This is a genomic window from Acinetobacter sp. ANC 4636 (assembly GCF_054454555.1).
Genome location: NZ_JBTKVD010000006.1, coordinates 115,344 through 173,014 on the forward strand (window position 1 = coordinate 115,344; position 57,671 = coordinate 173,014).

Below are 57,671 nucleotides of genomic sequence, written 5' to 3' on the forward strand. Positions count from 1 at the left end.
TGCTTATCAATATTTGAAAAGACGGATTCAGTATGTCTTTCCACAACTTAAATCCGTTGAGCTGGATTTTGTTTGGAGTGGTGAAACTGATTTAACCTACAATGGTGCAACAGATTGCCGCAAGTTTGGTGAAACTTACCCGATTTATGCTGTACATGGCTGGAGTGGACATGGTGTTGCGCAAACTGTACGGATTGGGAAAGCCATCGCAGATGATTTTATTGGTATATCGCACGATTATGAAATGTTGACCAAAATTCCGCATAAAGACATGTTGTTTGGTCGTGAATTGGCGCCTTTAGCCATTCCTCTGGCAAAAGGTGCTTATGAAATTAATGCCTTTTTTAATCCAGCAAAACTGATTTCATTCTAATCGGAGCATAGAAACCTGCGGATGTATTCCAATTTTTAAGCTGGCTTAAAAGCAACAGGCTTTTTAAGTTACTGTGAATGCATCAAAATAAATGCAGCGAAGCCGCCACAATGGGCGGTTTTTGCATTATATGCAGATGCAGGGTTTTGTTTGGGATAGGCGTAGCCATGGTATTTAATTTATGGTTATTCATTGATTTTAAAAAATAAAATATACAAGTATCGTTACAAAAATACATCGTAAAATCTATATTCAATCAGCGTTAATGATTAAAATTGAAGGGTATCCATTTAAATATAACAATGAGTTCAATGATGCAAAGTAATAACCCTATTTTAACGCGCGTAGAAACCTACAGCGATTATCGGCACCCGATGACCATTCAGGGTGCTGTTAACAAGTCAGTCATGCTCACCTGTATTGCCGCAGGTTTAGGTCTCGTGTTCTTTTTCTACTGCGCGATGAGCATGAATTTTGGTTTAGCCAGTGTGGGTGCAATGGTCGGTGCCATTGGTGGTTTTATCTTGGCACTGATTACCACTTTTAAACCAGAAACAGCCCGTACACTCGCAATTCCTTATGCTTTGTTTGAAGGTGCATTTCTAGGAGGCATCTCCTTTGTGTTCCAAGCCAAATATCCTGGCGCACCATTACAGGCATTATTGGCAACTTTCGTCACCACACTGGTGTTGTTTGGTCTGTATAAAATGCGGATCATTCGTGCGACTGAAAAATTTAAGGCGATTGTGCTTTCAGCAACTTTAGCGATCTGTATTGTGTTCGTCGTACAAATGATGATGAGCATGATTTTTAGCTCAAGTATTCCTTATGTATTTGAAAGTAATGCATTAGGTCTGGGTTTTGCTGCATTTGTTGCAATTATTGCATCTTTAAATCTGATTTTAGACTTCGATTTGATTGAGAATGCCGCCGCTCAGCGTGCACCACAAGCGTTTGAGTGGACCTGTGCCATTGCTTTATTGGCAACTTTGGTCTGGATGTATATTTCATTTTTACGTCTGATCGGTATGTCACGCGATTAATGCACTGTATTTTTAAGAAAAAACGCACCCGAAATCAGGTGCGTTTTTTATGGGGAATCGTAAAAATAGGCGCATTATGCAATTTCTAAAAGTCTGAAGAATTGGCATTATGCATGTATAAATCATCTTGATGAGAGAAAATTCATGGCAGGACTATTAGCAGGAAAACGCTTTTTAATTGCTGGTGTTGCAAGCAAACTATCCATCGCATTTGGTATTGCTCAAGCCTTGCACCGTGAAGGCGCTGAATTGGCATTTACCTACCCAAATGAAAAACTAAAAAAACGTGTGGATGAATTTGCTGAGCAATTTGATTCAAAATTGGTGTTTCCTTGTGACGTTGCTGTAGATGCAGAGATTGATCAAGCTTTTGCTGATCTTGCAAAGCACTGGGATGGTTTAGACGGTGTGGTTCACTCAATTGGTTTTGCGCCAGCGCATACTTTAGATGGTGACTTTACTGACGTGACGGATCGTGAAGGTTTCCGTGTTGCGCATGACATTAGTGCATATAGCTTTATTGCGATGGCACGTGCAGCTAAGCCGTTGTTACAAGCACGTCAAGGCTGTTTGTTGACATTGACTTATCAAGGTTCTGAACGCGTAATGCCAAACTACAACGTGATGGGCATGGCAAAAGCATCTTTGGAAGCGGGCGTACGTTATTTGGCATCAAGCCTTGGTCCAGATGGCATTCGTGTAAACGCAATTTCAGCAGGTCCAATCCGTACTTTGGCGGCTTCTGGGATCAAATCTTTCCGTAAAATGTTAGATGCGAACGAAAAAATTTCTCCGCTTAAACGTAATGTAACCATTGATGAAGTCGGTAATGCAGCATTGTTCCTATGCTCACCTTGGGCTTCAGGTATCACTGGCGAAATCATGTATGTGGATGCAGGTTTCAATACCGTAGGTATGAGCCCTGAGATGATGGGTAACGACTAAGCATCTTGTCCTGAAAAAAGCACCTTAGGGTGCTTTTTTAATCTCTGTTGCAGCGATATTTTGCAGAGGCGAGCCACCGAGAGCCTGCATCAGTGTGACATAGGCATTGTATTGATTTTTTCGGGTTTGTAACAAGGCAATGCGTGCATTCCGGGTAATTTCTTGCGCATCGAGCACATTTTTCAGTGCAATGGCCCCATGACGATAACGTATTTCATTTAGGTGTTCACTTTTTTCAGCCAAACCGAGCGATTTTTCCTGAAAGCGGATTTGTTGGTCGAGTTCGGTTCGTGCAGACAGCGCATTTTCAACGTCGCCAAATGCTTTATATAAGGTCTGACGATAATTCAAAATACTTTTTTCATAATCCAAATCACTGATTTTAATATTTCGTTTCATGTCGTTGAATTGCAGGAAAGGAAAACTGAGATTTGAACCCAAGGTCAGTACAGAATTTTTCAGTAATTCGGTTAAGGACGTACTGCTTGATCCCAGTGCCCCCGTTAAGCTGATGGAAGGATAATAGCTAGCTTTCATTGCATCTTTGTTGGCCAAAACCTTGCGTAATCGTAGTTCTGCAGCACGTAAGTCTGGGCGGCGCGACAGCAGTTCAGCAGGTAAGCCTGCAGAAATAGGCGGTAAGCTCGCAACAGGTAAATGTTGTGGTTCAACAAGGCTCAACTGCTGCACGGGCTGATGCAGCAACACGGCCAATGCAGTCCGGGTTTCAACACGCTGCTGTTGAATCTGGCTTAAATTGGCTTTTTGACTTTGTACCGATTGTTCTGCCTGTGTGAGTTCCAAGCCAGATACCGCACCTGCACGGTACTGTATTTGAACCAGTGCAAACAATTTTTGTGTACTGTTTAAACTTTGCTGTGCGCTGCTATAAAGGTCATTTAAATAACCTAATTGCCAGTACAAGGTTGCAGTGGTCGCAATTAAAGTTTGTGCTGTTGCTTGTAGATCCTCAGTTGTTGCAGCAGCTTCCCATTGAGCAGCTTCCGTCTGGCGGGCAAGTTTGCCGAATAAATCCAACTCATAGCTGACCCCAGTTGTTAATGTGATCCCTTGCGAGTTCTGCTGACCAGAATTCAGGTCAATATTATGTCCGGCAGCAATATCCGCATTAACCCGAGGTAATTCCTGATTGCGAGCCAAGCCCGCCTGTAAACGTGCTTGTTGCAGCGTTATGCCGGCAACAGCCAGATTGCTATTGCGCTGAATGACCTGTTCAACCAGCTGGTTGAGTTGCGCATCAGCAAATAACGTCCACCATTGATCAGCATACTGGTTGGCATTGAGCTGCTGATTTTGGCTTTTTTCATATTGAAACTTTTCCGGAATCTGCACTTTAGGTTGTTGATAGGGTGTTTGAATCACAGCTGCACAGCCGGAAAATGTCCCCGTCAGTAGAACTAGTGCAGTCATTCGAATCATATTTTGATGCATAAATAAGCCCTATTCTCGTGACAGTGCTGTCACCGGATCAAGTTGCGCAGCATTCCGCGCAGGCAAGAAACCGAATAACACGCCAATCAGGGTGGAGCAGACAAAAGCTGCAATAATCGAAGTGAGTGAGTACGACATTTGGAAGGTGTTGCCAGAAAAATGACCAAAAATTTGCCCAATGGCAAGGGATAGTAATACCCCCAGAACCCCACCGAGGATACAAACCAAAATAGCTTCAATCAGGAACTGTTGCAAAATATCGCTTTGGCGTGCGCCAACCGCCATGCGCACCCCAATTTCCTGTGTCCGTTCGGTGACGGAAACCAGCATGATGTTCATTACACCAATACCGCCAACGACCAGTGAAATCACGGCAATGGTAGACACCAGCAGGGTCATGGTTTGAGTAGTATTTTCAATCGTTTCACGAATGCTGTCGACATTCTGGGTGAAAATATCCTGTGCACCATGGCGTTGTATCAGTAAACTCAAAATGGCATTTTCTGCTGCGGCACTCGGGTATTCATCTTTAATGCGGACAATAATGCTACGCACATTGGCCTGTCCCATCATTCGGCTAAGAACTGTCGAATAAGGCAGATACACATTCAGAGCGTCTGAATTTCCCATCACGGTTTTCTGTGTCGAGACCACCCCAATAATCCGGCTCGGGACATTGCCGAGCAGAATCACCTGACCTAAAGGGTTTTGACCGTCACTGAAAAAAGTATCGCGAGTATTGGTGTCAATGACCACATCCTGAGTCCGTTCTGTGATGCCTTGCTTATCAAAAGGTTGTCCAGATTCAAAGGTCAGACCTCGGACATCAAAGAATTGCTCGCTGACACCATTAATGGTTGCTGAAGCATCCATTTCTTTATAACGAATGGTCATATTGGTCGAGACGCTGGGACTGACAGCCTGCACATAAGGCTGGTCTGCCAGCGCATCAGCATCGGCAGGAACGAGCGTTTTATTCTGGGCGGTTTTAGAATTGTCACCAAAGCCGCGACCCTGAAACACCGTAATGGTGTTCGTGCCCAGACTGCTAATGTTGTCCAGAATCTTTTTCTGTGAACCATTGCCCAAGGCAACAACCGAAACGACTGAGGCAATCCCGATAATAATGCCCAGCATCGTCAGAAAAGTTCGTGTTCGGTGGGCACTCATGGCAAAGACGGCCATACGGAAGGCTTCATTTAAACGGTCAAGTACAGAGCGCCATGCAGAAATTTTCTTTTGTTTGTTACGATTTAATGTCTGGATTTGTTCTGACTCACTTTCGGGAATATTGGGCTGGTCTGAAATGATTTTCCCGTCACTGATTTCAATAATCCGTGTGGCATTTTTAGCCACGGTATGGTCGTGGGTGACCAGAATCATGGTGTGACCCTGAGCATTCAGTTCGCGTAAAATCCGCATCACTTCAATGCCGCTGTTTTTATCGAGTGCACCGGTTGGTTCATCTGCCAGAATGACATCACCACCGTTCATTAATGCCCGTGCAATCGAAACCCGTTGTTGCTGACCGCCTGAGAGCTGGCTCGGATGGTGATGTAACCGTTCACCTAAACCTAAATTAGTCAGTAATTTGCTGGAGCGTTTACGTCGTTCAGCAGCATCTACACCGGCGTAAATAGCAGGAACTTCGACATTTCCCGCTGCGGATAAATCTCCGAGTAAATGATAACGCTGAAAAATAAAACCAAAATATTCACGCCGCAGTGCAGCGAGTTCATCGGGCGTGAGCGTATTGGTTTCACGACCTTGAACCTTGTAGCTCCCCGAGGACGCTTTGTCGAGACAGCCTAAAATATTCATTAAAGTGGATTTACCCGAACCAGATTGCCCGACAATAGCCACCAGTTCACCTGGATATATTTTTAAATCAATACCCTTGAGAATCTGCACCGTGCCTTCTCCGGCTGGAAATTCACGGGTCAGATTTTGGACTTCAAGTAATGGTTCTGGCTGAATAGCTTGCATTACATTAGTCTCGCAGCTGTGCGGGTACTGCTTTTAGCGGCATTGTTAGAGGTGTCCGAGGTATCCCCTAGTACCACCTGATCACCTTCTTTGAGACCACGTAAAATCTGGGCATTGACCCGATTGTTCAAACCGATAAGGACTGACTGAGGGTGGGTCGAGCCATCAGCTTGAACGACTCGAACCGTTGCCAGACTGACCTGACCGCTCTGTAGCAGCTGTTTTTCTGCCGTTGTTAACTGCAGTGGTGTAGCCGATGTTTTGGCGTTACTGGTCTGGCTATTTTTCTGCGTTTTTGGGCGATTTTTACTTTGTAATGCAGCAGCAGGAATGGTCAGAACATTTTTAGCATTGGCAAGTACGATAGACACTTGGGCTGTCATATCGATACGTAACTTGTTGTCCGGATTAGGCACATCAAACAGGGCATTGTAGTAGATTGCGCTGCTGCTGGTTGTGGTGGTTGATTTCGAGTTGTCTTCGGTGTTGATGGAATCAGGCGCAGGTTCAATCTGGCGTAATTTTGCGTAATGTTTTTGCTCGCTATTGCCTAAGGTGGTGAAGTATACGGTCTGCTCTTCCTTGACCTTCATGACGTCTGCTTCAGAAACCTGTGCGCGCACGGTCATGATGTCCAGTTGTGCCAGTTTAACAATGGTTGGTGTGCTTTGATTGGCATTGACGGTTTGACCTTCATCCGCCACGATGGCGACTACCGTGCCATCTAAGGGTGCGACAATCCGAGTGTAATTCAGGTTCTCACGGGCAGTGGCCAGACTGAGTTTTGATTGTTCGATTTGTGCCTGAGTGGCAGCAATGTCGGCCTTGGCGGTACGGTAATTGGCTAAAGCTGTTTCTAGGTCTGCCTTGGAACTGGCATCCTGAGCATACATGGCCTGCTGGCGCTGATATTCGGCATCTACCTTGGCCAGATTGGCTTCCTTGATGGCAAGTTGTGCCTGTAGGTTTTTGATATTGGCTTCGGCTGTTTTTAAGTCGTTTTGTTGCCGAATCGAGTCAATTTGGGCAATCAATTGTCCCTGTTTGACATGGTCACCTAGCTGGACATACATTTTTTTGACCTGTCCGGAGGCCTGTGCGCCCACACTGACCATTTGCTTGGCTTCGAGTGTGCCTGTTGCTAGTACCGCATCTTCAAGATCGGTATGGGTTGCTGTTGCAGTAATATACTGTGGCTGAGTCTGTTTGGGTTTGAAATACCACCAACTGGCTGTGGCACATGCAATCAAGAGGATTGCCAAGGTCATCACTTTGACAGATTTTTTTATTTGCATGGGCGTTTGAAAAAAATTAAAAAATATTTTTAGTATAAGAGTGAATGAGGGGAAAAAATGCGGTTTTTAGCGCTTTATTACAGTGATTTTGTTAACCGTCAAACAGTTGCTTGCCGCACAGTTCAGCAACCGCTTGCAAGCATAAATGCTCAGCATTTTCTTCAGAGATACCTTTAATTGCCGCATCAATTCGTAACAGTAAGTCTGACCAGCCTAAAAAACGCTGGGGAGATAAACGCCGTAAAGCCTGCTGATAGTAAGATACGCGCGTTTTCCAAATACCGAGTTGCAGGGCATTTTGTGGCTGCTCATACAGTTGCATGAGTAAACGCATTTCTTTACTGATTGACCATAAAATTAGACTCATGGCTTCGCCCGTTGCCAGTAAATACTGATAAATTTTTACAGATTGGGCCAAATCACCTTGTAGCATACTGTCATTGAGATCATACGTGCTATAACGTGATTGATCTTGTAAACAGGCATATAGCTGATCAATACCAATATGTTGCAAGTCAGGGAAGGTATCACTGACTCGAATCAAACTGTTTTTGGCAGCAAGCAGGTTATGTTCATGATGCTCAAGCAACCATTGCCAAGCATCTTGAGTCAGGGTGATTCCCAGTTTTTCGGCTTCAGTCGTTAAAATCCGTTGACGGTCTTGTGGATAGTTAGCCTGTAAGGAAACCAGTACACCATTGGCTTCGATGGTTTGAAAGAAGCTGGATTTTAAACTTTGAGTATCTTGCTTGGGCATGACCACGACAAGCAGGTTTTGCTCATTATATTGCAAATATTCTTTGAGTAACTTTAAGCTCGCTGCATCGGGTTTAATATTGCCATGTGCTTCAATCGCCAGTTGTTGAGAAAAGAGTGACAGGCTATTTAAGGCATTAAAGACATTTTTCCAGTCCTGAACATTTTGAATTTCATAGCGTTGTCGTTCAATTTCCTGACTTTGCCAATGGCGGCGCAGCGCATCTAGCAAGTTTTGTTCAAGCAGAGGTTCCTGACCATGCATGACCCAAGCCCCTTGTGCTTCAGTCACGCGTTTGAGGGCTTGGAGATAATCGAGTTTCATAACAACACTGAGTTAAGGTGTTACAGTGGGCGTAGAAGCAGGTGCAGGTTGAAGGTGTGGAATGCGATTGGTTGCAATCTGACGAGCCATTTGCTGAGCAACATCATCAATCAAGAGGCTAATCACGGCATCTTGTTCATTATCATCCACGTTTACACTGGCAACATTGTATTGATAGCTTTTTACACCATTAATGCTTCGTGGTGTTGTGACAGGGCGACCTTGCGCATCTTCAATCTGGAAGGTTACATTTAAATATAAAATAACCTCAGCTACACGACCGCTGAGTTTTTGACGGCGATAATGATAATCCAAAACGTGTAGTGTATAAGCTTCTTTGGCATCATCAAATTGAATGCCATATCCTGATAAATAGCTTTTAAGCTTGATTTCTAATGTGTTCTTTTGAGGAATTATATTGTTATTGCTGTCGGTTACATGCATGGCTTCACTTGGCAAGTTCAGCTTCATGTGTGTGTAATCGACAGGAATTGAGGTCGGGCTGAGGCCTCTTAAATGAAAGCCACAGCCGACTAAGCTTGCACTTAGGCCAAGAGTTAAAACGACAGATGCTAAACGTGGGACTAAGTGCATGCGTATTCCTCAAATAATTAAACGACTAAGTTCACCAATTTGTTTGGCACAACAATTTCTTTTTTGGTCTCACCTGTCAAGAATTGCTGTACTTCAGGTAAAGCTTTGGCTTGTGCCAATAAATCTTCTTTAGAAATATCGACGCTCACTTCTAATTTACCACGAAGTTTACCATTCACTTGTACCACAATCGTTTGTGTATTACGGGTCAATGCTGACTCATCTACACTTGGGAACGCAGTTGTGGTTAAGTCGATGCCAAACTGAGCCAAAACGGTTTGGCTTAAATGCGGTGCAAATGGAGCAAGTAAAGTCAGTAAAGTAATCACTGCTTCACGTGCAACCGCCGCATCATTGTCAGATTTTACTTCAAACTTGGTAATCGCATTCAGCAATTCCATTTGTGCTGCAATCGCCGTATTAAATGCGTAACGACGTTCAATATCATCACTCACTTTGGCAATCGTTTCATGTACTTTACGACGCAAGTCTTGTGCTTCTTTAGATAAATTGGCTTTATCCAGCTCAACAGTTGCATAGCCTTGTTCAAAGAAGGTACTGCTTAAACGCCATACACGTTTCAAGAAACGGTTTGCACCTTCAACACCTGCATCTGACCATTCAAGAGATTGATCTGGTGGAGCAGCAAACATCATAAACACACGTGCTGTATCTGCACCGTATTGGTCAATAATGGCTTGAGGGTCAACGCCGTTATTTTTCGACTTTGACATTTTTTCCTGACCGCCAATGATCACAGGCTGACCATCTGCCAGATATTTTGCAGACAGGATACGACCTTTATCATCACGCTCAAGTTCAACATCAGCAGGGTTAAACCATGTTTTCTTGCCAGATGCATCTTCACGGTAGAAAGTGTCAGCTAATACCATGCCTTGAGTGAGCAAGTTTGCAAATGGTTCGTTGCCTTGTACCACACCTTCATCACGCATCAATTTGTGGAAGAAACGCGCATAAAGTAAGTGCAAGATCGCATGTTCTACACCACCAATATACTGGTTTACAGGCAACCAGGTTTGCGCTGCTTCAGGCTTGATCATGCCATCGGTGTAATCAGGAGAAGCATAACGCGCATAATACCAAGACGATTCAACGAAGGTATCTAGGGTATCAGTTTCACGTTTTGCCGCTTTGCCACAACATGGGCAAGTGGTTTCATAGAACTCTGGCATTTTTGCCAATGGGTTACCTGAACCATCAGGAACGACATCGGTTGGCAAAATCACTGGAAGTTGCTCTTCTGGAACAGGAACTTGACCACAGTCGTCACAGTTGATCATTGGGATTGGGCAACCCCAGTAACGCTGACGAGAAACACCCCAGTCACGTAAACGGAACTGAACTTTTTTATTGGCCAATGTTTGTGATTCTAACTTAGCAAGGAAAGCATCAAATGCACCTTGGAAATCTAAACCGTCAAATTCACCTGAATTAACAAGTTTGCCTTCTTTAGAACCGTACCATTCTTGCCATTGGGTTGCATTGAACTCGGCATCATCTTTGCCTTGAGCATCAATAACTTGTTTAATTGGCAAGTTAAATTTATTGGCAAATTCAAAATCACGTTCGTCATGTGCAGGAACAGCCATGACTGCGCCAGAACCATAGGTCATTAACACATAGTTGGCGATCCAGACTTCAACATTTTCACCCGTCAATGGATGCTTCACAAACAAGCCAGTCGCACGACCTTTTTTCTCAGCGGTTGCCAAATCTGCTTCGGCAACTGAACCATGGCGACATTCTTCAATAAAATCGTTCAATTCAGGGCGAAGTTCAGCCGCTTTTTTCGCTAAAGGATGGTCTGCTGCAACTGCAACGTAAGTTACACCCATTAAGGTATCTGGGCGAGTGGTATACACCATCAAGCTGTCAGCATAAATGCTTTCATCGGCAGAAGGGAAGATGATTTCCATACCTTCCGAGCGACCAATCCAGTTACGCTGCATGGTGAGAACTTGTTGAGGCCAGCCAGCTTTTAATTGTTCTAAATCATCTAGTAATTCTTGCGCATAGTCAGTAATACGGAAGTAATACATTGGAATATCACGTTTTTCAACCAATGCGCCCGAACGCCAGCCGCGACCATCAACCACTTGTTCGTTAGCAAGTACAGTTTGATCGACTGGATCCCAGTTTACAGTTGAAGATTTACGGTAAATCAGACCTTTCTTATAAAGCTGAACAAATAACCATTGTTCCCAACGATAGTATTCAGGGGTACAGGTCGCGATTTCACGATCCCAGTCAATCGCAAGCCCTAAGCTTTTTAGCTGATTACGCATGTAATCAATATTTTCAAAGGTCCATTTCGCAGGGGCAACTTTGTGGGCAATTGCTGCATTTTCCGCAGGTAGACCAAAAGCATCCCAACCCATAGGTTGTAGAACTTGTTCGCCTTTTAAGCGGTGGAAACGGCTAATCACATCCCCAATTGTATAGTTACGCACATGACCCATATGCAGCTTACCGCTTGGGTAAGGAAACATAGACAGAATATAGCGATGCTTGCCTTCTACTGTGTCAGCAACTTTAAAGACTTTACGATTTTCCCAATCTTGTTGGACTTGAGGTTCAATCGCACTGGCTTGATATTCAGGGTCAATATGAGGTGTAGTCATAAACGTAATAAGAACAATGTGGAAATAGTTTGTCGCAAAGCATAGCGCAAAATGCACCTAAAAGTGAATTTTGCGCAAGAAAATCTCGTCTGTCTATCCATAAATACGAGAAAACAGCGGTCAAATTTATGAATTACTGTGCTTTAGGTGCGCTTACGGGTAAATTTTCTTGATTATTGAGAGGTGCTTGCTGATTTGCTGGTTGATTTTGAGTCGATTGAGCATGATTTGTTGCAGGTTGTGACGTATTTTTCTGAGGCATATTATTGTTATTCGTATTTGTTGTTGATGGGGTAGTTGCCCAACCATGCGTTTGAATTTTACCGCGAGTTTTTACACCTTTAGCTTTGGGTGGGGGTGTAGTGGTGTAATGAGTCGAACCGTGAGCATCAACCCACTTATAGTAATCTGGCTGAGCCGAACTGATCTGGCTTAACCCCATTAAGCCCAATCCAATCATATTTGAGATCGTTATTTGTTTTAGCGTTTTCATAGAAACCCTTGTTGATTTTAAATAGTCACACGCCCTAAATTTTAGCGTGTTTTTTGACTGAAAATATGAATTTCTATGGTCAAATCAGGATTAACTTCAGATTTTTTATCTTCAGATAAACGGTGAGTATGTCTGTGGCACTAAGCAATTTGTGAAAAAACACATAGAAGTCTTGACAATCGGGAATGAAACAAGAAAAATGCTACACTTATTTATCTGATCACCCTTCGGATAAGTAAACGAATTGTGCAATAGGCATATATCCTCTAGCCGAGCTATATGTTGAATTAAAGATATGTTTATCCCAGCATGTTTTTACCTTAAAGATGCAGTATTTACAGCTTATATCGCTGTTGCATCTGATTTTTATCCTATTGCAGCGCCTAGGCGTGAAATTTGTGCTATAAGAGTACAGTTTGTATGAATTAAACACTATGTAATGTCTCCCATTACATGGAAAAAAGATATTTAGGGTGAATCACGTTGGAACTTCTATCTGGTGGTGAAATGCTCGTTCGTGCACTTGCGGACGAAGGTGTTGAACACGTTTTTGGATATCCTGGTGGCGCAGTTTTGCACATTTATGATGCGCTATTTAAACAAGATAAAATTCAGCATTACCTAGTACGCCATGAACAGGCTGCTGGGCATATGGCAGATGCATATTCGCGCGTCACAGGCAAAACTGGGGTCGTACTTGTTACTTCAGGTCCCGGTGCAACCAATACTGTTACACCAATCGCGACAGCCTATATGGACTCGATTCCTATGGTGATTCTGTCTGGACAAGTTGCTTCTCATCTTATCGGGGAAGATGCTTTCCAGGAAACAGATATGGTGGGTGTGTCACGTCCAATCGTGAAACATAGCTTCCAAGTCCGTCATGCAAGTGAAATTCCTGGCATTATTAAAAAAGCATTTTATATTGCTGCAAGTGGCCGTCCAGGACCTGTTGTGGTTGATATTCCAAAAGATGCAACCAATCCAGCAGAAAAATTTGCTTACGAATACCCTGAAAAGGTGAAGATGCGCTCTTATCAGCCACCTTACCGTGGACATACTGGGCAAATTCGTAAAGCAGTTGAAGAGTTGCTCTTGGCAAAACGCCCAGTCATTTATAGTGGTGGTGGGGTTGTACAAGGTAATGCAGCTGAGTTATTGACTGAACTTGCACATTTACTGAATTATCCAGTTACCAATACCCTCATGGGCTTGGGTGGTTTCCCTGGAACTGATCCTCAGTTTATCGGGATGTTGGGTATGCATGGCTGTTATGAAGCCAATATGGCAATGCACAATGCCGATGTGATTTTTGCAGTAGGCGCACGTTTTGATGACCGTGTCACCAATAACCCTGCAAAATTCTGCCCAAATGCCAAAGTTGTGCATATTGATATTGATCCTGCGACCATTTCGAAAACCATTTCAGCGCATATTCCAATTGTGGGTGCAGTTGAACCTGTATTGCAGGAAATGTTGAGTCAGTTGAAACAGCTCAACATTTCTAAGCCAAACTCAGAGTCTTTAGCTCAGTGGTGGAACCAGATCAATGAATGGCGTCAAGTTCATGGTCTGAAATATGCTCCTGCGGTTGACGGTGGTATGAAGCCGCAACAAGTGGTTGAAACTTTATATAAAATCACTAACGGTGAGGCGATTATTACCTCTGACGTTGGTCAGCATCAGATGTTTGCTGCGCTTTATTATAAGTATGATCAGCCACGTCAATGGATCAACTCTGGCGGTTTAGGAACGATGGGTGTGGGTCTACCATATGCCATGGCTGCGAAGCTTGCAAAACCTGAACGGCAAGTGGTATGTATCACAGGCGAAGCTTCCATTCAGATGTGTATCCAAGAGCTTTCAACCTGTAAGCAATATGGTTTAAACGTTAAGATTCTATGCTTGAATAACCGTGCGCTTGGTATGGTAAAACAATGGCAAGACATGAATTACGAAGGTCGTCACTCAAGTTCGTATGTTGAATCATTGCCAGATTTTTCCAAGTTAATGGAAGCTTATGGACATGTAGGTATTCAAATTAATCATGCTGATGAGCTAGAAGCCAAACTTGAAGAAGCGATGGCGATTAATGATAAATGTGTGTTTATTAATGTGATGGTTGACCGCTCTGAGCATGTTTACCCAATGCTGATCGCGGGTCAGTCTATGAAGGACATGTGGTTACATAAAGGGGAGCGTACAAAATGAGACACATTATTTCTGTACTCATTGAAAATGAATCAGGTGCGCTTTCTCGTCTAGTCGGTTTGTTTAGTCAACGTGGCTATAATATTGAAACTTTGAATGTTGCACCAACTGAAGATCCAACATTATCGCGTTTGACTTTAACCACGTATGGTGATGACCATAAAATTGAGCAAATTACCAAACAACTGAATAAACTGATTGAAGTTGTGAAAGTGGTGGATTTGAGCGAAGGTTCGCATATTGAACGCGAATTGATGCTGATTAAAGTTAAAGCGTTGGGCGCAGCGCGTGATGAAATCAAGCGTACATCAGATATTTTTCGTGCCTCAATTGTAGATGTAACGCCAACGACTTACACCGTTCAGATTGTAGGAACAACGGATAAACTTGACGGTTTTATTGATGCTTTAGCTGAAAATACCATTTTGGAAGTGGTACGTTCAGGCGTGTCAGGTATTGCGCGCGGCGAAAAAGTATTAACGGTTTAAAAAAGATTTTACTGGAGAACACAAATGCAAATTTTTTACGATAAAGATTGTGACTTATCTATCATCCAAGGCAAAAAAGTAGCAATTATTGGTTACGGTTCACAAGGTCATGCACACGCATTAAACCTTAAAGACTCAGGTGTAGATGTAACTGTAGGTCTACGTGCAAACTCTGCTTCTTGGAAAAAAGCAGAAAATGCAGGTCTTAAAGTTGCTGAAGTTCCTGCAGCGGTTGCTCAAGCTGACTTGGTAATGATCTTGACTCCAGATGAGTTCCAATCACAACTTTATCGTGACGTGATTGAGCCAAATATCAAAGAAGGCGCAACGCTTGCGTTTGCTCATGGCTTCTCTATCCTTTATAACCAAGTTGTTCCACGTAAAGACTTGGATGTCATCATGGTTGCACCAAAAGCACCTGGTCACACAGTACGTTCTGAATACCAACGTGGTTCAGGTGTTCCAGATCTAATTGCTATTCACCAAGATGCTTCTGGTAATGCACGTAACGTTGCGCTTTCTTACGCTTCAGGTGTAGGTGGTGGTCGTACAGGTATTATCGAAACTTCATTCCGTGAAGAAACTGAAACTGACTTGTTCGGTGAGCAAGCGGTTCTTTGTGGTGGTGCGGTTGAATTGGTGAAAATGGGCTTCGAAACTTTGGTTGAAGCTGGTTATGCACCAGAAATGGCTTACTTTGAATGCTTGCACGAACTTAAATTGATCGTTGACTTGATGTTCGAAGGCGGTATCGCAGACATGAACTACTCAGTGTCTAACAACGCTGAATATGGCGAATATGTGACTGGTACTGAAGTAATTAACGAACAGTCTCGTGAAGCAATGCGTAATGCATTGAAACGCATCCAGTCTGGTGAATATGCAAAAATGTTCATCCAAGAAGGTGCATTGAACTACCCATCAATGACTGCTCGTCGTCGTCAAAATGCTGCACACGGTATCGAAGTGACTGGTGGTAAATTACGCGCGATGATGCCTTGGATTCAAGCAAACAAAATCGTTGATAAAGAGAAAAACTAAGTTTTAGCTCGATCAAACATAAAAAAACCCTGACTTTGAGTCAGGGTTTTTTTATTGCCTACCATAGGAGTAGGAGGGCTTCGCCTAACTTTATATTGTGCTGCTCAGGCTTGATAGCACAGCATGTTGCTTAAGGTTTGCTCAGAGGCAGTGTCTGGGTTGAATTTTAAAAGTGTGAAATAAGTCTCATTTTTTTGGAAAATTATGATTTTTTTTGAAAAATATGGACCTTATGTGATTTTATTTTAATTTTGTGTGTTGAAATGTATTTCTTATAAAAAATTTAACAATACTGTATATATGTGATTTTTCTATTTAAAAAAATAAGGGTAAGACCCTATATTTTTTATATTTAAAAAAATAATATATCAACCACTCTAGTATTTATTTAAGTTATATTTAAATAAGTAAAATAAACAAAGAATTATAATGAATAACTATGTATTCAGCATTGGAACATGAACTTTACCATTTTTTTTATGATTTAAAAAAAAGAATATAAGCTTTTACTCAGCACTTATAAAACTTTAACTCTAAATTTTATAAGAGACTTAAGATTTTATAATTGCGAATAAATAAAATAAGGGAGATAGGTTATGAATATAATGATGAAAACATTATTATCTGCTGCAGCATTAACTGCTTTTACAGGAGTTGCTCATGCTGGTAATCAAGAATGTGATACAGGAACAGGGACTTCTAAATGTCACGACACAATTCCAATTGAGTTAGTTGTAGCAAAAAAATGTGTGCTAAGAGCTGATGATAAAATTACTGTGGACAGTAAAACTGGTGTGGGCACTGGTTCATTTTGGGTTGGTTCTAACGCTAATTATAACTTACTTGTCAATACTACTTATCATGGTCAGACAGGTGCTACAGGTACAGATGAAAGCTACTTGAAAGGCAGTGGTAGTAATACTACAACTATTCCGACAACAGTAACAACTAAACGAGGAACAACCAGTATTAACCTTGGTGTGGCAAAAACTGGTGAACCTATGGCTCTAACCACAATGAATCAATATAGTGTTACAGTGAAAACTAAAAACGCGATCGGGTCTGTTTTAGCAGATAAATATAGCGATCTCTATAGTATTGATGTCTATTTCTAATCATATATCTAAAAGAGCTCTACTAAATGTAAGTTTGGTAGAGCTTTTTAATAAAAAAATATCAGTTATTTATAAAATGGAAATTTTTTATATTATAGGGATGGACTAGATATGAGAAAAATAGTATTGCTTTTATTTATATTTTTTTTAAATATAAATAAATTATGGGCAGAATTTGGTGTAACTCCTACACAACTTTATATCACAAATAAACAGCAACGAAGCACAACAATTACCCTGTCTTTGAGTGAAGGAGGTGAAAAAAAAATATTTGAAGCATCTGCAATGAAATGGGTGCAAAACGAAAAAGGAGAGGATGTGCTAGAGCCAGATTCAAATATCATTATTAACCCGAAAAACTTTGTGATAAAACCAAATTCAGAGCAAATTATACGGGTTGGTTTTAGGCAATTACCAAGCCTAGAAAAAGAAGGTACTTGGCGTATTTTTTTTAAGGAAGTGCCACCTGCCTTAAAAGCAAATACAGTTCAATTCATGATGAATCTTTCAATTCCACTTTTTGTAGGGCAACAAAAAGTAATAGATCTAAAGGTTATACCAAGATTTGAAAATAATAATTTGTTAGTGAATATTAAAAACAATGCAGATTCTCATGTGCAAATTACAGGAATAACGTTACTAGATGAAAATAAAAAAGAAATTGCACTAAATTATGACAGGAAATATTTGCTAACAAAGCAGGAAAATAATTTTAAATTTAGTCAGATAAAATCAAGAAATATAGACAGTTATAAAATCTTAATAAAAACAGATAAAAGTGAAAAACCGCTAGAGCTTAAGCTCAAGGAATAAAATATGAAAAAAATGATCATCATCAATGGATTGATTATTTGTTCATTTGCCCATGCAGAGGCAGTAGGTGGTAATGAACCCATTTTGGCAGATATTTGGTTGAATGGTATTGATAAAAATACGGAAACTCTTTTTATTCAGGAAAATAATCAATTTTATGTTGAATGTGGCGTACTTGCTCAGCTTAAACTGAAAGTAGATTTATTTCAAAAAAATACGAGCCAAAAGCAGTATTGTTTGGTGACGACACCTTCGATTGGGTCTGAGCTAGATACAGCAATGCAAGCTGTAAAAATAAACGTACCACCAGAATATTTTTTAGAATATTTTGATAAGACTAAATTGCCTTTGCCAAATAAGGCGAATTTAGGGGCTTTTTTGAATTATGATTTTTACTTTGATAAATCTAAAGGCGCTCATGAATTTAATAATCTTTATGAATTAGGGTTTTTTAAAGATTTTTGGATGTTTAAAAATGCCGTGATCTATAGGGATCAGGTAAATAGTGGTGAAAGTTCTGTAGTTCGTTTGAATACAGAGCTTAGTATTGATTTTCCTGGGAATTACACCAAACTTGTATTGGGTGATACGACGACAGTCTATAACCCTTTAGCGAGTTCCTTTCGGTTTGGTGGTTTAAGTTTTGGTACAAACTATACTGAGCGTTCAGACCTTATTTACTGGAATGCTCCTGTGTTGAGAGGGAGTGCTGTCGTTCCTTCAACCATCGATCTATATATTAATGGTATTAATATATATCGGCAAAATGTTACTGCTGGAGACTATGTATTACAAACAGGTGCAAATATTCAACAATCGGGTAATGCACAAATAGTGGTACAAGATGTACTTGGAAATCGAAGTGTACAGAATTTCCCAATTTTAATTAATAACCGATTATTACAAGCTGGGCTAAATGAATATAATGTGTCTCTAGGAAAGATACGCTATAACTATGATTATAATAGCTCAGATTATCGTGAATTTTTTACCAGTGGATATTTTCGGCGCGGTATAACAGATAAAACAACTTTGGGCTTTACTACAGATTATAGCTCGGATATACAAACTTTGGGTTTAATGTGGACACAGGCTGCCCCCAAGTATGCTTTATTTGATTTTTCTGTGATGGGCAGTCATGGTTATGGTGAAAATGGTTACGCATTAGGTGCCTCAGTGAGTCGTAACTTTAAAAATTTCTCTTTTGGTGTGGCGAGTAAATATTCCTCAGATAAATTTAAATCATTGGGTTATACAGTTGACACTATTATTCCACAATTTGATAATCTTGCTTATTTGAGTTTTTATAATATTCCATTTGTTGATAATATAAATCTTAACTATATCGATCGTCGTTATTATAAAAATCAAAACCCAAATCAAACTTTACCAAATACTAAACTTTTAAACATTGGAGTCTCGAAAAGAATTACATCACAGCTTTATGTAAGCTTGTCTTATTTTAAAGATTTTAGTGCGAGTCAAGATGATGGTGCTTATATTTCATTAAGTTATAATTTTGATAATAATAAATCTGTTTATGTTGATCAATCTGTGGATGGTAATACTCGTGCAACCTTCGCTCAATCTATTACAGGGCAGAATGGTTTTGGTTATTCTGTAGGGATGAATCGGTCGAATGGACAGTTAGGCTATAATGCTTCTGGATTATTAAAAACTTCATATGGCGATTTGCGGGTTTTACATTCTCAAAATCCAGATTACTATGATACTCAGGTGGATTATAAAGGGGCATTGGTTTGGTTAGATAATCAATTTAATTTCACCAAATCAATCGATGATGCCTTTGCCCTTGTTAAAGTTTCAGACTATAAAGATATTGAAGTTTATCGCTCATTGGTGCCTGTGGGTAAAACTAAACAAAATGGCTATTTCTTTATTCATAATATCTTGCCGTATATCACATATGATTTGTCATTTAATCAAGACCAGATTCCGATTGAAAGCAAGATAGAAACATCAAATAAAAAGTTAATCGCACTTAATCAGCGAGGTTATTTCTTCGATTTTCCAATTTATCAAACCCAACAGGTCGTTGTTAAATTGTTAAATACGAAAGGCGAGATTTTCCCGAGAGCAACTGAAGTTTATTTAGATAATAATAAAGATGAAGTTTATCCAACAGATGCTGAAGGTCAATTGTATTTATACGGATTGTTACCAGGGCATAAATATCAATTAAAAGCACAACAAGCGGAGGATTCATTCTGTACCAGTGAGTTAAATGTCCCTGCACAAACTGCAGATCATAATCCGGAAAAAGTAATAGAGCTTACTTGTAAGTAGGAGAAGTCAAATGAAGAGCGTATTTATTTTATGTTTAGCCTGTAGCGTAATGAGCACTACCTATGCTGCTTCGTGTTCTGTGGGTAATGTAACCGAACCTAAAATGATGCTGGCGAGTTATTATCATAGTCAATCTGCAACTTCATTTAGTGTGAATTGTGATCGTGGTTACTCGATTCTTTTTAGTAGTATGAATCTGCGTAGTGCTGATGGTACGAGTTACGTATCAAATGGCGCCTATAAACTAAGAACCAAATTAACGATTTCAGGTCCTGTAGAAAATCTGTGGAATGTGCCATTAACTGCCAATACTACGGGTACAAATCGATATATTATTGCTGTCCATCTGGAAGAACAGCCCTCTATTCGTACTCCAGCAGGCGTTTACAGAGATATGATTTATGTTAATTTATCTTTCTGATTTTTAATGATACTTATTTGCTCGTGCCAGATAAGTATCATTTTATTATTTTTGTGATTGTATAAAGTTATTCATCAACATCATTTTCTTTTTAATAGACTCCTTTCATCTGCCGATCTAATTTTCTCTCACAGAGTAAAACAAAGCGACGCTAAACAATGATGAAAGAAGCCTAAAGTACCCAAAACTGCATGTTTTGATATTTTTAATGCTTAGTTTAAAAATAATCGTGCAATATCTTGGCGTGGTTTAAATCCCCGCATCGGTTGGGCGGCGTTGTAAATTCAAGAATGAACGGTTTGGCGCCATATTTAAGTTAATATTGTGAGGCATAATTGGCGACTGGAACCACTTATGGTAAAGCTTGCCCATTTGACCAGATTTCCATAGACCATTTACGCTTGTATCAACAATATCTTTAAACTTGGGATCTCCTTTTGGCAACATGATGGCATAAGGTTCAGAAGATAAAACAGGGCCTACAATTTCATAGGCATGTGGGTTTGAGCTTTTAGCAATAAGTCCTGCAAGAATATTATCATCCATGACAAACGCTTCAGCCTTGCCACTGGCAAGAATTGCAAATGAGTCATCAAAGTCACGGCCATAAACATTCGTCACATTAATATTTTTACCACGTTCATTACGCTTGATATATGTATCTGATGTTGTGCCAGCAGTTGTTACAACGGCTTTGTGGTCAAGGTCAACAAGGTTTTGAATATGCGCACTTTTTCTGACTGCCATACGAACTTCGGTGTAATAGAAGTTGGTTGAGAAAGCTACCTCGTGCTGGCGTTTGTAGGAGTTTGTCGTTGCACCGCATTCCATATCAACATGACCTGATTGAATGCTAGGTATGCGTTGACTTGGATTAAGAGCAACAAACTCAACTTTTAAATGGGGAGCGTTGAGTTCTTTTTTAATGTCGTTGGCAACGGTACGGCAAATGTCGATCACATAGCCTGTTGCGCCACCATTGTAAGTATAGGAGATTGGCATAGCAGCATCATTGAAGCCAATGACTAATTTTCCTGAGTTTTTGATCTTCGCAAGTGTATCCACTGCATGGGTTTGACTTGTTCCTAGAGAAAGGCAAGCAAACAAAGATGACGCAATGAATGTTCTTGAAAATAATTTCATGATTTTCCCTGATATGGTGTTGTGTATTGTTTTTAAAATAGGCGTGAGCCAGTGTAATTTATAAGCAAAACAAATGCCATATTTTTGGATTGTAATATCATGATTTTTTTGAATTTAATATTAGTGTAATATTTTATATTATTGATTTTTAATATTATTTAAATTTGTCTTTATGTGTTTGAAAATAAACAAAATGTGAATTTATGGTGAATAAATAAACGGTTATTTTTGTTTGAAAAAAGATTGCAATATATCGGTGCATTTACTGTTTAGTTATGCTTACTAATCGTGCAATTTATTGAAAATTTAATCAACAATCATCTTCACAACTTCAGTGTTGCAACTGTCAAAAAAACGTCATCGACTCATCATTAAACTGCAAGAAAATAAGATTAGATTGGTTTTCATAAAACAACAAAATGATATGGTGGAACCATGCTTATGCCATCGACTGCGGCATTGAAACGCCAGTTAGATATGCCATTTAAATTTCGATTTAAACGCAGTTATCAGCAGCCTGCACATGAAGCACAGGAACGTGCAGTAGAACAACTTATTCGTCCTAAGCTCAAAATTGCAATCGTCACGGAAACCTGGCCTCCTGAAATTAATGGTGTGGCACTTTCATTATTGCATCTGTGTCAGGGTTTACAGCAACAAGGGCATAAAATTATGCTCATTCGTCCAGAGCAGAGTCGCAGTTGTACCACATTTGTGGCACAGCAGGAATGTCTGGTTACGGCACATAAAATTCCGAAGTATCCAAGTTTACAATTTGGTCGCCCGCAGTGGATGAAGGTGACTAAAGCAATTGAACAGTTTCAACCAGATGTGGTGCATATCGTTACTGAAGGGCCTTTGGGGCTTTTGGCATTGCAAGTCGCAAAAATGAAAAAAATTGCGATTTCCAGTGGTTTTCATTCACCATTTCAAGAGTTTAGCCGATTTTTTGATTTGGCATTTTTGGTCAAACCCATTCAGCATTATTTACGCTGGTTTCATAACAATACTAATTTGACCTGTGTACCTAGTCAGGATACTGCACGTGCTTTGCAAGCACATGGCATCACTTGCCCGATCCAGGTGATTAGCCGTGGGGTGGATCATCGTTTATTTTCTCCAGAGCATCGCTGTGAAGATATGCGCCAGCATTGGGGTGTCGATCGTCAAACTAAGGTGTTGTTGTATGTTGGACGACTTTCTCCTGAAAAAGAAATTCATGTTTTGATTGATGGGTACTTACAGGCTCGTCGTCAACAGCAGGCTGTTCGGTTGGTGATAGTGGGTGATGGGCCAGACAAAGAACGCCTGCAACGGTTGGATTCAGAACAACAGGTTGTTTTTATGGGGAACCTGACAGGGCAACGCTTAGCTGAAGCGTATGCCAGTAGTGACGTGTTTGTATTTGCCAGTCGAGTAGAAACTTTTGGTAACGTAGTTTTGGAAGCAATGGCTAGTGGTCTACCTGTTTTGGCTTATGATTATGCTTGTGCACATGCATATGTCCAAAATGAACAGTCCGGCTGGTTGATTGATTTAAACGATGGGCAAGGTTTGGTACAGCGCATGCAGAATTTACCTGCTTTGTCGCAGTTGCATCTCATGGGACAGCAGGCGCGCATGCAAGTCAAAGATGCAGGATGGCAACGTCCTGTACAGCAGTTTGAGCAGGCTTTGTATGGTTTGATGATGACCTAGAATTAAGCCGATTCATCTTTGTTAGATGAGGAGAATACGATGACTAGTTTTCAACGCGCTAAACTATACATCTTGGCACTTGATCTTAAAGGCTGTTTGTATCTGAATCATTTTTCCCATTCACAGGGAATCAGTCAATTTTTTAAAGTCATTAGTCGTTTGGGTGATGGCTGGTTTTGGTACGTGATGCTTAGCATTGTCTGGATCAGTCATGGCTTGGCGTATATTGTACAAATCAGTTATTTGTTGCTGGCAGGTTCAACAGGGACATTGCTCTATAAGTTACTTAAGCACAAAACGATTCGACCACGACCTTATCAGGTTCATCAGGTGATTGTTTTGGGAGAGCGCCCACTGGATCATTTTAGTTTTCCCTCTGGACACACCTTGCATGCAGTCATGGCAACCACGGTACTTGGTTATATCCAGCCTGTTTTATTGCTGTGTATGCTGCCATTTACCATATTGGTTGCGCTCTCGCGAATGGTTTTGGGTTTGCACTATCCGACCGATGTGATTATTGGTGCAGTTTTGGGTGGTTTGGTGGGATGGGCCGTGATTTCCTGCGCACCAATGCTGAATCTGGTGTTGTAAAACAGACAGTGAAATTTTAAAGTAGCCGCATGATATATAGATACTAGGATAGATGATGGGCTTACGCTGGACTGATACAATCGATATCGCAATTGAATTATTGGAAGCACATCCTGATGTTGACCCGCAGTGGGTTCGTTTTACCGATTTGCATACATGGGTGTGTGCTTTGCCCGATTTTAGCGATGACCCAAATAAGTCGACAGAAGGTTTGCTTGAAGCCATTCAGATGGCATGGATTGATGAAAGCAATTAAAAACGGCTAAAAATCCAAACTTTTACATTTTCTTAGCTGATTATTCTGACTAACCTCGGTATAATGCGGCAAAAATTTATCTTGATTTTTTGAATTAAGGAGCCAGACATGGCAATTGAACGTACTTTATCTATCGTAAAACCAGACGCTGTTGCTAAAAACCACATTGGTGACATTTTCGCTCGTTTTGAAAAAGCTGGCTTAAAAATCGTTGCAACAAAAATGAAACACCTTTCTCAAGCTGAAGCTGAAGGTTTTTACGCAGAACACAAAGAACGCGGTTTCTTTGCTGACCTCGTTGCGTTCATGACTTCTGGTCCAGTTGTTGTTTCAGTTCTTGAAGGCGAAAACGCAGTTCTTGCTCACCGTGAAATCTTGGGCGCTACAAACCCTAAAGAAGCTGCACCTGGTACAATCCGTGCAGACTTCGCTGTAAGCATCGATGAAAACGCTGCTCACGGTTCTGACTCAGTAGCTTCTGCTACTCGCGAAGTTTCTTATTTCTTCGCTCAAACTGAAGTTTGCCCACGCACTCGTTAATCGAGATACTTCAAACCAGATAAGTGTTATACTGCTTATCTGGTTTTTTTATTCTTGAAAATCTCCTGGCTCTATAAAGCCACTCTTGTTTTTTCTTTGACATTGTTTAGGTAATACACATGGCTCTTGAAGCAGTTGGTTCATCTTTGGTTCCAGATGGACAGCAAAACACCGCCACATTGCATCAGCCTGCGAATCCAGTGCAAAAAGTTAATTTACTTGGCATGTCACGGGCAGAACTCGAAAAATTCTTTGAAGATTTGGGCGAAAAGAAGTTTCGCGCAGGTCAGGTCATGAAATGGATTCACCAGTACTTTGTCACTGATTTTGCTGAAATGACCAATATTTCAGGCAAGCTTCGCGACAAACTGGTACAGATTTGTGAAATTAAAGCGCCTGAAGTGGTTCATCGTAATTATTCTAAAGATGGCACACGTAAGTGGGTGTTTCGCGTGGGTGAAGGCGAGGGCTCTTTGGTTGAGACCGTTCTGATTCCTGCGGAAGATAAAACAGGTTTACGCAAGACCTTGTGTATTTCTTCGCAAGTGGGTTGTGCATTGGACTGTTCATTTTGTTCGACAGGAAAACAAGGCTTTCAGCGCGATCTAACTCCAGCTGAAATTATTGGTCAGCTTTGGATGGCAAACTTCTCTTATATGGAAGACGTGCCTGTTGTAGAGCGCGAACGCTCAGTGACCAATGTCGTGATGATGGGTATGGGCGAGCCTTTACTCAACTATGATGCTGTTTTAAGTTCAATGCGTATTATGCTAGATGACTTTGCATATGGCATGTCCAAGCGCCGCGTGACACTGTCAACTTCAGGTGTTGTACCGAAAATTGATCAGCTGGCACAAGATATTGATGTGGCTTTAGCAATTTCTTTACATGCACCGAACGATGAGTTGCGTAACGAACTTGTACCGATCAATAAAAAATACCCATTAGAACAATTGATTACTGCATGTCAGCGTTATATTGCCAAAGACGGTAATGAAAGTGCACGTAAGCATGTGACCATTGAATATGTCATGCTCGATGGGGTGAATGATCAGCCTGAGCATGCCCAGCAATTACTTAAATTATTAAAAAATCTACCAAGTAAGATTAACTTGATTCCTTTTAACCCGTTCCCGCACGCACCGTATGGCCGCTCAAGTCGTAACCGTATTATTGCCTTCCAAAAAACTTTGTCAGATGCGGGCTTTGTCTGTACTATTCGTCAGACACGTGGTGACGATATTGATGCTGCATGTGGTCAGTTGGTTGGACAAGTTGCTGACCGCACCCGTCGCGCGGCGCAATGGCAAAAGAAAATTGCAGAAAAAAATGAGATCATACGCTCAAAAGGATAATAATTCACTGAGGTGGTTTGGCGTGAAAAAAACTGTAAAACATAGTGTGATATTACTGGGTGTAGGTGCTTTGTTGTTCAGTTTACAAGGCTGTCAAAGCACACTTGGGTTGGTGAAAAAAGATAGTTCACCGAGTTATGCAGATATTAGTACGCCAACCAGCAAGTTTAAGCGTGACAAGAAAAAAGCGGCTGAAATTCGTGTAGAGATTGCAGCTGAATATTTACGCACAGGTGATTTAGATGCAGCGAAACGTGCGCTCGATGATGTGTTTCAAGAGACCACTCGCAACGTGCGTGCTAATATGCTTATGGCAGTCTTGTTGCAGCAAGAGGGTAGCCCTGAGAATGTAGCGAAAGCTGAAGAATATTTTAAACGTGCGATTTCGATTGACCCTCAAGATGCACAAACACGTAACAATTATGGGCGTTATCTGTTTCAGTTAGGGCGCTATAATGACGCGCTTGAACAACTCAAGCTTGCAGGCTCAACTTTAGGGTATGAGCAGCGTGGAATGGCACTGGAAAATCTGGGCCTAACCTATTTAAAGCTGGGTGATGCACCAAATGCTGAAAAAACATTCAGACAAGCCCTGCAAGTAAATCGAAATTCTACAGTTTCGATGTTAGAGTTGGCAGAAATTTTTTACCTGCGTCAACAGTTTGCACTGGCAACAGAAGCGTATGGTGATTATGTGCGATTGGTTGGTGATAAAAACCAAAGCGCACACGGTCTATGGGTTGGTATTCGCCTTGCTCGCGCCAATGGTGATAATATGAGCAAGCAGGTTTTGGTTAACCAATTGCGGGCTTTGTTCCCCGATAGCCAAGAATATCAACGTTATTTGCAATTACAGTACAGTACTGAGGCGGTATGGAAGTAAATCCAAATTCACAGCAATCGACGGGTACATCAGCAACCCCTAATACTTTAGGCAACGTTCAGCGTCCAGGTGAATACTTACGTCATATCCGCCTTGCTCAAAAACGTGAATTGGCTGATGTTTCAAAAGCTTTGAATATGCCGATAAAAACTTTGGAAGCGCTAGAAAGTGATGATTATAAATCATTGCCTGAAGCAACGTTTATTAAAGGTTATTATCGTATATATGCCAAATACTTAAATGTCGATGCTTCGGCAATTATTCAACGTTTTGATGAAATCTATGCCAATGACACAGGTTTATTGCCAAATCACGCCTTAAAAGATTCACCGATTAAAATCATGGGCAAACTGCCTGGTTCAAACAGTGATCGCAATAAAAAATGGCTAAAACGCATTGTGATTGCCATTGTGGTGATTTTTGTATTATGGCTCGTGGTGTTAGGCTTGCAAAAATGGGCAGCCAAAAAACAGCCAGCAGCTGCGGCAAACCCACAATCGAATACACAGGTGATTTCTTCTGTAGATCAAAATACAGCAACTACGGGCGATCAGCTCAATTTGAAATTCTCACAGCCGACTTCAGTCAATATTGTGGACTCAACAGGTAAAGTATTGGCAACAGGTCGTCAGGCTTCAGATTTAAGCCTAAAAGGCGTTTCACCATTTCAGGTACGTCTTGACAATGCCAGTGCTGTGACTTTAACCCTAAATAATGAATCTATTCCTTTGGCACCTTATACGGTAAATGGTCAGGCAGACTTCCGTTTATCACGTTAATGCAACAGAGTTGACCAAGTCATGATCGAAAATCCAATTAAACGCCGTCCAACACGTAAAATCCGTGTTGGTTCTGTGTATGTGGGTGGTGATGCACCAATTACGGTGCAAAGTATGACCAATACTGAAACCTGCGATGTCGATGCAACCGTGGCGCAAATTGAGCGCTGTGTACAAGCAGGTGCAGACATCATGCGTGTTTCAGTACCTTCAATGGAGGCTGCTGAAGCCTTTGGTGCTATCCGTAAACGGGTACAAGTGCCTTTGGTTGCTGATATTCATTTTGACCATAAAATTGCATTGGCTGTTGCTGATTATGGTGCAGACTGCCTACGCATTAACCCAGGTAATATTGGTTCAGATCAAAAAGTACGTGAAGTTGTGGCTGCGGCGAAGCATCATGGTATTTCGATTCGGATTGGGGTCAATGCAGGTTCTTTAGAAAAAGATTTGCAGAAAAAATATGGCGAACCGACAGGGCAGGCATTGCTTGAATCTGCACTGCGCCACATTGATATTTTAGATCGTTTGGACTTTCAAGAGTTTAAAGTCAGTGTAAAAGCATCAAATGTGTTTTTAACTTTGGATGCTTATCGTTTATTATCTCAACAAATTGATAATCCGTTACATTTAGGTGTGACCGAAGCGGGGATTTACCGTACGGGTACAGTCAAGTCTGCGATTGCTTTGGGTGGCCTGCTGCTGGAAGGCATTGGTGATACCATGCGTATTTCCTTGGCGGCTGAGCCTGAAGATGAAGTCAAAATTGGTTTTGATATTTTAAAATCACTTGGACTTCGCTCAAACGGGATCAATTTTATTGCGTGCCCAAGCTGTTCGCGTCAGGAATTTAATGTCATTAAAGTGATGCAGGCACTGGAGCAACGCCTAGAAGGTATTCGCACACCAATGGATGTTTCGGTAATTGGCTGTAAGGTCAATGGACCTGGTGAAGCCAAGGAAGCCGATATTGGTGTGGTTGGGGCAAGCCCTCGATCATTGGTTTATCGAAATGGTGAGAAAAGCCATCTTATTGATACCGATCAGTTGGTTGACGAAATTGAAACAATGGTTCGTCAACGTGTTCAAGAGCTTGAAGAAGCTAAAGCTAAAGAGATTATTCGTAGTTCATCATGAGTTCAATTGTCGCAATTAAAGGTTTTAATGACGTTCTTCCTTCGCAAACGCCTGCGTGGAGACGTCTGGAGCAGCATCTTGCATCATTAATGGATGCCTATGGCTATCAACAAATCCGTTTGCCGATGGTTGAACATACGGGTTTGTTTAAACGTGCTATTGGTGATGCAACCGATATCGTTGAAAAAGAAATGTATACCTTTTTCGACAAAGGTAATCCGCCAGAGTCGCTGACTTTACGTCCTGAAGGGACGGCAGGTTGTGTACGCGCCATGCTTGAACATAATTTGTTGCGTGGAGCAACGCCACGTGTGTGGTATATCGGACCAATGTTCCGCTATGAAAAACCACAAAAAGGTCGTTACCGTCAGTTTCATCAATTTGGTGTGGAAACTTTTGGGGTGGCAACGCCAGATATTGATGCTGAACTGATTTTAATGACTGCACGTTTGTGGCAGCGTATGGGCGTTTCCGACAAAGTTCAGCTTGAGCTGAATACTTTGGGTGAAATGGATGAGCGTAACGAATACCGTAATGCATTGGTTGAGTTTTTGACTGCGCATAAAGACGAGCTTGATGAAGATTCTCAGCGCCGTTTAAGCACCAACCCACTACGTATTTTGGATTCAAAAAACGAGCGTACCCAGCAAATTCTGGAAAATGCACCGAAACTGCATGACTTCCTAAAAGAAGACACCATGCAGCATTTTGCACAATTGCAGCAGTATTTAACTGATGCAGGTGTGAAGTTTGTGATTAACCAGAAACTGGTTCGTGGTTTAGATTATTACAACAAAACCGTATTTGAATGGACAACCACACATTTGGGTTCACAAGGCACAGTCTGTGCAGGTGGACGTTATGATGGTCTAGTGGGACAACTTAAAGGTAAAGCAGATCAGTCTGTACCTGCAGTTGGTTTTGCTATGGGCATGGAACGTTTGCTCTTGTTGCTTGAACAGGTTGAACAAACACAAATCACTCGTGATTGTGAAGTGTTCTTACTTGCCGATCCTGCTTGTCAGGGTAAAGCTCTGGTGTTGGCAGAACAATTACGCAATCAGCTTGAAGCTTTAAACAGCTCAATTCGTGTGAAAACAGGCTCTCAAGGCAGTATGAAAAGCCAAATGAAAAAGGCAGATCAATCTGGGGCAGTTTTTGCCATGATTTTGGGTGAGCGTGAGTGGGAAAATCAGCAAGTCAGCCTCAAAACATTGGCAACGGCAGAACAAGTCGAGCTAAAAATTGCGGACATCGTGCCATTTTTAATTGAAAAATTTGCTGAATAAGCTGCATAGGAAAGTCAGAAGGACAGTCACATGAGTGCACTAACACAAGAAGAGCAACTCGATAATCTAAAATCACTGAGCAAGAAATATGGTTCTGCCGCAGTCAGTGGTATTCTGGTTGCATTGATTGCATTTTTTGGCTGGAATTACTGGCAGAAAAAACAGCTACATAGTGCGCAAAATGAAACCGCACGTGTTCAGCAACTCATGGATGAAGCACAGAGTTTAACAGGTGATCCAAGTGCGTATAACAAACTTGCGCCATCTGCTGACACAGTTCTGAAAAAGAATCTCGACTCTGTGCAGGCGATCCAAGCTGAATTGGTCATGTCTAAAGTGGCATTTGACCAAGGCAACTATACTGCGGCAGAACGTGAACTGAAAAAAGTACAAAATGTGAAGGTTGATGACGAAGGCTTACTTCAGTTGGTTAACCTGCATTTGGCCTATACACAAGCAGCGCAGAAAAAATATGATGATGCTTTAAAAACCTTGGATCTCATCAAAGTTCCAGCATTTAAAGCATCAGCAGATGAAGCACGTGGTGATATTTACGTTGCAAAAAATGATGTTGCTCAAGCACGCAAAGCGTATCAAAGTGCATGGGATGGCATTGTTGCGCGTAAACAAGAACGACAAATTTTACAAATTAAACTCGAAAGTGTTGGCGTTTTAGTGAATGATCCTGATATTGAACGCCCAATTTTGAAAACACAAGTGGATGAGTCTTAAATGAATAAAAAATTTACCGTACCGTTTGCGCTAACACTTGCAGCTGTTGCTTTGGTGGGCTGCTCTAGCAATAAAACTAAAGTGGAAGAAATTAAACCCAATAAACTTCCAAAAATAGTGCAAGCGAAAACTTTAGTTCCTGTATTTTCTGAGCATGTCACCCAAACTAATAAAAATGATCCATTGCGTTTACAAATGGGCGCAGACAATGGTGTGATCTTTTTTGTTGATCCAAAAGGTTATGTCGAAGCCTACAAAGGCAAACAGCGCCTTTGGTCAACCAAGCTCACCAAAAAACATGGCTTAAGTGCGGGTGTGGAAGTTGGTGAAGGCATTGTGGTTGCAGGCAATGAAAAAGGTGAGTTGTTTGCACTCGATGAAACTTCTGGGCAAATAAAATGGGCCGCTCAGCTTTCAGGTGCGATTATTGCGCCATCACATATTCAGGCAGGACGTGTGATTACAGTCAGTAATGATGGTAATGTCTACGCACATGATGTCAGCACAGGTCAGCAGCTTTGGACATACCGTTTACCGAATGTCTCATTTAGCTTGCGTGGTCGTGCAGCACCTGTCATGCTCGATCCAAACAATGTACTGATTGCAACTTCAAATGCATATGTTTATATCATTGATGTCATTAGTGGTGTACCACGCTTGCAACGTCGTGTTGCAGTTGCGGAAGGTCGCTCAGACGTACAGCGTTTAAATGACATTAGTGGCGACCCTGTGATGATGGGCCAGTATATGGTTACGACCAGTTACCAAGGGCAGGTTGCCGTGACTGATCTTGCACAGCAACAAGTGTTGTGGAATCAAGATGCCAGCAGTAACCAGCGTCCTGAAGTGACACAAAATAAAGTCTTTGTCAGCACGACCGATGGCAAAGTGATTGCTTATGATTTAATAAGTGGTCAAAAACTTTGGGAAAATACACAGCTTTTACACCGTAATCTTAGTAACCCAGTAATGTTGGGTTCTGACCTTGTGGTTGGTGATTATGAAGGCGCTCTTAGCCTATTAGACCCAAATACAGGTAATTTGATTGGTCGTTCCAATACCAAGGGACAGGTCACATTTTTACGTGTGATTGACAACCAACTTTATGTTTCAACTCAAAAGGGCGCGTTAAGCGTTTGGCAGAATCGTTAATTTATGAAACCCGTTATTGCGCTGATTGGGCGTCCGAATGTCGGAAAATCAACGTTATTTAACCAGATAACCAAAAGTCGTGACGCACTGGTTGCTGACTTTGCTGGTCTGACTCGTGACCGCAAATATGGTGATGCAGTTTATCAAAACAAGTCGTTCATTGTAGTCGATACAGGGGGTATTGGTGAAAGTGAACAGGGCATTGATGCCTATATGGCAGAACAGTCCAAAACAGCCATTCACGAAGCAGATATTATTATCTTCGTGGTGGATGCGCGTGCGGGATTATTGGCGTCTGATGAACAAATTGCACGTGAATTGCGTACTTTAGGCAAGAAAGTTTTCTTGGTTGCCAACAAGGTCGATGGCGTACATGCTGAAGCTGCCGTAACTGAATTTTTCAAACTTGGCTTTGGTGAACCACTACATGTTGCAGCGAGTCATGGTCGTGGCGTCTCTCAGATGCTCGAAGATGTGCTGGTTGATGTGCCTGAAGATGAGAATCCTGAAGAACACGACAAAGCAACAGGTTTGCGCCTAGCGATTATTGGTCGTCCCAATGTGGGCAAATCGACACTGGTCAACCGCTTGTTGGGTGAAGACCGAGTGGTCGCATTTGACCAACCTGGAACAACCCGAGATTCTGTGTATATTCCATTTGAACGAGATGGTCGTCAATACACATTGATCGATACTGCGGGTGTACGTCGTAAAGGTAAAGTAGATGAAATGATTGAGAAATTCTCGGTCGTTAAAACTTTACAAGCCATGAAAGACGCACATGTTGTTGTGGTTGTTCTGGATGCACGCGAAGGCGTGGTTGAACAAGATTTGCATTTGATCGGTTATGCGCTTGAAGCGGGTCGTGCCATGGTAATCGCCATTAACAAATGGGATAACATGACCGAGTATGATCGTAAACAATGTAAGTTGGATGTCGATCGTCGTTTTGACTTTATTCCATGGGCGCGTATTCACCTGATTTCAGCTTTGCATGGTACTGGTGTTGGCGAGTTATACCCATCGATTCACCGTGCGTATGAGTCAGCGAATCTTAAAGTTTCTCCTGCAAAATTGACCCAAATTTTGAATGATGCAACTGAAGCGCATCAACCGCCAATGATCAGTGGTCGTCGTATTAAAATGCGTTATGCGCATATGGGCGGGCAAAACCCACCAACCATCGTGATTCACGGTAACAAGGTTGATAAGACGCCTGCTGACTATCGTCGTTACTTGGAAAATGTGTTCCGTAAAGTGTACAAACTTGAAGGTACGCCTGTTCGTGTTGACTTTAAAACCTCAGAAAATCCGTTTGAAGGTCGTAAATCACAGGTAGATGAGCGTGTTGCTGCACGTAAACGTCGTTATGTGCAGAAATTCAAGAAAGCGGAAAAGAAATTTAAGCGTTAAGCTTTCATATAAAAAGCTATCTTCGGATAGCTTTTTTTTACCTAAAATATTGAGAGAAAATCGAGTTATTATACTTTTAGTGTATCTTTTTTAGAAATTTATTGTTTTCATTTTTTTTTAAATGTTTTTTTGCTATTTTAGCGCCCTTGTTTATTTATAATAGATTCCATTTTTTGGTCAGTTCGGGGTGTAGAGTGTGAACTTACAACTACAAGTACAACAACTCTATAACACAGATCATCATGCCGATTTGCAGGCATTGCAGGCGATTCCTGCCATGCAGCGCCGCCGTTTATCTACTTTGGCTAAGCTGGCATTCAATAGTGCCATCCAAGCTTTGCAAGCTTATGACATTGATTATATTGTTTGGGCATCACATTTTGGTGATGAACAAAAAACCTTAAATATTTTACAAGATGTCTTACAAGGTCATACACCATCGCCGACACAATTTTCCACGTCTGTGCATAATGCTATAGCTGGTTTGTATTCTATTTTGTACCAAGATGCTACGCCATCGACCAGCTTGAGCTGTTCATGGTCAGAAGCGGTGGTTGAGGCCTATGCATTTTTGAAAACGCATCCGACAGCACAACGCGCATTGGTAGTATATTACGATGCACCTTTACCTGATGTGTATGAAGGGGTGAATCGCTTTGATGCCTTTTCAATGGCAGCCGTACTCAGTCTGGCTGAGCCGAATGTGCAGTTCAATCCAGTGTTGAAAATAGAGACCAGTCATCAAACTCCTGAGCAGGATGCACAGGAGTTTTTACAGTTTTGGCAAGCGGGTACTCTACAGTCAGCCTCAGGGAAGTGGCAACGATGTTAAAAGGGAAGTCCAAACAGAAACTTAGCTATCTATGGCGTATGGCGGCGACAGGCTTGGGTTTTGCCAGTTTTGGGGTGGGTGGTGTTGCTATTGGAACCGTGATTGCACCTGCGGTGAGGCTGTATACGTCTGATCCAAAACGCCGTGTTGAATTAACTCAACAAGTGATTCGGCATGGTTTTCATGGATTTATTGAAAGCATGACCAAACTTGGGGTGATGACTTACAGTGTGGAAGGTCTAGATAAGCTGCAAAATAGCCAGAGAGAATTGGTGATTGCCAATCATCCGACGTTAATTGATGTGATGTTATTGATCGGGTTGATGCCCAAAGCGAATTGTGTGGTGAAACAGGCACTGTGGCAAAATCCATTTACCCGAGGGCCTGTGCAAAACGCGGCGTATATTTTAAATGCAGGTTCTGAGCAGTTTATTCAGGACTGTGTGCAGCGTTTGCAACAGGCAGATGCGGCATCGCTAGTGATTTTTCCTGAAGGAACGCGCACGGAAAAAGATCGGGTATTGAACGATTTTCAGCGTGGAGCCGCCAATATTGCCTTACGGGCACAAGTACCGATTCGTCCTGTGCTGATTCGCTGTAGCCCATCGACCTTGACCAAAAATGAGAAGTGGTATCACATTCCGAGTGAGCCTTTTCATATTCAAATCAACGTGCTTGATCCAATTCGGATCGAAGACATTTTAACAGATACAACGGTCACGCCTAAAAATGTGCGTGCCTTAAATCAGCATTTACACCAGTTATTTAATCAAGAGTTATGTACATGAGCAATCTTGCTGACGAGCTAAAACAGATGATTATTGATGTTTTGGCACTCGAAGATATTTCGATTGACGACATTGATGATGAAGCCCCTTTATTTAATGAAGGTTTAGGGCTGGATTCAATCGATGCCTTAGAGTTAGGTTTGGCGCTGAAAAAACGCTATAACATTCATTTAAATGCTGAGTCAGAGGACACCAAGCAGCATTTCCGTTCAATTCAAAGTTTAGTGAAGTTGGTTGAAAGTCAGGCAGCTTAAGGGGGAAAAATGTTAACTCAAGAGCACATTTTGGCTCAGTTACGTGAGTGGATGGAAGATCTGTTTGAGATCGAGCCTGAAAAAATTCAAATGAACTCGAATCTGTATTCAGATCTCGATGTTGATAGCATTGATGCTGTCGATTTGATTGTCAAAATCAAGCAATTGACAGGCAAGCAGGTTAAACCTGAAGACTTTAAAAATGTACGCACCATCGAAGATGTGGTGTTAGTCATTCAAAACATGTCAAAAGAATGCCCAAGCTCTTAAAAGTCGTGACCGCCATCGTGTTGGTGGCGTATCCGTTTTTGGTAGGCTGGAGTTTGTCACATGGAAAACTCTGGGAAATAAGCTTGTTGCTGCTTGTAGTCGGGGTTGTTCGTTATTTTACTGCCCGACACAGCCCGCTGTTGCCACTGACCTATTTGGCTATGCTGTGTGGAGGCTTGAGTTTGCTGCTACGCAATCAGGCATGGCTCAAGCTGTATCCTGTTGCCATGAGTCTGGCGACACTATCTATTTTTGCATTGACCCTTTGGCGACCTCCTTCCATGATTGAACGCTTTGCCCGCGTTTTTGAACCTGACTTACCTGAGTCGGGTGTACGTTGGACACGCCAAGTCACCAAAGTCTGGTGTGGTTTTTTCCTGATCAATGCACTGATTGCGCTATGGACGGTATATTTTGCCCCGATGCAGGTTTGGGTGCAGTATAACGGTTTAATTTCTTATTTGCTCATGGGCATTTTGCTCACTGCTGAGTTTATTTTGCGTAAGCGCCAACAACGACTACATCAACCATGAATCTTTGCCATTTTAATGATTATTTAAGCGCAGATGCCACGCTGTGTTTCGATGCACAATTACAAACACTGAGTTTTGCTGAATTTTGGCAGGATGTTTCCAGTCAGTCACAGGCAATTCAGCAATTACCTGAGTCTAGTTTTGCCCTATGGCAACACGACAGTTATGAGTTTCTGGTGCTATTTTTTGCGGTGTTGTTGGCACATAAACGTTTAATTTTACCGCCCAATCAGGTGCAGCAGTTGCAGCAGCAGTTGGCAGAGCAGGGCATTGCTTTTATTCAGCGCCAGCGGGTTTTAACGCTTGAACCGATTCAGCCTTTGCCCGATGCATTGCTGAATGACAGTGAAATTGTATTTTTTACTTCAGGCTCAACAGGCACTCCAAAGCAGATTTTACGTTCATTACAGCAGTTGCTTTGTGAAGTTCAGGGGTTGGCACAAAGTTTTAGCTTGCCTGAATCTGTGGTAGCGATTGCCACAGTCAGTCATCAGCATATTTACGGTTTGTTGTTTAAGGTCTTGTTGCCGCTTGCTACGGGGCGCAGTTTCTACCGTGAGCAGTTGATTTACCCCGAATATGTTGTGCAATTGCAACAGCGTTTTGCTGAAAAAGATCTGCCGAACTACGTCATTTCCAGCCCTGCATTACTGAAACGCTGGTCGAGTGATGTGCTGTTTGAGCATTGTGCGGCGCTGTATTCTTCAGGGGGGAAACTGGAAGATGGCGTGCGTGCAAGTATCAATGTACCGATCATTGAAATTTTTGGCAGTTCTGAAACGGGAGGCATTGCCCACCGTGCTGCGGATCATGCGCTGTGGCAGCCTTTTGCCGATGTCGAAGTCCGTAGTGACGAACAACAGCAGTTGTGGATGCGTAGCCCGCATGCCTGTGACGCAGACTGGGTGGCAACAGGTGATCGTATTGAACTGCTTGAAGCAAACAATCTACAGAGTGCCTTTCATTTGTTAGGGCGTATGGATCGTATTGTAAAACTTGAAGAAAAACGCCTGAGCCTCGATGAAATTGAAAGTAAAATTCTTCAGTTAGATGCAATTAGTCAGTGTCATGTGCTACTGATTGAACGCGAGCAGCGACAGCTTTTGGTCTGTGTGGCGGTGTTAAATGATACTGCCCGACAAGCACTGCAACAGCAAAGTAAACACCAGTTTGTGACTCAATTAAAACAACAATTACAGCCATTGCTGGAGCGGATTGCCATTCCCCGCCAATGGCGTTTTTTGAGTCAGTTACCTGTCAATAGCCAGTCCAAACTGAATAAACCTGACCTGATCAAGCTGTTTCAAGAAGCCAGTCAGCCCGTGATTTTGTCACGACAGCAACAGGATGAGCAGCACATTTTCCAGTTAGAGTTTTCACCTGAACTGGCCTGTTTCAAGGGGCATTTCCCCAATTTTCCGATTTACCCTGGTGTTGGTCAGATTGCATTTTTACAACATTTCGCACGTGAACTTTGGGCAGACTTGCGTTGGTGTCAGGGTTTTGAACAATTGAAGTTTCAAGACCTGATTCGCCCTTATCATGTGTTGCAGCTCAGTTTGAGTCGTAAGCAGCATAAAGTCAGTTTTGAGTTAAAGCTTGCAGACAAAAATATTGCTTCAGGGCGGTTGCTGTTTGCAGTTGAGGAGAATGCCACGTCATGAGCTATCGTGCTGCCCTGATGATTCCTGTGTATAACCATCCGCATCATCTTGCTGCTTTGGTTGAATATCTGAGCCAGTTTGCCTTGCCGATTGTGCTGGTGAATGATGGCAGCAATGCTGAAACCTCACAGATTTTACGTGACTTGGCTGCACAATATAGTGATGTCGTGCTGGTTGAACATGCACAAAATATGGGGAAAGGGCAGGCAGTCATGACAGGCTTACGTCGTGCAGCCGAACTGGGCTGTAGCCATGCTTTGCAGCTTGATGCCGATGGTCAGCACCACTGGCAAGACGTTGCCAAGTTTCTGGCAGTATCGGAGCAGCATCCTGAAGCGATGGTGATTGGTCAGCCGATTTTTGATGAAAGTGTCCCGAAAAAACGCTTGTATGGACGTTATGCCTCGCATATCTGGGTGTGGATCAACAGCCTGTCATTGGAAATCCATGACAGTATGTGCGGTTTCCGTGTCTATCCACTGGCAGCTACACTGGCGATTATGGATCAGGTTGAGTTGCCTGCGCGCATGGGGTTTGACAGTGAAATTCTGGTGCGTCTGAGCTGGGCAGGTGTGCATTTTGAAAATGTGGCGACGCCTGTGATTTATCCTGAACAGGGTATTTCGCATTTTCGGTTATGGGAAGATAACTGGGAACTGACCAAAATGCATTCGCGTCTGTTTGCAGGCATGTTGTGTCGTTTACCACGCTTATTGCCACAGCGTCTGAAAGGTCGGGATTGATGTCTGATCCGCGTCCACCTGCATGGAATGAAATCAAGGAAAAAGGTGGTGTGCTGCCTTTGCTGCTGGTGCTGTGGTTATATCGCTTGTTTGGGCGCTGGTTGATTCAGGTGCTGTTGTATGTGGTAGTGATGTGGTACTGGCTACTGTCGCCGAGCGCTCGTCAGGCGTCACTGGACTATTTGCAAAAACTGCATCAGTTTGCTGGACAGCAATCACCATTTCAGCAGATGCCGACATGGCAGCATAGCTATCGGCATTTTATTGCCTTTGCAGAAGCCATCGTGGACAAAATGCAGGGCTGGCTCGGGGAAATTTCCGAACAGCGCTTACAGATTTATGGGCATGAACATTTGCGCCGTCACTATGGGCAGGGCTTGATTATTTTGGTGTCACACTTTGGCAATATCGAATTGCTGCGCGCGCTGAAATCCGAACATCAGCAGAAAATCAATGTACTGGTTTATCAGAAGCATGCCGACAAGTTTAATGCTTTCCTGCGAAAAATCAGTTCCAAGTCCAATGTCTCCCTGATTTCGGTGGATGAACTGGGCATGGAAACCACCATGATTTTGCAGGACAAACTCGATGCAGGTGAGTGGGTGATGATTGCCGCAGACCGCGTGCCGATTCATTCGCAGCGCATACAGATTTTGAGTTTTTTAGGACAGGATGCACCGTGGTCGCAAGGCGCATGGATTTTAGCCAACTTGCTCAAAGTCCCTGTGATTGCCAGTTTTTGCTATCGCATACAGCACAATTTTGAAGTGCATTTCCATCCGATTGCCGAATGCGTGGACTTACCGCGTAAAGCACGTTTGCCACAGATGGCCATCGTGACACGCAAGTATGTGGATTTGCTGGAGCAGCATTGCATACGTGCGCCGTATCAATGGTTTAATTTTTATCAGTTTTGGAATATTAAAAAATGACAACGCTTATTGTTGGGGAACAGCCTTTAAGCATCGAACAGGTGGTACAGGTTGCACAGCAACAGATGGCTGTGGCTTTACCCAGTTCAAAAGAATGGCGTGGATTGATTCAACGCGGGGCTGATTTTCTCGATCAACTGCTCGATGAAGACGGCGTGATTTATGGTGTCACCACAGGTTATGGTGATTCTTGTCTGGTGGAAATCCCCAAGCATCAGGTTAATGAATTGCCGCTACAGCTGTCGCGTTTTCATGGCTGTGGCATGGGTGAAAATCTTGACCTTGTGACTGCACGTGCGGTGCTGTTAGTCCGTTTATGTTCTTTGGCGCGTGGGTATTCGGGTGTTTCGCTGGCGCTGCTTGCGCGTTTGGTGTGGATGCTGAATGAAAATATTGTACCTGTGATTCCATCGGAAGGTTCGGTTGGGGCAAGTGGCGATTTAACCCCGTTGTCGTATATTGCAGGGGCGTTAGTCGGCGAGCGTGATGTGTACTGGCAAGGGCAGATTGTTCCGATGCAACAAGTGTATCAGCATTATCAGATTGAGCCGCTGTGTTTGCGCCCGAAAGAAGGCCTGGCATTGATGAACGGCACAGCAGTAATGACTGCAATTGCCTGTTTAAATTATAAAAAATCCGAGCAAACTGCTTATGCTGCAACCTTGATTACCGCGCTGAATGTCTTGGCACTTGAAGGTAATCCGAGTCATTTTGATGAAGTGCTATTTGCGCAAAAGCCGCATGTCGGGCAGCAGAAAATTGCCCGTATTTTGCGTCAGGTGTTGAATTCAGAAGTACAAACCGAGCGTCAAAGCCCGCGTTTGCAAGACCGTTATTCACTACGCTGCGCGCCGCATGTGATCGGGGTATTTGAAGATTCTAAAGTCTGGCTGCGTCAGTTTATCGAAAATGAACTTAACTCCAGCAATGACAACCCGCTGATTGATCCTGTGAATTTGCGGGTGCTACATGGCGGGCATTTTTATGGTGGGCACATTGCTCAGGCCATGGACAGCATGAAACTGATGGTCGCCAATATTGCTGATTTACTCGATCGTCAGATGGCACAGTTGGTCGATCATAAAATGAATCATGGTTTGCCACGGAATCTGACAGGTGCAGAAGCCGAGCGGTTGCCGCTGAATCATGGCTTTAAAGCGGTGCAAATCGGGGTGTCTGCTTGGACAGCCGAAGCTTTGAAGCAAACTTTACCAGCGTCTATTTTCTCGCGTTCAACCGAATGTCATAACCAGGACAAAGTCAGCATGGGCACGATTGCGGCTCGTGATGCAACGCGTGTATTGGTACTTACTGAACAAGTGGTGGCGGCGCTGTGCTGCGCCAGTGTACAGGCAATTCATTTGCGTGGGCTGACTGCGCAACTCAGCCCTGTATTGCAGCAATTTGTTGCATGGACGTTGCAGAGTTTTACCCTCGTTAAAGAAGACCGACCATTACAATACGATTTGCAACAGATTGCTGATCGTTTCGAGCAATTAAAGTTGTTGAATAGTGCATGGTTCAACCAAGTGGAGAATGCAGATGTACGCTGAGGTGACCATTGATGTCCCGTTTCATGATGTGGACAGTATGAATGTGGTGTGGCATGGGCATTATTTAAAATATTTTGAAATTGCCCGTTGTCACCTGCTGGATCAGTTTGGCTACAACTATCTGCAAATGCAGGAATCAGGTTATCTGTGGCCTGTGATTGAAAGTCATGTGCGCTATGTTTATGGCATTCAGTTTCAGCAGAAAATTCGGGTACGTGCCATTTTAAAAGAATGGGAAAACCGCCTGAAAATTGATTATCTGGTGTTTGATGCCGAAACAGGTAAACGTCTGACCAAAGGCTACACCACGCAGGTGGCGGTCAATGCTCAAACCCGAGAACTGTGTCTGCAATCTCCACAAGTGTTGTTTGATCGCTTACATGCATGGTCAGGCTTTCAGCCGACAGGAGCAACGAAATGAAATTCAACACCCGTGCCATACTTTGTGCAGGCATGCTGACTGTAGCCAGCAGTCAAGCTGTCTTTGCTGCACCGATCAATGAAGTCCGTGATATTTTCCAGCAAGTCTCGGCAACGCCTGTGGTACATGCGCATTTTGAGCAGCAAAAGAAACTGATCTCGCTGAACAAAACCTATGTCTCGAAAGGTAACGTGGTATTTAGCAAACAGCAGGGTGTACTCTGGCAAATGCAAACTCCTGTACAGGCTGATCTGGTAGTGACGCCGCAAAAACTGGTACAAAAAACCCAGCGCACCATGAGTCAGATCAATGTACAGCAGTCACCATATGGTTCGGTGGCGACCCTGTTTTTACAGTTGATGGCAGGTGATGAAAAAGCCTTGGCAAGCAATTTTAATATTGTCAGCGCTACACATAACAATCAGGCATGGGCGGTAACGTTAACGCCAAAAAGCAGCCTGTTCAAAAAACTGTTTAATCAGGTCAATGTGCAAGGTGGGCGCTATGTCAACCAGATCGTGATTCAGGAAAAAGACCGTAATATTACTCAAATCCGCTTTAGTCAGCAAACTAGCCAACCTCAAAATCTAACAGCCCAAGAACATGCGTTATTCCAATTGGCAAAATAAAGCCACGGCCATTTGGCTGACCATTTTACTGTGCTGTGCCATCAGTATGGGTTGGCTGTGGCTGAAAAAAGACATTCATATTCAGACCAATATTTTTGCGTTATTGCCCAAGTTTAGTCAGCAGGCGGATTTGGCAGACACGCAGCAATATATGAACCAGCAGCTCAACAACAAGCTGTTTGTGGTGCTGGATGCCAAAAATAGTCAGGCACTGGATCGGGCGACGCAGCGCTTGCAGCAGCAAGTGGCACAGAGTGGTCTGATTCAGCCGTTACGCCCACAGTTTGACAGTGAACAGTTTGGCAAGCTGCTGTTTCAGCATCGTGTAGGCTTGTTGACCTCGCAAGATCGGCAGTTGCTTCAGCAAAAAGACTATGCCGCATTGTCCGAGCAAAGTTTATTGCAACTGATGAGTCCGGGTATGCCTGTGACTGAACAACTGTTGCAGCATGATCCGTTGTTACTATTCCCGCGTTATGCGATGGGGCTGGCACAGCACAATACTCAAAACATTCAGCTTGAACAGGGCTTTGCCACCTTGCACGATAATGACAAGGTGTCGCGTCTGTTGGTACTCGAACTGAAAGACAGTCCTTATAAGATTGATTATCAGGAAAAAGTTGCGAAGTGGATTGAGCAGGTTAAGCCGCAGCTACAGGCACAGCAGGTCAGTAGTCACTGGACAGGAACACTGATTTTTGCCAGTTTTGGTACACAGTCCGCACAGCAGGAAATTTCAACCATTGGTTTAGGCTCAAGTTTGGGTTTGATTTTCTTGGTGTGGTTTGGTTTTCGCTCACTGCGCCCGATGTTGACTGAATTTATTACTGTCAGTAGTGGCAGTTTGGTGGCACTTGCTGTGACTCACACATGGTTTGGTGAAATTCATCTGATTACGCTGGTGTTTGGCGCGAGCCTGATCGGGGTTTGTGTTGATTTTTCATTTTACTTTATGGCATTGCAATCACAGCATCGGCAGTTCAAGGGCTTTCAGATTTTGATGCCATTGTTGCTGAGTCTGTTTATGGGGCTGATGACCACAGTGGCAGCATATCTGGTGCTGAGTTTTACCCCATTTCCAGGGTTTCGTCAGATTGCGGTGTTCTCTGTGGTGGGATTGGTTTCGGCATGGATCACCAGTATTTTGCTGTTACCGCGCTTGCCACCGCTAAATGCTGAACCTGCGATTCGACGTTTGCACTGGATTGGTCAGGCACGTGAATATTTTCAGGCAAAGACGACCTTGCGTTATGTCAGTGTGGTTGCCATTTTACTTGTGGCTGGTTTGAGTCTGCTGCGTTTGCAAAGTAACGATGATATTCGCAATCTGCAAAGCATGAATGCACAGCTTAAACAGGAAGATCAGTACATTCGCCAACGTTTTTCACAGCAGCAGGCAAGCGATTATTTTGTGATTCATGCACAGTCCACTGCGCAGTTGGAGCAGCGTGAACAGCAACTGATTCAACAGCTACAACAACTCCAGACTCAGGGTAAACTGCAAGGTTTTCAGGCTTTGGGTCAGTGGTTGCCGTCACAAACTGAACAGCAGCAGAATCGCCAGTTATTAATCAACATTCCCGCGTCAGCACTGACCGCTTATGCGCAAGCGCTGGATTTACCTGTCACAGAAATTTTGACATGGCAAAAACAATTGTCACAGCAGCCATTGCTGACCATTCAGGATTTTCGCCAGCATCCACTGTATTTCTTGCAGCCGAATGCCAAGCAGCGTTTGGTGTTGTTGCAGGGGATTCATGATGTTACCGCTTTAAAGCAACTGCAAACCGCCGATGTGCAGTTACAGCAACCGATTACGACCTTATCCAATATGTTCCGTGATTATCGTGTACAGGCACAGTGGTTGTTGCTATTTGCCATGATTGGCCTGACTGTCGGTTTAGGTATGATTTACGGGCGGCATTCGATGTTGCCACTTATGTTGCCTGTGATCATGGCATTGCTGAGTACCTTTGCGGTTCAGGCATGGCTGGGTGTAGAAATTAATGTGTTTAGCATTATGGGCACCTTCCTGATTATCGGGATTGGGGTGGACTATGCGATTTTTTATCGGCATGGGCATGATCATCCGAAAGTGGTCAGCATGGCATTGTTTCTGTGTATGTTGTCGACCTTGCTCGGTTTTGGTCTGTTGTCGTTTAGCCATACCTACGCCATTCACTGCTTTGGCCTGACCGTACTGCTCGGGGTGATTTTCTCTTTTCTTTACGCGACATTATTTACCATGGCTGATCCCAAGTATCAGATGATTCGCACATTAAAAACACAAACGGAGTCAGATGTAAAATGACCGAATTACAATTACAGCACACCGATGTTTTGATTATTGGGGCAGGCCCATCGGGCAGTTCAGCAGCAGCCTTGTTACGCAAGAAAGGCTATGATGTCGTGATTTTGGAGCGTCAGCATTTTCCACGTTTTTCGATTGGCGAGTCGTTATTGCCACAATGCATGGTATTTTTAGAAGAAGCAGGCTTGCTCGACACCGTGCGTGAGCATGTCGACGAATTTGCCTTCCAGTATAAAAATGGTGCCAGTTTTTTGCGCGGTAAGCAGCGCAGTTTTTATGATTTTCGTGAAAAATTTAGTGCAGGGCCAGGCACAACCTGGCAGGTACGTCGTGCACCATTTGACCAGCTCTTGGCGAATCAGGCACAAGCCTATGGCACAGACATTCGCTATGGGCATGAAGTGATTGCTGTGGATGTTGATGCTGAGCAGCCTGTATTGACTGTGCGCGATGAAGCCGAAAATGTTTACCAGATTCAGGGTAAATTTTTACTGGATGCCAGTGGTTTTGGACGCATCTTGCCAAAATTTCTGGACTTGGAAAGCCCGTCCGATTTCCCAGTACGCCGTGCGATCTTTACCCATATTGAAGATGGAATTCTGGACGACTCTGAGTTTGATCGGGAAAAAATCCTGATTACCGTACATGAAAAAGATCACCGTGCATGGTACTGGCTGATCCCATTTGCTGATGGGCGTTCTTCATTTGGTGTGGTGGCAGAGCAAAGTTTCTTTGATCATTACGGTTATACAGGGGCAGATACGCCTGAAGCTCTAGAAGCATTGTTCAAACGTATTTTGCAGGATGATCCTGCGCTTTCACATGTGCTGCGCCGTGCCCAGTTCGATACGCCAGTGCGAACATTGGTGGGATATTCAGCCAACGTCAAACATTTGGCACAGAACAATTATGCCTTGCTGGGGAATGCGGGTGAGTTTCTCGACCCTGTATTTTCATCAGGGGTAACCATCGCACTAAAATCATCAAGTCTAGCGGTGCCACTGGTCGAGCGTGTTTTGCAAGGTCAGGCTGTTGACTGGCTGGCAGAGTATGAAAAGCCGTTACGTCAAGGTATTCAGGTGTTTCGTGCCTATGTCGAGTCATGGTATAGCGGCGAATTTCAGGAGGTGGTTTTTAGCTCGGATCAGCATGTTAAACTGCGTGAAATGGTGTCCTCACTTTTGGCAGGCTATGCGTGGGACATGAGTAACCCGATCCATAAAAATGCCAAACGCCGCCTGAGTATGATTGCCGAATATTGCCGTGAAGGTTTGCCTCAGGAACAACTTTTAGGAGGCTAATATGCACAGATACGGACGGATTGTACTGTTGGGACTGGTGTGTAGTCTGAGTGCCTGTCAGTCTTTTTATCCCAAAGCGCCTGCGTTGGCTGCACCACAGTGGCAAGCGCAGCAGTACCAGCGCCAAGATCAGGTGGAAGTGCAGTGGAAACAGCAAAGTTTTAGCTTTCTGCTGTATCAACAGCAGCAGGGCAAAAACCTGAGCATGTTGGGACTGAGTCTGACAGGGCAAGTGCTGTTTAAACTGCAATTTGACGGGCAAAAAGTGAAAGTCGAACAGCGGATTGAACAGATGCGTTTGTTGCCTTTTGATTTTGTGGTACGGGATATTTTGTTTGCGACTTATCCGAAGTTTGCCGAGGCAGGACAGCCCAATGTTGAAGTCAAACAGCAGGGCGATACCCAGCAGATCGAAATTGCCAAACAACATGTACTGACCATTCAAAAGCAGGCACACAGTATTCAACTGGACAATTTACATGTACCGTACACCATTGTGTTTAGCCCGATGGATGATGCTTTACAGGTAGGGAATTAATGTCAGCACAGATTCACGATTTAGCCGCAGTCGGCATTCAGTGTAGTGCCAGTTTATCGGCTTTGGGTACAAGTGCACAGGATGTGCGCCAAGCCCTAACCCAAACTGAAAGTTGCCTGAGTACCCGTGATGATTTGCTCTTGGGGCAAAGCTGTCTAGTGGGTGCTTATACAGGCGAAGTCATTCAGCAGGATTTACCCGATGGGTTACAGGTTTTGGACTCGCGTAATTTACGTTTGGCTATTACCGCTTTACAGCAAATTGAAGCTCAAGTGCATGCTTATACGGCACAGTTTCCCCGTCAGCGTTTGGCGGTGATTGTCGGCACATCGACCTCAGGCATTGCCGATAATGAACAGCTCTTGCAACAGCATTTTGCAGGTCAGGCGCATCCGCCGATTTTCTACCAGAAACAGGAAATGAACAGCCTCGCACAAGGCTTGAAACAGTATTTAAACTGGGAAGGCATTGCCTATAGCATTTCTACTGCTTGTTCATCGAGTGCCAAAGCCTTTGCTGCAGGGCAGCGGTTACTCAGTGCTGGTCTTGCCGATGCGGTTTTGGTCGGTGGTGTAGATACCTTGTGTCAACTGACCCTGAATGGCTTTAACAGTCTGGAAAGTCTGTCGAGCAGCATTTGCCGACCATGTGGTGTAGATCGTGATGGCATTAATATCGGTGAAGCCGCCAGTTTATTTTTGCTTAGCAAAGATGCTGCCCCTGTGATGTTAGTCGGTACAGGCGAATCAATGGATGCGTGGCATATTTCTGCGCCACACCCTGAAGGGCGCGGGGCACAGCAAGCCATGCAACAGGCGTTGGTTGCCGCAAGTTTGCAGCCATCTGACATTGATTATTTGAATTTGCATGGTACGGCAACTCCGCAAAATGATGCGATGGAAATCAAAGCGGTGCGTCAGGTATTTGGTTCACATCAGGTACATTTGAGTAGTACCAAGCATCAAACAGGGCATTGTCTGGGGGCAGCAGGGGCACTCGAAGCCTTTATTTGTCAGCACGTCTTGCTTGATCAATCTTGGTTGCCGCTACATCAGGCAGGGCAAATTGATCCTGAACTGGCAGATCAGCACTATGTGCAGCAAGCTCAGCACAATAAACCCGTGAAGTATGCCATGAGTAATTCCTTTGCCTTTGGTGGCAGTAACATCAGTCTAATTTTTGCAAGGCAGCAAGCATGATTCAGGATGCAACGGCATTTATTCCCCATCAAGCCCCAATGGTATTTGTCGATACGGTCAGCGAGTTTGGCGAAGATTATGTGGTAACTCAACTGACCATTCGTCCTGAACTAATGTTTTGCGAAGCTGAAGGTTTGCCGAGCTGGGCAGCGATAGAAATCATGGCGCAAAGCGTGAGTGTCTTTGCAGGTCGGCATGGGCAGCAGGGCGGCGAAGCACCAAAAATTGGTTATTTACTCGGTACACGCAAAATGCAGTTGCCTGTATCACATTTTGCCCTTGGGTCGACTTTGACCATTCGGGCGCAGCAATCTTATCTGCATGAAGGCTTGGGACAGTTCCAGTGTGAACTGCACTATGAGCAGCATTGTATTTCGGCGGTGCTCAGTGTTTACCAGCCACATGAACAACCACAATTAGGAAAATAAGCGTCATGAACAGACGAATTCTGGTCACGGGTTCTAGCCGTGGCATTGGACGTGCGATTGCACTACAGTTAGCCGCAGCAGGCTTTGATATTACCGTACACGCCCGTTCACGTATGCAGGATGCCGAAGCGGTGGTCAGTCAGATTCAGGCTTTGGGGCGTAACAGTCATGCATTGCAGTTTGATGTGAATGACCGCGAAGCGGTACGTGAATGTCTGGAACAGAACATTGAACAACACGGTGCATTTTATGGTGTTATTCTCAACGCAGGCTTAACCCACGATGGCGCATTTCCAGCCCTAACCGACAACGATTGGGACGAAGTGATCTCAACCTCTCTAGACGGTTTTTATAACGTGGTCAAACCGCTGATCATGCCGATGATTCACCTCAGAAAAGGCGGGCGGATTATTACCATGTCTTCGGTGTCTGGCATTATGGGCAACCGCGGGCAGGTCAACTACAGTGCAGCAAAAGCAGGCTTGATCGGTGCAACCAAAGCACTGGCGATGGAACTGGCAAAACGTAAAATCACGGTGAACTGTGTTGCACCTGGGCTGATCGAAACTGAAATGGTCACGGATGAAGTCAAGGAACATGCCTTAAAAATGATTCCAATGCAGCGCATGGGGCAGGTCGACGAAGTGGCCAGCGTGGTGAAATTCCTGTGTTCAGATGAAGCTGCCTATATCACCCGTCAGGTGATCTCGGTTAATGGAGGTCTGATCTGATGAAACGGGTTGTGGTGACAGGCATGTCGGGCATTACCTCATTAGGACAAACAGCCGATGAGATTTTTGCCAAATTTGCCCAAGGTCAAAGTGGCGTGCGCTATATGCAGGAGTGGGATCAATACACTGATTTGCGTACGCGTTTGGGTGCACCTGTTGATCATTTCGATATTCCAAAGCATTTTAACCGTAAAGTCATGCGCGGCATGGGGCGCGTGGCACTGATGTCGGTGATTAGTGCCGAACGTGCGCTCGAAGATGCAGGCTTGCTGAATCATCCGGTTTTAAGCAGTGGTGAAACAGGCGTGGCTTACGGTTCATCTGCAGGCAGTGTCGATGCAGTTTGTGAAATGGGGCGCATGATTCTGGACAATGACATGAGCCAGATGAATGCCACAACTTACATCCGCATGATGGCGCACACCAGTTTGGTCAATCTGACGGTACATTTTGGGATCAAGGGCTTATCCTTGCCGACTTCAAGTGCCTGTACTTCAGGTTCGATGTCGATTGGTCAAGCCTATGAAGCAATTAAATATGGTAAGCAAACCGTAATGCTGGCAGGTGGAGCAGAAGAGCTCAGCGCACCAGGCGCAGGCGTGTTTGATGTGTTGCTCGCCACCAGTGGTATGAATGAACATCCTGAACAGTCGCCACGCCCGTTTGATGCCAAGCGCGATGGTCTGGTGATTGGTGAAGGAGCAGGCTGTCTGATTCTGGAAGAATTGGAACATGCTCAGGCACGTGGCGCGCAAATTTATGCCGAAATGATTGGCTATGCTAGCAATACCGATGGCACACATGTCACCCGCCCTGATCAGGCAAGCATGGTACGTTGCATGCAACTGGCACTGAAAGATGCTCAAGTTGCCCCTGAACAGATTGATTATGTCAATGCCCATGGCACAGCCACTGATCATGGTGATGTGGCGGAAACCCAAGCCACGGCTCAGGTGTTAGGTTATAAACCGATTAGCTCGTTAAAAAGTTATTTTGGGCATACCTTGGGGGCATGTGGTGCGATTGAAGCATGGCTGAGTATTGAAATGCTGCTGCGTCAGCAATTTATTCCGACGCTAAACCTTGATCAGGTTGACCCGTTGTGTGGGGAACTGGACTATATTCGAGAACAACCAAAACAAATGATGGCACAGACCATCATGACCAATAATTTTGCTTTTGGCGGGATTAATACTTCACTGATTTTTAAGCGTTATTTATAAGGATAAAATATGATGATAAAAAAACTGGCATTTACTACAGCATTGTTTATGGGATTGGGCATGTCTGCTCATGCTGCCGATGATGTCCATCAACTGGACTTCAAGCAGGCAGTACAACGTGCAATGGCAGATGGTACGCTGGATGGTTCAGTCAAATTCTATTTGGCAGGGACGAACTCAGGTGGTCGGGTGTTGCAAAAAGATGTAGTGACCAATAAAAAGACCAATGGTTTTATGAAGTCGGCAGAGGAATCCTGTGATTGGGTGCTGCGTTCAGCATTGATTCAACTGCAAACCGCAGCAAAACAACAGGGTGCTAATGCCGTGATCAATATTGTTAGTTACTACAAGTCACATGAAACACGTAGTACCACTACCTATGAATGCCATAAAGGCACGGCTATGGCAGGGGTTGCGCTCAAGGGTGATCTTGTTAGATTTTAAGTTATATGAGTTTGGGAAAGCTCCTGTTGATTCAGATATTAAAAAATGAATCCTCATGACGGAGTCTTATTATTTTGACTAGGATTTCAGGATTAACTTTCAGTAAGGCTTACTTTTCTTTCGGGAAAAGTAAGCAAAACCATTGTCATCTGCAAAACTCGCTTAATGTTAGCTTTTATCAGAAATATTGCAAAACCAGTATATTGCGAATATTTTTCTGGCTCGAACAGTTGCAGATGACGTTCTACTATCTGATTTTTTAGAAATATTTCTCTTACTTTATGCTATTGAATCACTTTAGTTAAAGGGGCAGCAACATGAAAATTGAAATTTATTTGCAGTTGCTGTCCCGACTTGCTTCGAAACAACCTGATGCTTTTGAGCATTGGGCGGCATTTAAGCAGTATCAGCAGCAACTGATTTATGCCTATCGAGCAGAGATTTTGGCACGACAGCTCAACCTTACTGAACAGGATTTGCAGTTTGACAAAACTGAGCATGGCAAACCATTTTTGGGAAATTATCCTGAACTGGCGTTTAACCATAGTCATGGCCGTGAGCATTATGCGTTGGCAGTGAGTCAGCAGGTGCAAGATGTTGGCATCGATATTGAATCATTACAGCGTAAAGTGCGTTTTCAGGCACTGGCTGAGCATGCTTTTCATCCTGATGAATATCAGCACTGGCAAGCCACAGGGCAAAACCCTGAATATTGGTTTCAGGTCTGGACAGCCAAGGAAGCAATTTTAAAAGCCTGTGGTCTGGGTATCCGTTTGAGTTTAAATACCTTAAATACCCAAGCTGTGGCAGGACAGCAACAGGGGTATTGTCAGCATCCTGAATTGGGGCAATTTTCTTATCAGCACATGATTTGGAATGATGCGCTGTGTACTGTGGCATGGCGGGATCGTGAGAGCCTAAGCCCTGAGATTGGCTATATTCAACCATAAAAAAAACAGCATCCGAAGATGCTGTTTTTATTTAAGCTGAAATCGAAAATGAGCAATTATTTATGTTCATCTTCAAATTCAGGTTTCACTTGTACAATAAAGTCCTGACGATTCAAACCACGCCACACAGCATAGGCAGTCGCGATATAAATCGAAGAATATGTTCCTGCAAATACCCCGATAAACATCGCCACAGAGAACCAGCGCAGACCTTCACCGCCCATAACTAGCATGGCAACAACGACCAGTAACAGGGTTACAGAGGTGTGTACAGTACGGCGCAAAGTTTCAGTCAATGCAATATCGACCACTTCACGCGGTGATGCGCCACGAATTTTACGGAAGTTTTCACGGATACGGTCAGACACCACGATGTTATCGTTGAGTGAGAAGCCAATTACCGCCAGTACTGCCGCCAAAGTCGTGAGGTCAAACGGCCACTGCATCAGCGCAAACACCCCTAAAATCACCAAGATATCGTGAAATAGGGAAAGAATTGCACCCACAGCCAGTTTGAACTCAAAGCGAATGGTCACATAAATCAGCATCAGTACCAGTGCAAGTGCTACCGCACCCGCAGAGCGAACATACAGCTCATTACCTACCTGACCGCCGACAGAGTCGACTTTGTGCAGGGTTGCAGTGTTATTTGGCACTTGGACTGCTTTTGCCAAAGTATTGCTCAGATCATCTACTTTGACTTTTTGTACAGGCATACGAATCAACAGATCTTTATTACTGCCAAGGGTTTGTACCACTGCATGTTGAAAACCTGCCGATTCAAGCGATTTAATTACCTGATCCTGATCAACCGCTTGTTGATAGGTGACTTCCGCAGCAATACCGCCGGTAAAATCCAAACCTAAGTTTAGACCACGAAAGGCAATAAAGAAGATACTGGCAATGGTAATTAAAATTGACGCGAAGGCAGCAGGCTTGCTGATCTTCATGAAGCCAATAATGCGTTCATTGTCAGGGCGACCGTATTGTTTTGATTTAGGTTGAGTCACATTGGTCATCATAGATCTCCTTAAATGCTCAACTTTTTCAAGTCACGGCTTTTGCCATAAATTAATTGCACAATGGCACGGGTCACGGTAATTGAGGTAAACATTGAGCAGACAATACCGATCATATGCGTTACCGCAAAACTTTTGATTGGGCCAGAACCGATGGCGAACAAAATGAAAGCAACAATAAATGTGGTCAAGTTCGAGTCGAAAATGGTGTTATAGGCACGTTCATAACCTGCCACAATGGCCTGTTTGGGCGAGGCTCCCCATTTGATTTCTTCTCGGATCCGCTCACAGATCAAGACGTTGGCATCAACCGCCATACCAATGGTGATGATAATACCCGCAATACCTGGAAGCGACAGCGATGCGCCAATCCAAGACATGACCGTCAGAATCATGGCAATGTTAATCACCAGTGCAAAGTTGGCAATCACACCAAAGACACGGAAGAACACCACCATCCAGATCGCAACCAGAATAAAACCGACTTCAGTCGATAGAATCCCTTTGTCGATATTTTCTTGACCAAGGCTTGGGCCAACCACACGCTCTTCGACAAAGTACATTGGCGCAGCAAGAGCACCTGCACGTAGCATCAAGGCAAGCTCAGAAGCTTCTTGTGGTGAACTTAAACCCGTAATACGGAATTGTGAACCCAAAACTTGTTGTACTGTTGCTGCGTTAATTACCACAGACTCGGTATATGGTGTACGAACTTCAGTTTGTGCACCTGTTTTCGGATCTTTCACGTAAGCAATTTTTTGTTTATTTTCAATAAACAATACTGCCATACGTTTACCCACAGCACTGCGGGTTGCATCCGACATCAGTTTACCACCTGCGCTGTCGAGGGTAATGTTCACCTCTGCACCGCCTGTGTCTTGGCTCAAACCAGACGTAGCATTTTGAACACGTTCACCAGTTAGGATACGGTTACGGTTAAGCAATAACTGACGACCACTGTCTAAAGACTGGTAAGCAAACAGTTCTGTGCCTGGAGGTAATGGCTGACCATTATATTTACTTGTATATGGGTCAATATATTGGTCATTCTGGTCAGATACCAGACGGAATTCCAAGTTAGCAGTACGGCCTAAAACACGTTTTGCTTCAGCAGTATCCTGAACACCAGGCAGTTCCACCACAATACGGTTGTTGCCTTGGCTTTGAACCACGGCTTCTGCTACACCTAACTCATTAATACGATTACGTAATGTGGTTAAGTTCTGGTTGATTGCATAAGACTGGATTTCTTGTTTTTTGACATCGCTATAGGTCAAGTTCAGCGTTGAACCTGTATCTGTTGCCAATGCTTGCAAGGTATAGTCTGGGTTATTGCGGCGCAAGAAACTGGTCGCTGCATCGCGGTCATCATTGTTGGCAAACTGAATGTTAATCACGTTGCCATTGACTGCAAGGTTATTAAATTTCAGTTTGTTGTCATGAAGTTGACGGCGTAAATCAGTTGCCGAAGTTTCCATACGTTGAGATAACGCTTTGTCCATGTCCACTTCAAGCAGGAAGTGAACCCCACCACGTAAGTCCAGACCCAGTTTCATTGGCTTGGCGCCAATTTTTTGTAACCATGCTGGTGTGGTTGGTGCAAGGTTTAACGCAACAACGTATTGGTCGCCAAGCGCCTGACGCAACACATCTTTGGCTTTTAACTGGGCATCTGAGTTTGAAACACGCAGTAAGGCAGCATTGTTGGTAAAGCTGTTGTCATGACTGGCAATATTTTGGCTTTTTAAAATTTGCTCTGCTTTTTGCAAGACCGACTGGTCAATGTTGGTACCAGCCTTCGCCCCTGAAATCTGAACCGCTGGTTCATCTGGGTATAAGCTTGGCAGTGCGTATAATGTACTGATAATCAAAACCACGATAATCAGCAAATATTTCCATGCAGGGTAACGCATTTGCTATCTTCTTAAAATGAGAAAGCCGTGCGATTGCACGACTTAAGGAGAAAATTAAAGACTATTCAGAGTGCCTTCTGGTAATACTGAAACGACACTTGCACGTTGAATCTTGATTTCATTGCCACGGCTTAGCTCAACCACAGCATAATCACCTTCAAGTTTGAGAATACGTCCCATCAAACCACCTGCAAAAACCACTTCGCTGCCCACACCTAGACTTTCAACCAGAGTACGGTGTTCTTTGGCACGTTTCGATTGTGGACGCCAGATCAAGAAATAGAAAATCGCAACAAATACGATAATCATCCCGACATTGGCAATCATGCTTGGTTGTTGTGCAGCGCCGTCTGCGGCATATGCTGTAGAAATAAACAGACTCATTTGTGTTTCCTAATAAAAATAAAATTTACTGACTTATTTGAGCAATTTACCTTGTCTTGCTCTCTAGCGCAAATATTGCGAATTAGTCGGCTGGGCAAGCTGGAACTTCTAAACCACGACGCTGGTAGAAGTCTTCGACAAAGGCATCAAAAGTACCTGCATCGAGTGCATCTCGCATGGCTTGAGTCAAGCGTTGGTAATAACGAAGGTTATGAATCGTGCCCAACATTGACGCAAGCATTTCTCCACATTTTTCTAAATGGAACAAATAAGCACGGGTAAAGTTTTGACAAGTATAACAGTCACAGTGCGGGTCAAGCGGGCTTTGGTCATGACGGTATTTACTGTTACGAATACGGACCAAACCATCAGTGACAAAATAATGTCCATTGCGTGCATTACGGGTTGGCATGACGCAGTCGAACATGTCGACACCACGGCGTACCGCTTCAACGATATCTTCAGGTTTACCGACACCCATTAAGTAACGTGGTTTATCTGCCGGCATTTTGTTTGGCAGATAATCCAGTACTTTAATCATTTCTTCTTTTGGTTCACCGACAGATAGACCACCAATCGCATAACCATCGAAATCAATCTCTAAAAGACCGTTTAAAGATTCGTCGCGCAGGTCTTCGTACATGCCACCCTGAATAATACCGAACAAGGCATTTTTGTTGTTCAGTTTATCATGATGATGGGTTTTGCAACGCTTTGCCCAGCGCAGTGACAACTGAAGCGATTTTTGTGCTTCGTCATGCGTGGCAGGGTAAGGGGTACATTCATCAAAAATCATGACAATATCAGAGTTCAACGTGTGCTGAATTTCCATCGAAATTTCAGGCGATAAAAACACTTTTGAACCATCAATCGGTGAACGGAAGGTGACACCTTCTTCTTTAATTTTGCGCATTGCGCCTAGACTAAACACCTGAAAACCGCCTGAGTCAGTCAGAATCGGTTTATTCCATTTAATAAAGTCATGTAAGCCGCCGTGGGCTTTAATCACTTCTAGGCCTGGGCGTAAATACAAATGGAAGGTGTTGCCTAAAATAATTTGGGCTTGAATTTCTTCAATGTCACGCGGCAACATGCCTTTGACTGTGCCGTAAGTGCCCACAGGCATAAACACAGGCGTTTCAACTACACCGTGTTCCAAGGTTAAACGACCACGACGGGCGCGACCCGATTGAGTTAACTTCTCAAACTTCATATAACATCCAAATCAAGGCGAAAAAACAGTTCGCTGATTGTTCAAGCTAAAAGAGGGCTATTCTCCCTGATTCTGTATATAAACGCCAGTTTTGTGATGTATGGAACTGTTAAATTCATTCATAAAATATGAAGAAAAATCATCATGGATGTGGATTGAAAATCTAAATGATTTGCACTCTATGGCTGCAATGATTTGTTGCGTTTTTTATTAATTTTTTTTGATTAAATTTTAATCAATAAGCATACACTTCTAAAAATTATAGATTGTTCTTATATAAAAATTAAAGGATGAAGATTATATGAATGAACAAAAAGAATGGCAATTTTATAAAGCACTGGTTGAGACAACCAAAGCGATTCCTTGGAAAGTAGATTGGGAAACCCAGGAATTTAGCTATATTGGCCCACAAATTGAAGACATTTTAGGTTGGACACCAGATAGCTTTAAAACAGTACAGGACTGGATTGACCTTATGCATCCTGAAGATCGGGAGTCTACACTCAATGTGTGTATGGCCTTGTCTAATAAAGGAACAGATCATGAAGCTGATTATCGGGTGTTTAACCAAAAGGGCGATTATGTCTGGATTCGTGATGTGGTGCATGTACTTCGTGAAAATAACAAAACCACAGCCTTGATCGGGTTTATGTTTGATGTTTCTGAACGTAAACGGCTTGAGCTAGAGCTCGAACAACTCAATAAGCGCAATCAGGAGCTTTTATTACAAGATCCACGCAAGTCTCTAATCGGCAAGCCTTAAAAGAACGCCTTGAACAAGAATTTAAACGGGCACAGCGTAATGAGCGCCCCCTTTCGATTTTGTTTATCGATATCGATCATTTTAAAAAGTACAATGATGAATATGGACACTTGCAGGGTGATTATTGCCTGATTGCAGTGGCACAGTTATTAAAACAAATGTTTAGTCGAGTTTATGATTTTGTGGCACGCTTTGGCGGTGAGGAATTTGTGGTGATTTTGCCAGAAACCTCACAGGAAGAAGCCATTCGCCTAGCTGAACATTTTAGAAAAGCAGTCAATTGTATTGAAATGCCGCTGATCAGTGCAGCCAAAGCTCCTAAAATTACGGTGAGTATTGGGGTTAATACTCACGGGCAAACTCAGCAATACCTCACAGTTGAAAGCTTTATCCGTTCAGCCGATGAATTGTTGTATCTGGCCAAAGATCAAGGTCGAAATCAGGTTCGATATCATTCGCCCTGATCACCAGATAGCCCATCATCGTACTGATGTTAAAAGTTGGGGCGGTAGCTATATGACTGATTCATAATTGGATCACGAAATGGGCGAATGGGTTTCTTCGACAAAGTCATCGTATTAATCATATTATTCGGGAAGACTTCAATCTGGTTATTGAAGGCTTCCACGTTACGGTTAAAAATACTAATTGCCGCACTGACATTTTCATTTTGCTCCTGAATTTCCTGCATCATTTGACTGTACAAATGATCGGCTTTAAGTTCAGGGTAATTTTCGACCACAAGGTTTAGATTGCGTATCAACTCTTGGTTGAGTTGCTCAATATGCTGTAAATGTGAAGTGTCAGTGTGGTGCAGATTCAAATTCATGATCTGTTGGCGTAGTTCAGTCACTTTTTCCAGTGTGCTTTTTTCAAAATGAGTATATTGGGCAAGGGTTTTTTCAAGATGATCCAGTGTTTTGACTTTCTGTAGTTCAAAGTTCGCCACTTCTGCCCATGAACGTTGTGTCGCATTCAGATAACGCACAATATTATTGCGGATCATGATTCCCCAAACGATCAGCACAATAAAAAAACCGAAAAAGACAATAAAGCCAAACATGAATAGAATCCTATAAAAATTATGATAATAGTTTGAGCATATGTTCTTTGAATAAATCGTATTCCAGCATGCCCAGCGTTCTTAGATGTCCGCGTAAGTGAGAAATCTCTTGAATCCCGACCTGTTTGCTCTGTAGTCGAAACAAGTCTTGTTCCCCTAAATAACATACAATACTTTCACGTGGGTGAAACAGTAAATCTCCTGTAAATTTTTCAAAAAAATCATACAGTTTTAATGTGAAACTTGGAGTGATATGTTTGGCAGTCTCATGTGCATCGCAGCCATAAATATCCAGTTTGCG

General features: G+C 43.1%; 58 protein-coding genes (2 of these 58 cut by a window edge). 44 read left to right on the top strand and 14 right to left on the bottom strand.

What is annotated here, in order from left to right:
• The 3 genes from ACX1N5_RS08390 to ACX1N5_RS08400 form a co-directional block, all read left to right on the top strand.
• Positions 1-373, top strand: partial view of an NAD(P)/FAD-dependent oxidoreductase gene (locus ACX1N5_RS08390; RefSeq protein WP_458801465.1) — the 3' end only. 1,043 nt of this gene lie to the left of the window's left edge; only the last 373 of its 1,416 coding nucleotides appear in the window; its start codon lies beyond the left edge, outside the window; it ends in the stop codon at positions 371-373.
• Between the two features lie 314 nt (positions 374-687).
• Positions 688-1,416: a Bax inhibitor-1/YccA family protein gene (locus tag ACX1N5_RS08395; RefSeq protein WP_045794394.1), complete on the top strand. Its 729-nt coding sequence runs from the start codon at positions 688-690 to the stop codon at positions 1,414-1,416.
• A 144-nt stretch (positions 1,417-1,560) separates the two neighbouring features.
• Positions 1,561-2,361 (top strand): enoyl-ACP reductase FabI, encoded by an 801-nt coding sequence (locus tag ACX1N5_RS08400; RefSeq protein WP_004749773.1) that lies wholly within the window; start codon positions 1,561-1,563, stop codon positions 2,359-2,361.
• 24 nt (positions 2,362-2,385) lie between these two features.
• On the opposite strand, the gene ACX1N5_RS08405 is transcribed toward ACX1N5_RS08400, so the two are convergent.
• The 7 genes from ACX1N5_RS08405 to ACX1N5_RS08435 form a co-directional block, all read right to left on the bottom strand.
• Positions 2,386-3,813: an efflux transporter outer membrane subunit gene (locus tag ACX1N5_RS08405; protein ID WP_458801463.1), complete on the bottom strand. Its 1,428-nt coding sequence runs from the start codon at positions 3,811-3,813 to the stop codon at positions 2,386-2,388.
• A 9-nt stretch (positions 3,814-3,822) separates the two neighbouring features.
• On the bottom strand, positions 3,823-5,799 hold the full coding sequence (locus ACX1N5_RS08410; protein ID WP_458801461.1) for a MacB family efflux pump subunit: 1,977 nt from the start codon (positions 5,797-5,799) through the stop codon (positions 3,823-3,825).
• On the bottom strand, positions 5,799-7,094 hold the full coding sequence (locus ACX1N5_RS08415; RefSeq protein ID WP_458801459.1) for an efflux RND transporter periplasmic adaptor subunit: 1,296 nt from the start codon (positions 7,092-7,094) through the stop codon (positions 5,799-5,801). The genes ACX1N5_RS08410 and ACX1N5_RS08415 overlap by 1 nt, the downstream gene beginning before the upstream one ends.
• Before the next feature lie 91 nt (positions 7,095-7,185).
• Positions 7,186-8,175 (bottom strand): DNA polymerase III subunit delta, encoded by a 990-nt coding sequence (holA, locus tag ACX1N5_RS08420; RefSeq protein WP_458801457.1) that lies wholly within the window; start codon positions 8,173-8,175, stop codon positions 7,186-7,188.
• 12 nt (positions 8,176-8,187) lie between these two features.
• On the bottom strand, positions 8,188-8,769 hold the full coding sequence (locus tag ACX1N5_RS08425; RefSeq protein WP_004749768.1) for an LPS-assembly lipoprotein LptE: 582 nt from the start codon (positions 8,767-8,769) through the stop codon (positions 8,188-8,190).
• Positions 8,770-8,786: 17 nt separating this feature from the next.
• Positions 8,787-11,411 carry a leucine--tRNA ligase gene (leuS, locus tag ACX1N5_RS08430; RefSeq protein ID WP_131381345.1) on the bottom strand — a complete coding sequence of 875 codons (2,625 nt, stop codon included), beginning with the start codon at positions 11,409-11,411 and terminating at the stop codon, positions 8,787-8,789.
• 133 nt (positions 11,412-11,544) lie between these two features.
• A complete protein-coding gene (locus ACX1N5_RS08435; protein WP_458801455.1) occupies positions 11,545-11,904 on the bottom strand; it encodes a DUF4124 domain-containing protein in 360 nt (119 codons plus the stop codon).
• Between the two features lie 483 nt (positions 11,905-12,387).
• On the opposite strand from ACX1N5_RS08435, the gene ACX1N5_RS08440 reads away from it, so the two are divergent.
• The 7 genes from ACX1N5_RS08440 (at position 12,388) to ACX1N5_RS08470 (ending at position 20,300) form a co-directional block, all read left to right on the top strand.
• Positions 12,388-14,115 carry an acetolactate synthase 3 large subunit gene (locus tag ACX1N5_RS08440; RefSeq protein ID WP_458801453.1) on the top strand — a complete coding sequence of 576 codons (1,728 nt, stop codon included), beginning with the start codon at positions 12,388-12,390 and terminating at the stop codon, positions 14,113-14,115.
• Positions 14,112-14,603: an acetolactate synthase small subunit gene (ilvN, locus tag ACX1N5_RS08445; protein WP_004749762.1), complete on the top strand. Its 492-nt coding sequence runs from the start codon at positions 14,112-14,114 to the stop codon at positions 14,601-14,603. Before ACX1N5_RS08440 ends, ilvN begins: the two co-directional genes overlap by 4 nt.
• Positions 14,604-14,627: 24 nt before the next feature.
• Complete coding sequence (gene ilvC, locus ACX1N5_RS08450) at positions 14,628-15,644, top strand: ketol-acid reductoisomerase (protein ID WP_116728991.1); 1,017 nt, start codon at positions 14,628-14,630, stop codon at positions 15,642-15,644.
• Between the two features lie 596 nt (positions 15,645-16,240).
• Positions 16,241-16,759: a hypothetical protein gene (locus tag ACX1N5_RS08455; RefSeq protein WP_458801450.1), complete on the top strand. Its 519-nt coding sequence runs from the start codon at positions 16,241-16,243 to the stop codon at positions 16,757-16,759.
• 111 nt (positions 16,760-16,870) lie between these two features.
• On the top strand, positions 16,871-17,572 hold the full coding sequence (locus ACX1N5_RS08460) for a fimbrial biogenesis chaperone (RefSeq protein ID WP_458801448.1): 702 nt from the start codon (positions 16,871-16,873) through the stop codon (positions 17,570-17,572).
• 3 nt (positions 17,573-17,575) lie between these two features.
• Entirely contained in the window at positions 17,576-19,879 is a 2,304-nt protein-coding gene (locus ACX1N5_RS08465; protein WP_458801446.1) for a fimbria/pilus outer membrane usher protein, read from the top strand.
• Positions 19,880-19,889: 10 nt separating this feature from the next.
• Entirely contained in the window at positions 19,890-20,300 is a 411-nt protein-coding gene (locus ACX1N5_RS08470; RefSeq protein ID WP_131381332.1) for a hypothetical protein, read from the top strand.
• 249 nt (positions 20,301-20,549) lie between these two features.
• On the opposite strand, the gene ACX1N5_RS08475 is transcribed toward ACX1N5_RS08470, so the two are convergent.
• Complete coding sequence (locus tag ACX1N5_RS08475; protein WP_458801444.1) at positions 20,550-21,443, bottom strand: amino acid ABC transporter substrate-binding protein; 894 nt, start codon at positions 21,441-21,443, stop codon at positions 20,550-20,552.
• A gap of 441 nt (positions 21,444-21,884) precedes the next feature.
• On the opposite strand from ACX1N5_RS08475, the gene ACX1N5_RS08480 reads away from it, so the two are divergent.
• The 32 genes from ACX1N5_RS08480 (at position 21,885) to ACX1N5_RS08635 (ending at position 51,015) form a co-directional block, all read left to right on the top strand.
• On the top strand, positions 21,885-23,141 hold the full coding sequence (locus ACX1N5_RS08480) for a glycosyltransferase family 4 protein (RefSeq protein WP_131381477.1): 1,257 nt from the start codon (positions 21,885-21,887) through the stop codon (positions 23,139-23,141).
• Positions 23,142-23,180: 39 nt separating this feature from the next.
• Complete coding sequence (locus ACX1N5_RS08485; protein ID WP_131381328.1) at positions 23,181-23,735, top strand: phosphatase PAP2 family protein; 555 nt, start codon at positions 23,181-23,183, stop codon at positions 23,733-23,735.
• A gap of 55 nt (positions 23,736-23,790) precedes the next feature.
• Positions 23,791-23,991 (top strand): Fe-S cluster assembly protein IscX, encoded by a 201-nt coding sequence (gene iscX, locus ACX1N5_RS08490; protein WP_004749756.1) that lies wholly within the window; start codon positions 23,791-23,793, stop codon positions 23,989-23,991.
• Between the two features lie 108 nt (positions 23,992-24,099).
• Positions 24,100-24,531: a nucleoside-diphosphate kinase gene (gene ndk, locus ACX1N5_RS08495; RefSeq protein ID WP_004749754.1), complete on the top strand. Its 432-nt coding sequence runs from the start codon at positions 24,100-24,102 to the stop codon at positions 24,529-24,531.
• A 119-nt stretch (positions 24,532-24,650) separates the two neighbouring features.
• A complete protein-coding gene (gene rlmN / locus ACX1N5_RS08500; RefSeq protein WP_458801441.1) occupies positions 24,651-25,886 on the top strand; it encodes a 23S rRNA (adenine(2503)-C(2))-methyltransferase RlmN in 1,236 nt (411 codons plus the stop codon).
• Between the two features lie 22 nt (positions 25,887-25,908).
• Complete coding sequence (pilW, locus tag ACX1N5_RS08505; protein WP_004902248.1) at positions 25,909-26,769, top strand: type IV pilus biogenesis/stability protein PilW; 861 nt, start codon at positions 25,909-25,911, stop codon at positions 26,767-26,769.
• The gene (locus tag ACX1N5_RS08510) at positions 26,760-27,548 is read left to right on the top strand and encodes a helix-turn-helix domain-containing protein (protein ID WP_458801439.1); all 789 of its coding nucleotides are present in this window, start codon (positions 26,760-26,762) and stop codon (positions 27,546-27,548) included. Before pilW ends, ACX1N5_RS08510 begins: the two co-directional genes overlap by 10 nt.
• A 21-nt stretch (positions 27,549-27,569) precedes the next feature.
• Positions 27,570-28,685: a flavodoxin-dependent (E)-4-hydroxy-3-methylbut-2-enyl-diphosphate synthase gene (ispG, locus tag ACX1N5_RS08515; protein WP_045794411.1), complete on the top strand. Its 1,116-nt coding sequence runs from the start codon at positions 27,570-27,572 to the stop codon at positions 28,683-28,685.
• A complete protein-coding gene (gene hisS / locus ACX1N5_RS08520) occupies positions 28,682-29,974 on the top strand; it encodes a histidine--tRNA ligase (RefSeq protein WP_004749747.1) in 1,293 nt (430 codons plus the stop codon). Before ispG ends, hisS begins: the two co-directional genes overlap by 4 nt.
• Before the next feature lie 30 nt (positions 29,975-30,004).
• Positions 30,005-30,706: a YfgM family protein gene (locus ACX1N5_RS08525; RefSeq protein WP_458801437.1), complete on the top strand. Its 702-nt coding sequence runs from the start codon at positions 30,005-30,007 to the stop codon at positions 30,704-30,706.
• A complete protein-coding gene (gene bamB, locus ACX1N5_RS08530; protein ID WP_458801435.1) occupies positions 30,707-31,858 on the top strand; it encodes an outer membrane protein assembly factor BamB in 1,152 nt (383 codons plus the stop codon).
• 3 nt (positions 31,859-31,861) lie between these two features.
• Positions 31,862-33,271: a ribosome biogenesis GTPase Der gene (gene der / locus ACX1N5_RS08535; protein ID WP_131381322.1), complete on the top strand. Its 1,410-nt coding sequence runs from the start codon at positions 31,862-31,864 to the stop codon at positions 33,269-33,271.
• 196 nt (positions 33,272-33,467) lie between these two features.
• On the top strand, positions 33,468-34,103 hold the full coding sequence (locus tag ACX1N5_RS08540; RefSeq protein WP_458801432.1) for a beta-ketoacyl synthase chain length factor: 636 nt from the start codon (positions 33,468-33,470) through the stop codon (positions 34,101-34,103).
• The gene (locus ACX1N5_RS08545; protein ID WP_131381320.1) at positions 34,097-34,891 is read left to right on the top strand and encodes a lysophospholipid acyltransferase family protein; all 795 of its coding nucleotides are present in this window, start codon (positions 34,097-34,099) and stop codon (positions 34,889-34,891) included. Before ACX1N5_RS08540 ends, ACX1N5_RS08545 begins: the two co-directional genes overlap by 7 nt.
• Entirely contained in the window at positions 34,888-35,145 is a 258-nt protein-coding gene (locus ACX1N5_RS08550) for a phosphopantetheine-binding protein (RefSeq protein ID WP_004902223.1), read from the top strand. Before ACX1N5_RS08545 ends, ACX1N5_RS08550 begins: the two co-directional genes overlap by 4 nt.
• A gap of 9 nt (positions 35,146-35,154) precedes the next feature.
• Positions 35,155-35,415 (top strand): acyl carrier protein, encoded by a 261-nt coding sequence (locus tag ACX1N5_RS08555; protein WP_116728977.1) that lies wholly within the window; start codon positions 35,155-35,157, stop codon positions 35,413-35,415.
• Positions 35,400-35,948 carry a COG4648 family protein gene (locus ACX1N5_RS08560; protein ID WP_458801429.1) on the top strand — a complete coding sequence of 183 codons (549 nt, stop codon included), beginning with the start codon at positions 35,400-35,402 and terminating at the stop codon, positions 35,946-35,948. The genes ACX1N5_RS08555 and ACX1N5_RS08560 overlap by 16 nt, the downstream gene beginning before the upstream one ends.
• Positions 35,945-37,612 carry an AMP-binding protein gene (locus ACX1N5_RS08565; RefSeq protein WP_458801427.1) on the top strand — a complete coding sequence of 556 codons (1,668 nt, stop codon included), beginning with the start codon at positions 35,945-35,947 and terminating at the stop codon, positions 37,610-37,612. The genes ACX1N5_RS08560 and ACX1N5_RS08565 overlap by 4 nt, the downstream gene beginning before the upstream one ends.
• Positions 37,609-38,355, top strand: coding sequence for a glycosyltransferase family 2 protein (locus ACX1N5_RS08570; RefSeq protein WP_458801426.1), 747 nt, complete (start codon positions 37,609-37,611; stop codon positions 38,353-38,355). Before ACX1N5_RS08565 ends, ACX1N5_RS08570 begins: the two co-directional genes overlap by 4 nt.
• Positions 38,355-39,287, top strand: coding sequence for an LpxL/LpxP family acyltransferase (locus tag ACX1N5_RS08575; RefSeq protein ID WP_458801424.1), 933 nt, complete (start codon positions 38,355-38,357; stop codon positions 39,285-39,287). The genes ACX1N5_RS08570 and ACX1N5_RS08575 overlap by 1 nt, the downstream gene beginning before the upstream one ends.
• Positions 39,284-40,840, top strand: coding sequence for an HAL/PAL/TAL family ammonia-lyase (locus tag ACX1N5_RS08580; protein ID WP_458801422.1), 1,557 nt, complete (start codon positions 39,284-39,286; stop codon positions 40,838-40,840). The genes ACX1N5_RS08575 and ACX1N5_RS08580 overlap by 4 nt, the downstream gene beginning before the upstream one ends.
• Positions 40,830-41,261 (top strand): acyl-CoA thioesterase, encoded by a 432-nt coding sequence (locus ACX1N5_RS08585; protein WP_131381303.1) that lies wholly within the window; start codon positions 40,830-40,832, stop codon positions 41,259-41,261. Before ACX1N5_RS08580 ends, ACX1N5_RS08585 begins: the two co-directional genes overlap by 11 nt.
• A gap of 32 nt (positions 41,262-41,293) precedes the next feature.
• Complete coding sequence (locus tag ACX1N5_RS08590; RefSeq protein WP_228259280.1) at positions 41,294-41,890, top strand: LolA family protein; 597 nt, start codon at positions 41,294-41,296, stop codon at positions 41,888-41,890.
• Positions 41,865-44,201, top strand: coding sequence for an MMPL family transporter (locus ACX1N5_RS08595; protein WP_458801420.1), 2,337 nt, complete (start codon positions 41,865-41,867; stop codon positions 44,199-44,201). Before ACX1N5_RS08590 ends, ACX1N5_RS08595 begins: the two co-directional genes overlap by 26 nt.
• A complete protein-coding gene (locus tag ACX1N5_RS08600) occupies positions 44,198-45,502 on the top strand; it encodes an NAD(P)/FAD-dependent oxidoreductase (RefSeq protein WP_458801418.1) in 1,305 nt (434 codons plus the stop codon). Before ACX1N5_RS08595 ends, ACX1N5_RS08600 begins: the two co-directional genes overlap by 4 nt.
• A gap of 1 nt (position 45,503) precedes the next feature.
• Positions 45,504-46,040 (top strand): DUF3261 domain-containing protein, encoded by a 537-nt coding sequence (locus tag ACX1N5_RS08605; RefSeq protein ID WP_458801416.1) that lies wholly within the window; start codon positions 45,504-45,506, stop codon positions 46,038-46,040.
• A complete protein-coding gene (locus ACX1N5_RS08610; RefSeq protein WP_458801414.1) occupies positions 46,040-47,239 on the top strand; it encodes a beta-ketoacyl-[acyl-carrier-protein] synthase family protein in 1,200 nt (399 codons plus the stop codon). The genes ACX1N5_RS08605 and ACX1N5_RS08610 overlap by 1 nt, the downstream gene beginning before the upstream one ends.
• Positions 47,236-47,667: an ApeP family dehydratase gene (locus ACX1N5_RS08615; protein WP_458801413.1), complete on the top strand. Its 432-nt coding sequence runs from the start codon at positions 47,236-47,238 to the stop codon at positions 47,665-47,667. The genes ACX1N5_RS08610 and ACX1N5_RS08615 overlap by 4 nt, the downstream gene beginning before the upstream one ends.
• Positions 47,668-47,672: 5 nt before the next feature.
• Entirely contained in the window at positions 47,673-48,398 is a 726-nt protein-coding gene (locus tag ACX1N5_RS08620) for a 3-ketoacyl-ACP reductase FabG2 (protein WP_458801411.1), read from the top strand.
• Positions 48,398-49,621 carry a beta-ketoacyl-ACP synthase gene (locus ACX1N5_RS08625; protein ID WP_458801409.1) on the top strand — a complete coding sequence of 408 codons (1,224 nt, stop codon included), beginning with the start codon at positions 48,398-48,400 and terminating at the stop codon, positions 49,619-49,621. The genes ACX1N5_RS08620 and ACX1N5_RS08625 overlap by 1 nt, the downstream gene beginning before the upstream one ends.
• A gap of 9 nt (positions 49,622-49,630) precedes the next feature.
• Positions 49,631-50,065 carry an excinuclease gene (locus tag ACX1N5_RS08630; RefSeq protein ID WP_458801407.1) on the top strand — a complete coding sequence of 145 codons (435 nt, stop codon included), beginning with the start codon at positions 49,631-49,633 and terminating at the stop codon, positions 50,063-50,065.
• Positions 50,066-50,382: 317 nt separating this feature from the next.
• On the top strand, positions 50,383-51,015 hold the full coding sequence (locus tag ACX1N5_RS08635; protein WP_458801406.1) for a 4'-phosphopantetheinyl transferase family protein: 633 nt from the start codon (positions 50,383-50,385) through the stop codon (positions 51,013-51,015).
• 56 nt (positions 51,016-51,071) lie between these two features.
• On the opposite strand, the gene secF is transcribed toward ACX1N5_RS08635, so the two are convergent.
• From secF to tgt, 4 genes are all read right to left on the bottom strand, one after another.
• Positions 51,072-52,037, bottom strand: a complete 966-nt coding sequence (gene secF, locus ACX1N5_RS08640) for a protein translocase subunit SecF (RefSeq protein WP_131381281.1) — start codon at positions 52,035-52,037, stop codon at positions 51,072-51,074.
• An 8-nt stretch (positions 52,038-52,045) separates the two neighbouring features.
• Entirely contained in the window at positions 52,046-53,947 is a 1,902-nt protein-coding gene (secD, locus tag ACX1N5_RS08645) for a protein translocase subunit SecD (RefSeq protein WP_131381279.1), read from the bottom strand.
• A 54-nt stretch (positions 53,948-54,001) separates the two neighbouring features.
• Positions 54,002-54,331 carry a preprotein translocase subunit YajC gene (gene yajC, locus ACX1N5_RS08650; protein WP_131313644.1) on the bottom strand — a complete coding sequence of 110 codons (330 nt, stop codon included), beginning with the start codon at positions 54,329-54,331 and terminating at the stop codon, positions 54,002-54,004.
• Between the two features lie 82 nt (positions 54,332-54,413).
• On the bottom strand, positions 54,414-55,544 hold the full coding sequence (gene tgt, locus ACX1N5_RS08655) for a tRNA guanosine(34) transglycosylase Tgt (RefSeq protein WP_004902172.1): 1,131 nt from the start codon (positions 55,542-55,544) through the stop codon (positions 54,414-54,416).
• A gap of 301 nt (positions 55,545-55,845) precedes the next feature.
• Here tgt and ACX1N5_RS08660 point away from each other — a divergent pair, with 301 nt between their 5' ends.
• Entirely contained in the window at positions 55,846-56,307 is a 462-nt protein-coding gene (locus ACX1N5_RS08660; RefSeq protein ID WP_458801403.1) for a PAS domain-containing protein, read from the top strand.
• Positions 56,268-56,771: a GGDEF domain-containing protein gene (locus ACX1N5_RS08665; RefSeq protein WP_458801587.1), complete on the top strand. Its 504-nt coding sequence runs from the start codon at positions 56,268-56,270 to the stop codon at positions 56,769-56,771. Before ACX1N5_RS08660 ends, ACX1N5_RS08665 begins: the two co-directional genes overlap by 40 nt.
• A gap of 29 nt (positions 56,772-56,800) precedes the next feature.
• Here ACX1N5_RS08665 and ACX1N5_RS08670 read toward each other — a convergent pair whose 3' ends face one another.
• On the bottom strand, positions 56,801-57,370 hold the full coding sequence (locus ACX1N5_RS08670) for a LemA family protein (RefSeq protein WP_458801401.1): 570 nt from the start codon (positions 57,368-57,370) through the stop codon (positions 56,801-56,803).
• Between the two features lie 19 nt (positions 57,371-57,389).
• On the bottom strand, positions 57,390-57,671 hold the end of the coding sequence (locus tag ACX1N5_RS08675) for a hypothetical protein (RefSeq protein ID WP_458801399.1). It continues 744 nt past the right edge of the window; only the last 282 of its 1,026 coding nucleotides appear in the window; its start codon lies beyond the right edge, outside the window; it ends in the stop codon at positions 57,390-57,392.

Excerpts from the sequence above, each read along its gene's own strand:
- ACX1N5_RS08395 (WP_045794394.1), top strand. The coding sequence starts at position 688 with ATGCAAAGTAATAACCCTATTTTAACGCGCGTAGAAACCTACAGCGAT.
- ACX1N5_RS08400 (WP_004749773.1), top strand. The coding sequence starts at position 1,561 with ATGGCAGGACTATTAGCAGGAAAACGCTTTTTAATTGCTGGTGTTGCA.
- ACX1N5_RS08405 (WP_458801463.1), bottom strand. The coding sequence starts at position 3,813 with ATGCATCAAAATATGATTCGAATGACTGCACTAGTTCTACTGACGGGG.
- ACX1N5_RS08410 (WP_458801461.1), bottom strand. The coding sequence starts at position 5,799 with ATGCAAGCTATTCAGCCAGAACCATTACTTGAAGTCCAAAATCTGACC.
- ACX1N5_RS08415 (WP_458801459.1), bottom strand. The coding sequence starts at position 7,094 with ATGCAAATAAAAAAATCTGTCAAAGTGATGACCTTGGCAATCCTCTTG.
- holA (WP_458801457.1), bottom strand. The coding sequence starts at position 8,175 with ATGAAACTCGATTATCTCCAAGCCCTCAAACGCGTGACTGAAGCACAA.
- ACX1N5_RS08425 (WP_004749768.1), bottom strand. The coding sequence starts at position 8,769 with ATGCACTTAGTCCCACGTTTAGCATCTGTCGTTTTAACTCTTGGCCTA.
- leuS (WP_131381345.1), bottom strand. The coding sequence starts at position 11,411 with ATGACTACACCTCATATTGACCCTGAATATCAAGCCAGTGCGATTGAA.
- ACX1N5_RS08435 (WP_458801455.1), bottom strand. The coding sequence starts at position 11,904 with ATGAAAACGCTAAAACAAATAACGATCTCAAATATGATTGGATTGGGC.
- ilvN (WP_004749762.1), top strand. The coding sequence starts at position 14,112 with ATGAGACACATTATTTCTGTACTCATTGAAAATGAATCAGGTGCGCTT.
- ilvC (WP_116728991.1), top strand. The coding sequence starts at position 14,628 with ATGCAAATTTTTTACGATAAAGATTGTGACTTATCTATCATCCAAGGC.
- ACX1N5_RS08455 (WP_458801450.1), top strand. The coding sequence starts at position 16,241 with ATGAATATAATGATGAAAACATTATTATCTGCTGCAGCATTAACTGCT.
- ACX1N5_RS08460 (WP_458801448.1), top strand. The coding sequence starts at position 16,871 with ATGAGAAAAATAGTATTGCTTTTATTTATATTTTTTTTAAATATAAAT.
- ACX1N5_RS08465 (WP_458801446.1), top strand. The coding sequence starts at position 17,576 with ATGAAAAAAATGATCATCATCAATGGATTGATTATTTGTTCATTTGCC.
- ACX1N5_RS08470 (WP_131381332.1), top strand. The coding sequence starts at position 19,890 with ATGAAGAGCGTATTTATTTTATGTTTAGCCTGTAGCGTAATGAGCACT.
- ACX1N5_RS08475 (WP_458801444.1), bottom strand. The coding sequence starts at position 21,443 with ATGAAATTATTTTCAAGAACATTCATTGCGTCATCTTTGTTTGCTTGC.
- ACX1N5_RS08480 (WP_131381477.1), top strand. The coding sequence starts at position 21,885 with ATGCCATCGACTGCGGCATTGAAACGCCAGTTAGATATGCCATTTAAA.
- ACX1N5_RS08485 (WP_131381328.1), top strand. The coding sequence starts at position 23,181 with ATGACTAGTTTTCAACGCGCTAAACTATACATCTTGGCACTTGATCTT.
- iscX (WP_004749756.1), top strand. The coding sequence starts at position 23,791 with ATGGGCTTACGCTGGACTGATACAATCGATATCGCAATTGAATTATTG.
- ndk (WP_004749754.1), top strand. The coding sequence starts at position 24,100 with ATGGCAATTGAACGTACTTTATCTATCGTAAAACCAGACGCTGTTGCT.
- rlmN (WP_458801441.1), top strand. The coding sequence starts at position 24,651 with ATGGCTCTTGAAGCAGTTGGTTCATCTTTGGTTCCAGATGGACAGCAA.
- ACX1N5_RS08510 (WP_458801439.1), top strand. The coding sequence starts at position 26,760 with ATGGAAGTAAATCCAAATTCACAGCAATCGACGGGTACATCAGCAACC.
- ispG (WP_045794411.1), top strand. The coding sequence starts at position 27,570 with ATGATCGAAAATCCAATTAAACGCCGTCCAACACGTAAAATCCGTGTT.
- hisS (WP_004749747.1), top strand. The coding sequence starts at position 28,682 with ATGAGTTCAATTGTCGCAATTAAAGGTTTTAATGACGTTCTTCCTTCG.
- ACX1N5_RS08525 (WP_458801437.1), top strand. The coding sequence starts at position 30,005 with ATGAGTGCACTAACACAAGAAGAGCAACTCGATAATCTAAAATCACTG.
- bamB (WP_458801435.1), top strand. The coding sequence starts at position 30,707 with ATGAATAAAAAATTTACCGTACCGTTTGCGCTAACACTTGCAGCTGTT.
- der (WP_131381322.1), top strand. The coding sequence starts at position 31,862 with ATGAAACCCGTTATTGCGCTGATTGGGCGTCCGAATGTCGGAAAATCA.
- ACX1N5_RS08545 (WP_131381320.1), top strand. The coding sequence starts at position 34,097 with ATGTTAAAAGGGAAGTCCAAACAGAAACTTAGCTATCTATGGCGTATG.
- ACX1N5_RS08550 (WP_004902223.1), top strand. The coding sequence starts at position 34,888 with ATGAGCAATCTTGCTGACGAGCTAAAACAGATGATTATTGATGTTTTG.
- ACX1N5_RS08555 (WP_116728977.1), top strand. The coding sequence starts at position 35,155 with ATGTTAACTCAAGAGCACATTTTGGCTCAGTTACGTGAGTGGATGGAA.
- ACX1N5_RS08560 (WP_458801429.1), top strand. The coding sequence starts at position 35,400 with ATGCCCAAGCTCTTAAAAGTCGTGACCGCCATCGTGTTGGTGGCGTAT.
- ACX1N5_RS08565 (WP_458801427.1), top strand. The coding sequence starts at position 35,945 with ATGAATCTTTGCCATTTTAATGATTATTTAAGCGCAGATGCCACGCTG.
- ACX1N5_RS08570 (WP_458801426.1), top strand. The coding sequence starts at position 37,609 with ATGAGCTATCGTGCTGCCCTGATGATTCCTGTGTATAACCATCCGCAT.
- ACX1N5_RS08575 (WP_458801424.1), top strand. The coding sequence starts at position 38,355 with ATGTCTGATCCGCGTCCACCTGCATGGAATGAAATCAAGGAAAAAGGT.
- ACX1N5_RS08580 (WP_458801422.1), top strand. The coding sequence starts at position 39,284 with ATGACAACGCTTATTGTTGGGGAACAGCCTTTAAGCATCGAACAGGTG.
- ACX1N5_RS08585 (WP_131381303.1), top strand. The coding sequence starts at position 40,830 with ATGTACGCTGAGGTGACCATTGATGTCCCGTTTCATGATGTGGACAGT.
- ACX1N5_RS08590 (WP_228259280.1), top strand. The coding sequence starts at position 41,294 with ATGCTGACTGTAGCCAGCAGTCAAGCTGTCTTTGCTGCACCGATCAAT.
- ACX1N5_RS08595 (WP_458801420.1), top strand. The coding sequence starts at position 41,865 with ATGCGTTATTCCAATTGGCAAAATAAAGCCACGGCCATTTGGCTGACC.
- ACX1N5_RS08600 (WP_458801418.1), top strand. The coding sequence starts at position 44,198 with ATGACCGAATTACAATTACAGCACACCGATGTTTTGATTATTGGGGCA.
- ACX1N5_RS08605 (WP_458801416.1), top strand. The coding sequence starts at position 45,504 with ATGCACAGATACGGACGGATTGTACTGTTGGGACTGGTGTGTAGTCTG.
- ACX1N5_RS08610 (WP_458801414.1), top strand. The coding sequence starts at position 46,040 with ATGTCAGCACAGATTCACGATTTAGCCGCAGTCGGCATTCAGTGTAGT.
- ACX1N5_RS08615 (WP_458801413.1), top strand. The coding sequence starts at position 47,236 with ATGATTCAGGATGCAACGGCATTTATTCCCCATCAAGCCCCAATGGTA.
- ACX1N5_RS08620 (WP_458801411.1), top strand. The coding sequence starts at position 47,673 with ATGAACAGACGAATTCTGGTCACGGGTTCTAGCCGTGGCATTGGACGT.
- ACX1N5_RS08625 (WP_458801409.1), top strand. The coding sequence starts at position 48,398 with ATGAAACGGGTTGTGGTGACAGGCATGTCGGGCATTACCTCATTAGGA.
- ACX1N5_RS08630 (WP_458801407.1), top strand. The coding sequence starts at position 49,631 with ATGATGATAAAAAAACTGGCATTTACTACAGCATTGTTTATGGGATTG.
- ACX1N5_RS08635 (WP_458801406.1), top strand. The coding sequence starts at position 50,383 with ATGAAAATTGAAATTTATTTGCAGTTGCTGTCCCGACTTGCTTCGAAA.
- secF (WP_131381281.1), bottom strand. The coding sequence starts at position 52,037 with ATGATGACCAATGTGACTCAACCTAAATCAAAACAATACGGTCGCCCT.
- secD (WP_131381279.1), bottom strand. The coding sequence starts at position 53,947 with ATGCGTTACCCTGCATGGAAATATTTGCTGATTATCGTGGTTTTGATT.
- yajC (WP_131313644.1), bottom strand. The coding sequence starts at position 54,331 with ATGAGTCTGTTTATTTCTACAGCATATGCCGCAGACGGCGCTGCACAA.
- tgt (WP_004902172.1), bottom strand. The coding sequence starts at position 55,544 with ATGAAGTTTGAGAAGTTAACTCAATCGGGTCGCGCCCGTCGTGGTCGT.
- ACX1N5_RS08660 (WP_458801403.1), top strand. The coding sequence starts at position 55,846 with ATGAATGAACAAAAAGAATGGCAATTTTATAAAGCACTGGTTGAGACA.
- ACX1N5_RS08670 (WP_458801401.1), bottom strand. The coding sequence starts at position 57,370 with ATGTTTGGCTTTATTGTCTTTTTCGGTTTTTTTATTGTGCTGATCGTT.